The sequence below is a fragment of the Roseibium sp. MMSF_3544 genome, assembly GCF_030732845.1.
Classification (GTDB): Bacteria; Pseudomonadota; Alphaproteobacteria; order Rhizobiales; family Stappiaceae; genus Roseibium.
In genome coordinates this window covers 286,173-343,843 of record NZ_JASHKA010000001.1, presented here as the reverse complement: position 1 = coordinate 343,843, position 57,671 = coordinate 286,173, and the positions used below count along the sequence as shown (strand labels likewise).

48 protein-coding genes and 1 riboswitch (2 of these 49 cut by a window edge) are annotated in these 57,671 nt (G+C 57.6%); of the genes, 19 read left to right on the top strand and 29 right to left on the bottom strand.

Annotation, left to right across the window (positions count from 1 at the left end; genetic code table 11):
- Positions 1-444, top strand: the 3' portion of a protein-coding gene (locus tag RBB47_RS01550) for a sensor domain-containing diguanylate cyclase (protein ID WP_305983955.1). The gene continues 576 nt to the left of window position 1, outside the view; only the last 444 of its 1,020 coding nucleotides appear in the window; its start codon lies off the left edge, out of view; it ends in the stop codon at positions 442-444.
- Positions 445-511: 67 nt separating this feature from the next.
- Here the strand turns inward: RBB47_RS01550 and RBB47_RS01545 are convergent, their stop codons facing one another.
- The 6 genes from RBB47_RS01545 to RBB47_RS01520 all read right to left on the bottom strand — a co-directional run bounded on the left by RBB47_RS01545 (position 512) and on the right by RBB47_RS01520 (position 6,455).
- The gene (locus RBB47_RS01545) at positions 512-1,282 is read right to left on the bottom strand and encodes a 4-hydroxythreonine-4-phosphate dehydrogenase (RefSeq protein WP_305983954.1); all 771 of its coding nucleotides are present in this window, start codon (positions 1,280-1,282) and stop codon (positions 512-514) included.
- 179 nt (positions 1,283-1,461) lie between these two features.
- Positions 1,462-2,559, bottom strand: coding sequence for a hypothetical protein (locus tag RBB47_RS01540; RefSeq protein WP_305983953.1), 1,098 nt, complete (start codon positions 2,557-2,559; stop codon positions 1,462-1,464).
- On the bottom strand, positions 2,556-3,293 hold the full coding sequence (locus RBB47_RS01535; protein ID WP_305983952.1) for an SDR family oxidoreductase: 738 nt from the start codon (positions 3,291-3,293) through the stop codon (positions 2,556-2,558). Before RBB47_RS01535 ends, RBB47_RS01540 begins: the two co-directional genes overlap by 4 nt.
- Positions 3,290-4,612, bottom strand: coding sequence for an FAD-binding oxidoreductase (locus RBB47_RS01530; protein ID WP_305983951.1), 1,323 nt, complete (start codon positions 4,610-4,612; stop codon positions 3,290-3,292). The genes RBB47_RS01535 and RBB47_RS01530 overlap by 4 nt, the downstream gene beginning before the upstream one ends.
- A complete protein-coding gene (locus tag RBB47_RS01525) occupies positions 4,609-5,037 on the bottom strand; it encodes a GtrA family protein (protein ID WP_305983950.1) in 429 nt (142 codons plus the stop codon). The genes RBB47_RS01530 and RBB47_RS01525 overlap by 4 nt, the downstream gene beginning before the upstream one ends.
- Positions 5,034-6,455: a UbiA family prenyltransferase gene (locus tag RBB47_RS01520; protein ID WP_305983949.1), complete on the bottom strand. Its 1,422-nt coding sequence runs from the start codon at positions 6,453-6,455 to the stop codon at positions 5,034-5,036. The genes RBB47_RS01525 and RBB47_RS01520 overlap by 4 nt, the downstream gene beginning before the upstream one ends.
- A gap of 250 nt (positions 6,456-6,705) precedes the next feature.
- Here RBB47_RS01520 and RBB47_RS01515 point away from each other — a divergent pair, with 250 nt between their 5' ends.
- From RBB47_RS01515 to RBB47_RS01500, 4 genes are all read left to right on the top strand, one after another.
- Positions 6,706-8,220 carry a YcjX family protein gene (locus RBB47_RS01515; protein WP_305984199.1) on the top strand — a complete coding sequence of 505 codons (1,515 nt, stop codon included), beginning with the start codon at positions 6,706-6,708 and terminating at the stop codon, positions 8,218-8,220.
- The gene (locus RBB47_RS01510; protein WP_305983948.1) at positions 8,217-9,269 is read left to right on the top strand and encodes a YcjF family protein; all 1,053 of its coding nucleotides are present in this window, start codon (positions 8,217-8,219) and stop codon (positions 9,267-9,269) included. Before RBB47_RS01515 ends, RBB47_RS01510 begins: the two co-directional genes overlap by 4 nt.
- An 82-nt stretch (positions 9,270-9,351) precedes the next feature.
- Positions 9,352-10,527: a VWA domain-containing protein gene (locus RBB47_RS01505; protein ID WP_305983947.1), complete on the top strand. Its 1,176-nt coding sequence runs from the start codon at positions 9,352-9,354 to the stop codon at positions 10,525-10,527.
- Positions 10,528-10,552: 25 nt separating this feature from the next.
- A complete protein-coding gene (locus tag RBB47_RS01500) occupies positions 10,553-11,689 on the top strand; it encodes a hypothetical protein (protein ID WP_305983946.1) in 1,137 nt (378 codons plus the stop codon).
- 293 nt (positions 11,690-11,982) lie between these two features.
- Here the strand turns inward: RBB47_RS01500 and RBB47_RS01495 are convergent, their stop codons facing one another.
- Positions 11,983-12,408: a universal stress protein gene (locus tag RBB47_RS01495; RefSeq protein WP_305983945.1), complete on the bottom strand. Its 426-nt coding sequence runs from the start codon at positions 12,406-12,408 to the stop codon at positions 11,983-11,985.
- 69 nt (positions 12,409-12,477) lie between these two features.
- Entirely contained in the window at positions 12,478-13,266 is a 789-nt protein-coding gene (locus RBB47_RS01490; RefSeq protein ID WP_305983944.1) for a helix-turn-helix domain-containing protein, read from the bottom strand.
- A 161-nt stretch (positions 13,267-13,427) separates the two neighbouring features.
- Here RBB47_RS01490 and RBB47_RS01485 point away from each other — a divergent pair, with 161 nt between their 5' ends.
- Positions 13,428-14,654 carry an MFS transporter gene (locus RBB47_RS01485; RefSeq protein ID WP_305983943.1) on the top strand — a complete coding sequence of 409 codons (1,227 nt, stop codon included), beginning with the start codon at positions 13,428-13,430 and terminating at the stop codon, positions 14,652-14,654.
- A gap of 64 nt (positions 14,655-14,718) precedes the next feature.
- Here the strand turns inward: RBB47_RS01485 and RBB47_RS01480 are convergent, their stop codons facing one another.
- The 3 genes from RBB47_RS01480 to RBB47_RS01470 form a co-directional block, all read right to left on the bottom strand.
- Positions 14,719-15,039, bottom strand: coding sequence for a 2Fe-2S iron-sulfur cluster-binding protein (locus RBB47_RS01480; RefSeq protein ID WP_305983942.1), 321 nt, complete (start codon positions 15,037-15,039; stop codon positions 14,719-14,721).
- 117 nt (positions 15,040-15,156) lie between these two features.
- Positions 15,157-15,519 carry an Hpt domain-containing protein gene (locus RBB47_RS01475; protein WP_305983941.1) on the bottom strand — a complete coding sequence of 121 codons (363 nt, stop codon included), beginning with the start codon at positions 15,517-15,519 and terminating at the stop codon, positions 15,157-15,159.
- 251 nt (positions 15,520-15,770) lie between these two features.
- Positions 15,771-16,085, bottom strand: coding sequence for a hypothetical protein (locus tag RBB47_RS01470; protein ID WP_305983940.1), 315 nt, complete (start codon positions 16,083-16,085; stop codon positions 15,771-15,773).
- 280 nt (positions 16,086-16,365) lie between these two features.
- Between RBB47_RS01470 and RBB47_RS01465 the strand changes: the two genes are divergently transcribed.
- The gene (locus tag RBB47_RS01465; RefSeq protein WP_305983939.1) at positions 16,366-22,434 is read left to right on the top strand and encodes an antitoxin; all 6,069 of its coding nucleotides are present in this window, start codon (positions 16,366-16,368) and stop codon (positions 22,432-22,434) included.
- 430 nt (positions 22,435-22,864) lie between these two features.
- On the opposite strand, the gene RBB47_RS01460 is transcribed toward RBB47_RS01465, so the two are convergent.
- Complete coding sequence (locus RBB47_RS01460) at positions 22,865-23,371, bottom strand: MarR family winged helix-turn-helix transcriptional regulator (RefSeq protein WP_305983938.1); 507 nt, start codon at positions 23,369-23,371, stop codon at positions 22,865-22,867.
- Between the two features lie 174 nt (positions 23,372-23,545).
- On the opposite strand from RBB47_RS01460, the gene RBB47_RS01455 reads away from it, so the two are divergent.
- From RBB47_RS01455 to RBB47_RS01445, 3 genes are read left to right on the top strand one after another with little or no spacing between them, the layout of a single operon-like run.
- Complete coding sequence (locus tag RBB47_RS01455; protein WP_305983937.1) at positions 23,546-24,574, top strand: TRAP transporter substrate-binding protein; 1,029 nt, start codon at positions 23,546-23,548, stop codon at positions 24,572-24,574.
- Entirely contained in the window at positions 24,574-25,086 is a 513-nt protein-coding gene (locus RBB47_RS01450; protein ID WP_305983936.1) for a TRAP transporter small permease, read from the top strand. The genes RBB47_RS01455 and RBB47_RS01450 overlap by 1 nt, the downstream gene beginning before the upstream one ends.
- A 3-nt stretch (positions 25,087-25,089) precedes the next feature.
- Positions 25,090-26,397 carry a TRAP transporter large permease gene (locus tag RBB47_RS01445; RefSeq protein ID WP_305983935.1) on the top strand — a complete coding sequence of 436 codons (1,308 nt, stop codon included), beginning with the start codon at positions 25,090-25,092 and terminating at the stop codon, positions 26,395-26,397.
- A gap of 10 nt (positions 26,398-26,407) precedes the next feature.
- Here the strand turns inward: RBB47_RS01445 and RBB47_RS01440 are convergent, their stop codons facing one another.
- Genes RBB47_RS01440 through RBB47_RS01425 form a run of 4 tightly spaced genes read right to left on the bottom strand, consistent with a single transcriptional unit; the run spans position 26,408 to position 31,012 of the window.
- Entirely contained in the window at positions 26,408-27,010 is a 603-nt protein-coding gene (locus RBB47_RS01440; protein WP_305983934.1) for an ABC-type transport auxiliary lipoprotein family protein, read from the bottom strand.
- Between the two features lie 27 nt (positions 27,011-27,037).
- The gene (locus tag RBB47_RS01435) at positions 27,038-29,035 is read right to left on the bottom strand and encodes an MlaD family protein (RefSeq protein WP_305983933.1); all 1,998 of its coding nucleotides are present in this window, start codon (positions 29,033-29,035) and stop codon (positions 27,038-27,040) included.
- Positions 29,036-29,045: 10 nt separating this feature from the next.
- A complete protein-coding gene (locus tag RBB47_RS01430; protein ID WP_371932723.1) occupies positions 29,046-29,867 on the bottom strand; it encodes an ABC transporter ATP-binding protein in 822 nt (273 codons plus the stop codon).
- Positions 29,864-31,012: an ABC transporter permease gene (locus RBB47_RS01425; RefSeq protein WP_305983932.1), complete on the bottom strand. Its 1,149-nt coding sequence runs from the start codon at positions 31,010-31,012 to the stop codon at positions 29,864-29,866. Before RBB47_RS01425 ends, RBB47_RS01430 begins: the two co-directional genes overlap by 4 nt.
- Before the next feature lie 92 nt (positions 31,013-31,104).
- Between RBB47_RS01425 and dgcN the strand changes: the two genes are divergently transcribed.
- Positions 31,105-32,118, top strand: coding sequence for an N-acetyltransferase DgcN (gene dgcN, locus RBB47_RS01420; RefSeq protein ID WP_305983931.1), 1,014 nt, complete (start codon positions 31,105-31,107; stop codon positions 32,116-32,118).
- Entirely contained in the window at positions 32,115-33,098 is a 984-nt protein-coding gene (gene dgcA, locus RBB47_RS01415) for an N-acetyl-D-Glu racemase DgcA (protein WP_305983930.1), read from the top strand. The genes dgcN and dgcA overlap by 4 nt, the downstream gene beginning before the upstream one ends.
- Here the strand turns inward: dgcA and RBB47_RS01410 are convergent.
- On the bottom strand, positions 33,095-34,288 hold the full coding sequence (locus tag RBB47_RS01410; protein ID WP_305983929.1) for an MFS transporter: 1,194 nt from the start codon (positions 34,286-34,288) through the stop codon (positions 33,095-33,097). The two genes, dgcA and RBB47_RS01410, sit on opposite strands and share 4 nt — an antisense overlap.
- Positions 34,289-34,418: 130 nt before the next feature.
- Between RBB47_RS01410 and RBB47_RS01405 the strand changes: the two genes are divergently transcribed.
- Positions 34,419-35,570, top strand: coding sequence for a protein phosphatase CheZ (locus RBB47_RS01405; RefSeq protein ID WP_305983928.1), 1,152 nt, complete (start codon positions 34,419-34,421; stop codon positions 35,568-35,570).
- Positions 35,571-35,677: 107 nt separating this feature from the next.
- Here RBB47_RS01405 and RBB47_RS01400 read toward each other — a convergent pair whose 3' ends face one another.
- The 8 genes from RBB47_RS01400 to RBB47_RS01365 form a co-directional block, all read right to left on the bottom strand.
- The gene (locus tag RBB47_RS01400) at positions 35,678-37,009 is read right to left on the bottom strand and encodes a globin-coupled sensor protein (protein WP_305983927.1); all 1,332 of its coding nucleotides are present in this window, start codon (positions 37,007-37,009) and stop codon (positions 35,678-35,680) included.
- 306 nt (positions 37,010-37,315) lie between these two features.
- Entirely contained in the window at positions 37,316-38,341 is a 1,026-nt protein-coding gene (locus RBB47_RS01395; RefSeq protein WP_305983926.1) for a threonine/serine dehydratase, read from the bottom strand.
- Between the two features lie 132 nt (positions 38,342-38,473).
- Positions 38,474-39,523, bottom strand: coding sequence for a glycosyltransferase family 1 protein (locus RBB47_RS01390; protein ID WP_305983925.1), 1,050 nt, complete (start codon positions 39,521-39,523; stop codon positions 38,474-38,476).
- The gene (locus RBB47_RS01385) at positions 39,520-40,323 is read right to left on the bottom strand and encodes a UDP-2,3-diacylglucosamine diphosphatase (protein WP_305983924.1); all 804 of its coding nucleotides are present in this window, start codon (positions 40,321-40,323) and stop codon (positions 39,520-39,522) included. Before RBB47_RS01385 ends, RBB47_RS01390 begins: the two co-directional genes overlap by 4 nt.
- Before the next feature lie 380 nt (positions 40,324-40,703).
- Positions 40,704-41,963 (bottom strand): OmpP1/FadL family transporter, encoded by a 1,260-nt coding sequence (locus RBB47_RS01380; RefSeq protein WP_305983923.1) that lies wholly within the window; start codon positions 41,961-41,963, stop codon positions 40,704-40,706.
- A gap of 509 nt (positions 41,964-42,472) precedes the next feature.
- Complete coding sequence (locus RBB47_RS01375; protein ID WP_305983922.1) at positions 42,473-43,576, bottom strand: TRAP transporter substrate-binding protein; 1,104 nt, start codon at positions 43,574-43,576, stop codon at positions 42,473-42,475.
- A gap of 2 nt (positions 43,577-43,578) precedes the next feature.
- Positions 43,579-44,385 carry a bifunctional hydroxymethylpyrimidine kinase/phosphomethylpyrimidine kinase gene (gene thiD, locus RBB47_RS01370; RefSeq protein ID WP_305983921.1) on the bottom strand — a complete coding sequence of 269 codons (807 nt, stop codon included), beginning with the start codon at positions 44,383-44,385 and terminating at the stop codon, positions 43,579-43,581.
- Between the two features lie 38 nt (positions 44,386-44,423).
- Positions 44,424-45,197 carry a hydroxyethylthiazole kinase gene (locus tag RBB47_RS01365; RefSeq protein ID WP_305983920.1) on the bottom strand — a complete coding sequence of 258 codons (774 nt, stop codon included), beginning with the start codon at positions 45,195-45,197 and terminating at the stop codon, positions 44,424-44,426.
- 68 nt (positions 45,198-45,265) lie between these two features.
- Positions 45,266-45,376, bottom strand: a riboswitch (TPP riboswitch).
- Positions 45,377-45,509: 133 nt separating this feature from the next.
- On the opposite strand from RBB47_RS01365, the gene RBB47_RS01360 reads away from it, so the two are divergent.
- Both RBB47_RS01360 and RBB47_RS01355 read left to right on the top strand, forming a co-directional pair.
- Positions 45,510-45,746: an Lrp/AsnC ligand binding domain-containing protein gene (locus tag RBB47_RS01360; RefSeq protein WP_299474182.1), complete on the top strand. Its 237-nt coding sequence runs from the start codon at positions 45,510-45,512 to the stop codon at positions 45,744-45,746.
- A 33-nt stretch (positions 45,747-45,779) separates the two neighbouring features.
- Positions 45,780-46,190: a hypothetical protein gene (locus RBB47_RS01355; protein ID WP_305983919.1), complete on the top strand. Its 411-nt coding sequence runs from the start codon at positions 45,780-45,782 to the stop codon at positions 46,188-46,190.
- A gap of 513 nt (positions 46,191-46,703) precedes the next feature.
- Here RBB47_RS01355 and sbmA read toward each other — a convergent pair.
- A complete protein-coding gene (gene sbmA, locus RBB47_RS01350) occupies positions 46,704-47,978 on the bottom strand; it encodes a peptide antibiotic transporter SbmA (RefSeq protein ID WP_305983918.1) in 1,275 nt (424 codons plus the stop codon).
- Positions 47,979-48,249: 271 nt separating this feature from the next.
- On the bottom strand, positions 48,250-50,547 hold the full coding sequence (locus RBB47_RS01345; protein WP_305983917.1) for a xanthine dehydrogenase family protein molybdopterin-binding subunit: 2,298 nt from the start codon (positions 50,545-50,547) through the stop codon (positions 48,250-48,252).
- A 309-nt stretch (positions 50,548-50,856) separates the two neighbouring features.
- Between RBB47_RS01345 and RBB47_RS01340 the strand changes: the two genes are divergently transcribed.
- Entirely contained in the window at positions 50,857-51,858 is a 1,002-nt protein-coding gene (locus RBB47_RS01340; RefSeq protein WP_305983916.1) for a DMT family transporter, read from the top strand.
- A 581-nt stretch (positions 51,859-52,439) separates the two neighbouring features.
- Here the strand turns inward: RBB47_RS01340 and RBB47_RS01335 are convergent.
- The gene (locus RBB47_RS01335; protein WP_305983915.1) at positions 52,440-54,110 is read right to left on the bottom strand and encodes a long-chain fatty acid--CoA ligase; all 1,671 of its coding nucleotides are present in this window, start codon (positions 54,108-54,110) and stop codon (positions 52,440-52,442) included.
- A gap of 300 nt (positions 54,111-54,410) precedes the next feature.
- Entirely contained in the window at positions 54,411-55,568 is a 1,158-nt protein-coding gene (locus RBB47_RS01330; RefSeq protein WP_305984197.1) for an AAA family ATPase, read from the bottom strand.
- A gap of 79 nt (positions 55,569-55,647) precedes the next feature.
- Between RBB47_RS01330 and RBB47_RS01325 the strand changes: the two genes are divergently transcribed.
- From RBB47_RS01325 to RBB47_RS01315, 3 genes are all read left to right on the top strand, one after another.
- On the top strand, positions 55,648-56,199 hold the full coding sequence (locus RBB47_RS01325) for a hypothetical protein (protein WP_305983914.1): 552 nt from the start codon (positions 55,648-55,650) through the stop codon (positions 56,197-56,199).
- Positions 56,200-56,244: 45 nt separating this feature from the next.
- On the top strand, positions 56,245-56,850 hold the full coding sequence (locus tag RBB47_RS01320) for a hypothetical protein (RefSeq protein WP_305983913.1): 606 nt from the start codon (positions 56,245-56,247) through the stop codon (positions 56,848-56,850).
- Positions 56,851-57,229: 379 nt separating this feature from the next.
- Positions 57,230-57,671: the 5' portion of a hypothetical protein gene (locus RBB47_RS01315; protein ID WP_305983912.1), read on the top strand. 101 nt of this gene lie beyond the right edge of the window; 442 of the gene's 543 nt are visible here — the first part of the coding sequence; the start codon lies at positions 57,230-57,232; the stop codon falls past the right edge of the window.

Here is a 57,671-nt window from a genome sequence, read left to right as displayed (position 1 = left end):
ATTCAGCTTGCCTTGGCACGGCGCAACACCCTGCCCTTCTCGCTGCTCATGCTTGATGTCGACCATTTCAAGCGCATCAACGACGGCCACGGGCACAAAGTCGGCGATGAAGTGCTGACCGGCATTTGCGAGCGTTTGTCGACCGCCTTTGGTGAGCGCGACATAATTGGACGAATGGGCGGCGAAGAGTTTGCCATTGCTCTTCCAAACACTCATCTGGATGCCGCATTGAAGCTCGCCGACATGACAAGACTGGCAGTTGCAGCAGCGCCTATTCAGACGAGCTGCGGCGCAATTTCCGTCAACATAAGTGTCGGCGCGACGAGTACCGAAGAGGAGAGTTTCGATCTGGACGACCTTCTGGACCAAGCCGACAAAGCCCTCTACCAAGCCAAATCCGAAGGTCGAAATCGCGTAAGCGCCTTTCAAAAAAAGGCCGCCTGACACTCTTTCTTAGGCTGACCGCACCAGCAAATCCTCAGGTGCCACACTCTCGGGCAAGGCCGAAACGTCAGCTTTCTTTCCTTGTGGCTCTCTCGGCAACCGACCCCTCACCGGTCAGGTCAGCGACATCCTGAACGATCTTCGACAATTGTGACTTCAGGTCTCTGTCCGAAGCTGGATAGGTGCCGTCCAGGGCGGCGGTTCCAATTGTAAAGCCTGACGCACCGGCTCTGTACAAGGCCTCGATACGGGTCTTGTCCGCAATGGATCCTGCAACGATCACTGGTTTACCAGCCGCATTGGTGACCGCTTTGATCAGGCCTGGAATGTCCGGCAGACTGGAGCGATAAGCCAGCAGGTCGAGACCCGCTACACCGTGATGTGCCGCAAGTTTTCTTGCGCTTGCCACGATGTCTCCAAACGTCCCCTCCAGCACGCTCGGATGGCCGGTGATGCGCCCTGGAAACGGATAGTATTTCAATGCGCTGCCTTCCAAAACGGGAAGGACGTCATCAACACGTGTGCCACCAAGAAGGACGTCAACGCCAAGATCAACCGCCGTTCTTGCCGACTTGATCTCGCTGTCACGATCAAGCGAGACGACCTCCAGATAGGATGTCGCGCCGGTTTCCCTGATCCGCTTGTTGAGGGTTCTGAGCACATCCACCGGCAGGCCGACATCTTTGAACCCAATGTGCCGGAGACCCAACGAAATCGCTGTTTCCAGATGGATTTGGGCATCTTCCACCGTGCGGTCGTCGCGGGTGAGCATGAAAATGAACTTTAGGCTCAAGCCGCTCTCCCACATTTCGACCCGTTGCTGCGAGGCTTCGGTCATCCGGCCTTCATCGACACTGCGCCGCGCCCCACGCTATTGAGGCATCATGGCGCGAAGTTCGATCACAAGGCAATCCGAGAAAGACAAACCTTCTCAGAATACGCGTGTACGGCGAGAATGATGTCGGCCTAAGATCGCGGGCGATGGGCATTGGCACTCTGCCGACCGCGTATTCGAACTCACGACTGAAACAGTTTTTCAGCGATTTTGCTGACATAAGGCAGCGGATGTGTCGTCCCGAGCGGGCCCGCCGGCACCAGGTAGAGTGCAAACACAATTTTTTCCCAACCGTTCAAGGATGGAAGCCTCAGTTTTTGATCGTGACACAACAGCGAAATCACGACCGTCGCGCACGAGAAAAACACAAGGTGCGCCCACCGTGCATAATCGATCCCCAGAAGGAAAAGCGCGCAGACAAAAAACATCTGACAACCCACAAGGATCAGAGGCAGGCGATTTTCCTCAAAGAATCGGAAGAAGAAATAGTACGGCAGAACTGTATAGAAAATCAGGCCCGCCACGTCGAAAAGACCCAGATTTTCAGCAGGTTCAAGCACCCCCCTGCTCCACACTTCTGCACCTGCGGCCACCTTCTCCCCAAGCACGCTTGCAAGGTCGACCTCTAGGTTCCCGTAAAGGAACACTGCAGCCATGACGACTGTCACCGGCAACAGACTGAGTGCCACCTCCCGGAATTTGTAACTCTGCAAAAATGCAAGGATCGAGATAATCGGCACCCCGTAAAAGAAGATGGCTTCATGAACCAGAGCTCCAAGCGCCAGAATGGCACCGCCCCAAGCCAATTTTCGATTTAGAACCAGATAGGCCGCCAAGAAAACGAGGAGATAATTGTAGTGGTCGTAACGGCCGGAGTCGGAGGCATACTGAACAAATCCAACGGGCGCTATGAGCAAAAGAAGGCGAAACCAGTCAGCAAATCCGGTGTGCTCCTCGCCAACCCGTTTCAAAGCAGAATGTGCGATGTAGACGATCGCGAGAAACAGCACAAAGTCGACAAAAAGAAACGCGAAATACTCTGGTGCCTCGCCATCCGGCAGCGCCTGCATGACCGGATAAAGCATGGTGCCGACCATGGCACGTTTGGCAAATCCAAAGTCTATGTAGTTGATGTGATATTGCGTGAGCAGCCACTGGATCAAGCCAAATCCCTGATGGCTCCAGGCGTGCAGAAACGTATAGGCCGACCCGAAAAGGTATGACAGCAGGGAAAGTGGAACAAAAAACCGGCGAATAACCGGAAACAGGACGGCAGTCATATACTCATCCTCTTGAACACCGCTTCCGGGATGTTCCTGATGATCATCATTATGAGCTGCCAAATGCGGCGGACATAGATGACATTGCTGCCTTTGCCGACCGCTTTTTCAATTGCCGCTGCCACTTCTTCCGGCTCAGCCGTAAGCTTTTGGGGCAGATCGAGACCCTCAGTCATTTGCGTGGCAACAAAGCCGGGCAGCACGGTGATCACGTGGACGCCTTTTGCGGCAAGCCGGTTTCTCAAACCGGAAAGGTAGGCGGTGAAGCCGGCCTTCGCGGACCCGTAGACATAGTTTGCTGCGCGCCCTCTTTCCCCGGCGACCGAACTGATGCCGACCAAGGTCCCGGAATCGCGCTTTTCGAAAAGATTGGCAAAAACAGAGAAAATTGAGGCCGGTCCCTCGTAGTTGCTTCGCATGACCTTGCAAGCGGCCATTTCATCCTTCTCGTCCGCGGCCTGGTCACCCAGCATGCCGACAGCGCAGACGATAACATCGGGCAAGACCGGCAGGCCGGTCGCAAAGGCCTGATGGCTATCAAGATCAAGCGCGTCAAATTCGAACAGGTCCACATCGACGTTGTGCCTGACCTTGATGTCGGCTTTGTCCGGTTCCAGGCTGCCGGCGTTCCGCGCTGCCAGCTGAATTGAGTACCCGAGAGCGGCAAATCTATGCGCTACCGCCTTGCCGATATCCGAACGGGCTCCGAGAATGAGGATTGACCCTTTGCTCAAAGTTCTAGCCTCTTTGACTGATGCGACTGGAAACGGTGATCGAGCCCCGCGTCGCGTCTCATGTGTTTGAAATTTCTCACCCGATCGTCGCTTCGAGCGAATGTCGCAGCGGACATGCGAGCATCCTTGGCAAGATAAAAGCGCCCGCCATTTTCGATCGTGATGTCGTCAAGACGCTTCAGAAGATCTTCCGTGTACCGCCCCATCGGGAAATCAAGCGCCAGTGTGTAGCCCGGCATCGGGAAGGAAAACTGGCCGCTTTGTTCTCCAAAACGCTTTAGCACCGCCAGAAACGATCCGAGGCCAGCATTGGAAGTCTCGGTCAAAAGCGCCTTCAGACCCTTTGCCGACGTTTCCAGGGGAAGAGCGCATTGAAACTGGCAAAACCCGCGACGCCCGTAGATCCGGTTCCATGCAAGGATCGCGTCCAACGGATAAAAATAGCCGTTCCAGTGGACGAGGCTCTCACCGGATTTACGCCCGCCGTTCCAGTAATAGAGGCTGTTGAACGCCCTGATCGAGTACCTGTTCAAGCTGAAGGCAGGAAAGTCGATTGGCACGGAGAGCGACCGTTTGGCTTCGGTGCCGAAAGGATGAGCGGACTGGTCTTTGCCGAGTTCCGCCAAAAGCGCGTGCTCCCCGAGCATGACCAGCGAGCGGCCCGTATCGGAACCAGTGGCAAGGCAATCGATCCAGGCAACGGAATAGAGTGCGTCCAGGTTTGACTCGATCAGGTCAATCGCTGCATCGAGATTGGGCGCCGGCAGAGTTGTCTGCGAGATCCATCCGGTTTCAACGCGGCGGAGCCTGATTGCCGTGCGTAGAATGACGCCCGTAAGCCCCATTCCACCCAAGGTCCAGTCGAAGAGCTCCGCGTTTTGCGTTCTGGAACATCTCAGGACTTCGCCCGTTTCGTCCATCAGGTCGATCCAGTCGACAAATTGGCGGAAACTGCCATCGCGATGATGGTTCTTGCCGTGCACATCGGCGGCGATCATGCCACCGAGAGTGACGAATTTGGTTCCCGGCGTCACGGCGGGGAACCAGCCACGCGGCAGAAAGGAGGAGATCACGTCCGCCAGGAGAACGCCGGCTTCTGCGGTCAGTGTTCCGGTGGCATCGTCGAAGGAAATCATGCGGTTGAAGTGCCGCATGTCGAGCGTATTCGGTGCTCCGAGCGCGGTGTCACCATAGGAGCGTCCATTGCCGCGTGCAATCGCTGGGCCTTCCCGCAACGCCGCACTGACAGCTTCCTGCGTGCGCGGAAACTGCACCTCGGTCTCACAAACCGGATATCTGCCCCAGCCGCTCAGCTTCATGTGCACTGTCCCACATGAAGTTTTGCGTCCGTGAAAACATACCGCCGGTCGAGCTGATACTTGACGATATACCCGACGCTCAGTCCGAGAATTGCACCGAGCTCCCGCATCTGATCTGTCCCGAAGAAAACCCAGAAGGCTGTCTCCGTCGCCCAGAAAATCGCCGTCGTGACGACACCCATTCCGGTATAAAAAACGAACTGCCAGCCGTTCTGCTTAAGGTCGGTCGTCTCGTCGTAGAAAATCCACTTCTTGTCCAAAATGTATTTCAGAACAAGGCCGCAAAGCGTCCCGGCGCCGACGGCAATAATGTAGTGAACAACCGTTTCTCCAGTGGACAGAACCACGCGTTGGGCAAGCAGATTGGCAAGCGTCGCCAGAACCGCGAAGAAGCTGTATCGGATGATCAAAACATGGAGCGTCATAGAAGCGCTCCGGTCAGCAGGCAGACCAGAATGAACACGGCACAGATGTAACTGTTGCGGTCCTTGGCTGCGAAAACGAGCGGATCATCATGCATGTGCCCGCGGTGGGTGACCATGACCAAGCGGCTGACCCAATAGAGCAACACAAAGCAGATGGCCCAAAGTGCAGGCGGGTAGGAGTAGAGCTCGGCAACCGCCGGCGAGTTGATGTAAAGCGCGAAGACGAGGATCGAAACATAGCCTGACGCTATGGCCATGATCGGGATGATTGGCAGATCATCGACGAAATAGCCTCGCCCTGTCACGTTCAGCTTGCCGCGCTCGGCATTGTCCAGAAGTTCGGCCTGCCGTTTCACGGCGGCCAGCGCAAAGAAGAAGAAGAGCGAAAACGCGAGCAGCCAGACAGTGAGCGGCAATCCCGTCGCAACGCCCCCAGCGACGATCCGAACAGTGTAAAGCGCAGCCAAAACGCAGATATCGACAATGCTGCGTTTCTTCAAATTGAACGAATAAGCGGTCGTTGCCACGTAGTAGGCGGCCATTACCAGCAGGAATTGCCAGCCCAGATAAAGCGAGATTACGATGCCACCGGCAAGAAGCGCTGGTGCCAGGAGGGATCCGTGCAGGATGGGCAGACTGCCTGAGGCGAGTGGCCGCTTGCATTTTCTCGGGTGCGTTCTGTCCGAGTTAAGGTCAAGCAGATCATTCACCAGATAGACGCTCGAGGCGATGAGACCGAAGGCGATGAAGGCAAGCACGCTGAGGAAAAATGTCGCTAAATCAATCTGATGCGCCGTAAACATCGGCACGAAGACCAGAACGTTCTTGAGCCACTGGTGCGGGCGCATTGCTTTGACATAGGGCTTGAAGTCTCGTGCCCCGGAACGAAGATGTTCGGTCTCGACACCTAGCGCAGCAACCTTGGTTTTCAGGCTCTTCGGAATTCCGACCGTGATCGCCTTCTTTGCCTTTTGCCAGACATGCAGATCCGCCGTTGAGTCCCCCACGTAGTGAAACCCGGCGTCACCGAAATGCTCGGACAGAAAATCCGCCTTGGTAGACCCTTTCAGGTTCCTGTTCTCGTCTGACCCATGCACCTCGTCAAACAGAGCCAGGTGCTCCGCGATCATCTGGGCCTGCGTCTGATTGGTGGCAGTTACCAGCGCGGTTCTACCGCCCCTGTCTCGCCAGGACTTCACGTAGGAAATGACGTCCTGATTATAGGGCAAGGTTTCCGGTTCAAGCTTGGCGACTTCGGCCAGTTTCGCCTTGAATGCGGCGCGGCCCTGAGGCAGCAATGCCAATGCCTTCAAGCAACCGAGCCAATTTTTCCCGAGCGCATTCCAAAAATTCTCAAATAAAACATCTGACTTAAGTAGTGTTCCATCAAGATCTACTACAAGAACCGGCTCAGACATTAAAAAACCCTTCGCACGACAACTTCTATTGTCCAAGTCGTAAACTGTCTTGCTGAGATCTTTATATTGGAGCCTGTTACGATTCCGTTAGCTCCAGGCCTTTCGCGAGGCGATGACTAATGTAAGCTTAACAGCACTCGGTAGAGCCAGAACGTCGGCAGACCGCAAGCAATGCTTCCTCATGCGAGCGCTGCAAATTGGCAAGACGCGATTTCCGTCTCCGATTGCACTTGAGCCACCGCTCGCCTACATGAACGCCCTGGAGGCGCTCTTGAATTCACTGACTTCATTAACGGAAGAAACCCGGCTCACGCTCGCCAACCTTGCTGATGCGGCGACCGGGCTTGCAGTACCAAGCCTGAGACTCGGTGTGACGGGCCTGGCAAGGTCCGGCAAAACCGTGTTCCTGACCGCGCTTGTGCATAATCTTGTCCACGGCGGGCGGTTGCCGCTTTTCAGTGCGTCGGCCGGGCGCCGGATGACGTCAGCCCAGCTCCAGCCACAGCCGGACGATGCTGTTCCGCGTTTCGACTACGAAAGCCATGTGGGTGCGCTCGTAAAGGAACGCATATGGCCGGACTCGACACGCCAGGTTTCCGAATTGAGGCTGACAATCGACTACGAGAGCGCGTCCTACTTCTACCGCAAGCTCGGGCCGGGGCGTCTTCATGTCGATCTGATCGACTATCCGGGTGAATGGCTTCTGGACCTGCCGCTGTTGGGCAAGGACTTCGCGACCTTTTCCGCCGAAGCCCTCACACGCGCACGGGCTGAGAACCGGTCCCGGATTGCCGAGCCCTTTCTGACGATACTTGCCGATAGCGATCCGCAGTCGGACGAAAACGAACCAGCCGCCCAGGAACTGGCGTCCCGTTTCAAGACCTATCTCGCTGCCTGCCGGGCCGATGCGCATGCGCTTTCCATGCTGCCACCGGGTCGGTTCCTGATGCCGGGCGACTTGGACGGCTCTCCTGCCCTGACATTTGCACCGCTCGACATTCCCGCCGATGCGCCCCCTGCCCGCTCCGGGACGCTTCGCGCGATGATGGAGCGTCGCTACGAGGCTTACAAAACCCATGTCGTGCGCCCCTTCTTCAGGCATCATTTCGCCAGGCTCGACCGCCAGATCGTTCTGGTCGACGTGCTTCATGCGCTGAATGCCGGACCGCATGCGATCGCTGATCTGGAAGTCGCGCTCGGCGAAGTCTTAAGCGCCTTCCGGCCCGGAAAACGCAGCTGGCTCTCTTCCATTCTGACGAGACGGATCGACCGGATCCTCTTTGCAGCCACCAAGGCGGATCACCTGCACAGCGCGGATCACGACCGGCTTGAGGCGATCCTGAAACGGCTCGTGACGCGCGCTGAAGAACGTGCCCGTTTCAAGGGCGCGGAAGTGGAAGTGCTTGCCATGGCTGCCGTCCGCGCAACGCGGGAAGCCACCGTCAAACACCGCGGACAAGAGCTTCCGGCGATCCTCGGAACACCTCTGCCCGGCCAACAGTTGAACGGTGACGAATACGACGGCAACACGGAAATCGCCATGTTTCCCGGTGACTTGCCGAAAGATCCTGAATCACTTTTTCGGCTGGATGAATCAGTTTCTGAAGTCACCGGACCCAAGATCCGCCAAAAGCCCGCCAGCCTTCAGTTCCTGCGCTTTCGTCCTCCGGAGCTAGATACCACAGCCGAGGGCCTGACCTTGTCCTTGCCGCATATCCGTCTGGACCGCGCGCTTGAATTCCTGATCGGAGACCGACTGGCATGACCGGAACAACACCGCCCGACAGCCGCAAACCGGCCGCCTTCCGTCTCGATGACAGCAAGGTACACGTGTCCGATGACGATGTCAGGATGCCTGTCGCCGATGAAGCCATCATCACCCAGAACGTTCATGAAGAGGACGAACCACGGCTCCCACGCAACGCCAGCACACCAAAGTCCGGTTTCGGTTTCGGCAAATGGCTGATGATCGGCTTGAGCGGTCTCGTCTCGCTCGCGGTCGGTCTCGCCGTCGACAGCCTGATCCGCGATTTGTTTGCGCGGACCGATTGGCTGGGCTGGCTCGGTGTCGCCCTTGCCGCCATTGCCGCGTTGGGTCTGCTTGGGCTGGTGATCCGGGAAGTCAGCGGGCTGATGCGCCTTGGCCGCATTGATCATCTGCGCGAAAAGCTACAGGTGGCCGCCGATGAAGACGATGCCAGAAAGGCATCCGCAGGCTTGAAAGAACTTCTCGATCTTTACCGCGATCGTCCGGAGACTGCCCGAGGCCGCAAGGAACTGGCCGGTCATATGCGCGAGGTTATCGACGGAAGAGACCTGGTAAGCCTTGCCGAACGGGATTTGCTGGCACCGCTCGATCAGGAAGCCCGGAAAATTGTCCTGAACAGCGCCAAGCGTGTCTCGCTTGTCACGGCAGTCAGTCCGCGGGCGCTGGTCGACCTGCTCGTGGTCCTGTTTGAAAACCTGCGCATCATTCGCCGCCTGTCTGCCCTTTATGGCGGACGCCCGGGAACGCTCGGTTTCCTTCGGCTCGCCAAACATGTGCTTGCCCACCTTGCGGTGACCGGAGGCATGGCCGCCGGTGACAGTCTCGCTTCCGAGCTGCTCGGGCACGGACTGGCGGCGCGTTTGTCGGCGCGGCTGGGAGAAGGCGTGATCAACGGCATTCTCACCGCTCGTATCGGGATTGCCGCGATCTCCGTCTGCCGCCCCGCACCCTTTGTTGACAGCAACGGCCCGAATGTGAAGGACTTCATGGGTGAGCTGATCGCCTCTTCAGAGCGGGCGGAGAAAGAAGCCAAGGAAAGCAAATAGCGGGATTTTTCCGAACGGCACCATCCTGTTTCGATGCAATTCCCGTCTCGACAGCCTCGGGATCGATCATTAGTTTCATGCCATGTTCATCAGCTTCTTCTCCGAACTAAAATCCGCCGGTATTCCGGTTTCGCTAAGAGAATACCTGACGCTTATGGAAGCGGTGGAGAAGGACCTTGCGGAGCGGAGCGTTGAGGATTTCTATTATCTCGCCCGCCTCTCCCTGGTGAAGGACGAAAGCAACCTCGACAAGTTCGACCGGGTGTTCGGCCACGTCTTCAAGGGCCTGGATCTCATGAGCGAGGTACCGGCCACCGAAATTCCTGAAGACTGGCTGCGCAAACTGGCGGAAAAACACCTGAGCGAAGAAGAAAAAGCACAGATTGAAGCCCTGGGCGGCTTCGAAAAGCTCATGGAAACGCTGCGAGAACGGCTGAAAGAACAGGAAAAACGCCACCAGGGCGGCAACAAGTGGATCGGCACAGCAGGGACATCTCCATTCGGTGCCTATGGCTACAACCCGGAAGGTGTACGCATCGGCCAGAAGGAAAGCCGGCACCGCCGCGCGGTAAAGGTCTGGGACAAGCGCGAGTTCAAGGATCTCGATGACACACAGCTGCTCGGCACGCGCAACATTCAGGTCGCGCTGAAGCGACTGCGCAATTTCGCGCGTACTGGCGCAGCCGAGGAGCTCGATCTTGATGACACGATCCGCGCAACCGCGCACAAGGGGCTGCTCGACATCAAAATGCGGCCCGAGCGTCACAACGCTGTAAAAGTATTGCTCTTCTTCGATATCGGCGGGTCGATGGACGACCACATCCGTGTGTGCGAGGAGCTGTTTTCCGCCGCCAGGTCCGAATTCAAGGTGATGGAGCATTTCTACTTCCACAACTGCCTTTATGAATATGTCTGGAAGGAGAACCGGCGCCGACACAGTGAGCGTATCGACACGATGGATGTGCTGCACAAATACCCCTCTGACTACAAGATCATCTTTGTCGGCGACGCTTCGATGAGCCCTTACGAGATCGCTTATCCCGGCGGATCGGTTGAACACTGGAACGAGGAAGCCGGCGCCGCCTGGATGCAGCGCATCACCGCGCTCTACAAAAGCGCCGTCTGGCTCAATCCGGTCCGCGAGGAGCATTGGAATTACACCCACTCCATCGAAATGTTGAACGAGCTGATGGAAGGCCGCATGTTCCCGATGACAGTCGAGGGCCTGACCGAAGCCATGAAGGAACTCGCACGGTGACGATTTTCGCAAACGTGATGCGATCATGACTTCAGATCCCCAAAGGCCTGACGGCAAGAGCCCCGATCTGGATCCGGACAGCCACGCCACGACGACGGGCATGACCGGTCATGGCTTTTACGACGCGAATTCTCAGACGCAATGGAATGCGATATCCGCCGTTCTGCCGACACTCGACATTGCAGCCGCGACGCTGCCGCTGCCTGCGGACGGCGTCATCACGCTTGCCGACTACGGTTGCTCGGAGGGCCGCAACTCGGTCACCGCGATGGCACAGGCGCTGAAGACCCTCCTTCCCCGCACATCCCTGCCGGTTCAGACCGTGCACTCCGACATTCCGACCAACGATTTTTCAACACTGTTTTTGAACCTGCGCCCCAACGCAAAGTCGGTTTTTGGCAGCGATCGCGTCTTTTCGTCTGCGGTTGGCGGATCCATGTACGATCAGCTTCGCCCGGACGAAAGCGTTCATCTCGCCATGACCTTCAATGCCATTGCGTTTTTGTCCAAAAGGCCTCTCAAATCGCTTCCGGGGTACATTTTTCCGAATGGCCCAAGCGCGGCGCGAAACAACGGTTACGTTGCTGAAGCCGACAAGGAAGCGTTCGCAGATCAGGCCAAACGCGACCTCGAAACCTTTCTGAAAGTCCGGGCCAGGGAACTTGTGCCGGGTGGAAAGCTGCTGGTTCAGGTCTTCGGCGCCACAGACGATGCGCGCACCTGCGACGGCATCTACGATCTGTTGAACGACGCGGTGCTGGCTTTCGTTGAATCCGGCGAAATCTCGCGGGAAACTTACGAGCGCTATTATCAGCCGGTCTACATGCGGCGCCTGAAGGAATTGACCGAACCTGTCTCAGACGACCGGTTCGGGTCGGCGGGCCTTTTCGATCTTGAAGAATCCCGCGACTACGAGGTCGCCGTTCCGTTTGTCGAACAGTACCAAAAAGACGGCGACCTGGAGCGCTATGCGAGGGATTATGTCAATTTCTTCAGAGCGTTCACCGAAGCCGTCTTGAGGAATGCACTTCCCGAAACACCCGACAGGCAAACCCTGGTCGAGCGCGTCTATGCGCACTCACAAGAGATCCTGAAAACCAATCCGGATCTCTATCCCTTCCGCTATCTGGCCGTTGAAATGCTGCTCACACGGAAGGGCTGAGACAAGACGTTTGCAAGGGTACGGACCCTAGGGTACGGACCCATTAATGAAGCCGATTTGGCGGCAGAAATGGCAAAATCTCGCGAGGAAGCGTGTGAAGAGCGGGCTTTATGCCCGGTCAAGCGCGTTGACGCTGCGAGGTGAAGCCATTTTGCCGTCCTTCGGATTTGGTCTTTTTGACCATCTGCTTCGTCGCGAAAGGTTTGAAAATGAACCACATTTCCTGCACTTTCGCTCCTTGCCGCTGGTCAAAACGATCCAAACCAAATCGACTTCATTTATGAGTCCGGACCCTAATCTCGCAAGACCAGGACGGAGCACGGCGCGTGGCGCACGATATGCGCGGCATTGGAACCGATGAAATAAGTGGACAGGCCCGGCTTGTGCGATGTCATCAGAACAAGGTCACACCCTGACCGCTCCGCTTCCTCGATCACTTCGTGGTAGACACTGCCCATCCGGACCTCGATATCGATCGCTCCATCGGGCACGTCGAGCTCGGCAGCAATCTTGTCGAGAATGACGCCCGTTTCGTCGATTTCACGCTGTTGCCAGCCATCAGGCAACTGGCTCGACACAAAACTCTGCACTTCCGGGCAAACCGCCAGGAGGTGGATCTTGGCGCCATAGTCCCGGGCAAGTTGCGATGCCTTCGACAGGGCGTCAGCTGCAAATCCCGACTCCGCAGGATCAACAGGAACGAGGATTTTCTTGAACATGGCTCTTTCTCCAAGATGTTTCTAAACGCAACTCTTGGCGATTTGGGCCAGCACCTGCCATGAGCCAGATCAATCCGCTTCAGCCGCCCCGAAATATCGGCCGGGTGTAACTCCGAAGGCCTTCTTGAACGTGGCCACGAATGCGCTTGGGCCTTCGTATCCGAGTTTGTGCGACACGTCCGAGACCGTACGGCCAGACGCCAGCAACTCGAGCGCGCGGAAGAGTTTCACCTGGCGGCACCACGTGCGGTAACTGAGACCCGTCTCGGCTTTCATCTTCCGCTCGAACGACCTTACGGAAACGGCGCATTGGCGAGCAGCTTCGCCCAATGGGGGTATGTGCGCCGGGCACCGCACGACGCCCTCACAAAGCGATCTGAGCCGCGCATCCTGCGGCATCGGCAGTTCCAGCGGTGCCGCAGGAAGCATCTTGAGCTGGTCGAGAATGACTGCGGCGATCCGAGCGGCCGGCCCCTTTTCGGTTTCGGCGCGCGGATAGGACATGAACTCCAGAATGAGCGATCTCAGCAATGTCGTGACCTGGATAACCTGTGGGGTGCTCGGCAGGTCGCTCGCGTGCTCGATCTGGACGTAGACATACCTGAGATCGGTGTCGGTCAGATAACGGGTCTGGTGAGCGACATGTGAGGGAAGCCAGACAGCCCGCTCCGGTGGGGCAAAGAACGTTCCATGTTCCGTATCGATAGCCAGCGACCCTTTCACGACATGAAAGAGCTGGCCTTCATCATGTGCATGCCATTCGTTGAGCGTCCCGCGTGACTGCGACTTGGCGTAACCTATGATCGGCGCAGAAATGGTCTTTGTCGGTAACTCCGACAGTTCAGGATGAATGGACATGACATCAGCCGTATTGTTTAAGGCAGGAAATCTGCACTAGCGCATCAAATTCTGGCGTTTCGGAAACATATCATGACAAAACAGCGCTAACACGCAAGACCCGATCGGCATTAGAAGCAAAATGGATTTCAAAGGACGCGCTTCGTAGCAACGGATTTGCAATGACATATTTCACCCAAAGCGCACACCCCGACGAAGTGAGGGGCTGGCGCTCGCCTGCAGTTCTCCTGATGATCATGGCCGGTGCCATGCAGCTTTCTTTTGCTGCCTGGTGGAACCTGATGAACAATTTCGCCGTCCAGGAACTCGACTTCACCGGACGCGAGATCGGCATCCAGCAATCGATCCGGGAAATTCCCGGTTTCCTGAGCTTTCTGGCAGTTTATCTGCTGCTGGTCATGCGCGAGCAGACACTTGCCTATGTTTCGCTGCTGCTTCTTGGCGTCGGTGTCGCTGTCACGGGTTACTTTCCGACGGCGATCGGCTTTTACGTCACCACGCTGATCATGTCGATCGGATTTCACTACTACGAGACCATGGCTCAGTCGCTGTCGCTGCAGTGGCTTCCGAAAGCGACTGCCGCTGCCACAATGGGCAAGATTATCTCTGTTGGCTCTTTTGCCTCACTGATTGCCTACGGTCTCATATTTGTTGCCTGGAAAACCTTCGACCTGTCTTTCACCCTGGTTTTTGCGATCGCCGGCGGACTGACGCTCGTCGTGCTTGCATTCCTGATGATGGCCTTCCCGCATTTCAGGGAAGGCGTGCCGCAGCACAAGAAACTGATCCTGAGGCGGCGCTACTGGCTGTACTACGCGTTGACATTCATGGGCGGTGCCCGCCGGCAGATCTTCATGGTTTTTGCAGGGTTCCTGATGGTCGAACGCTTCGGCTATGACGTTCACGAAATAGCGGGGCTCTTCCTCGTCAACGGCGTCTTCAGCATGATCCTGGCTCCAAAGATCGGCCAGCTGATCGTGCGGTTCGGAGAACGCAAGGCGCTGATCTTCGAATATATCGGTCTGATCGGGGTTTTCGTCGCTTATGCGTTCGTCACGACGCCCTGGGTCGCCGCCGCGCTTTATGTGGTCGATCACGCATTCTTTGCAGTCGCGATCGCCATGAAGACCTATTTCCAGAAAATCGCCGATCCCAAGGATATTGCGCCGACTGCGGGTGTCGCCTTCACGATCAACCACATTGCTGCAGTCTTCATTCCTGTGCTGTTTGGCTTCGTATGGCTGATTTCCCCGGCCGCCGTCTTCCTCGCCGGCGCAGCCATGGCGGCTGTCAGCCTCGTGCTGGCATCGTTGATCCCGAGCGATCCGGAAGAAGGCCGCGAAGTCGATGTCTGGTTCCGAAAACCAGCCCCACAAGCGGCCGAGTAACGTTCAACGACTCAAAAACCGCCGGTTTTCCGGCGGTTTTTTCTTACGATCAGGCGCGCAATGCTCAGGCTTGGCGCTCCGGTACATGAACGACCAGGCCGTCCAGCTCGGGGGTCACCTTGATCTGGCACGACAAGCGCGAAGTCGGTTTCACGTCATAGGCGAAATCGAGCATGTCTTCTTCCATCGGCTCGGCCGTACCGGTCTTTTCGGTCCAGGCATCGTCGACATAGACATGACATGTCGCGCAAGCACACGCACCGCCGCACTCAGCTTCGATGCCCTGGACCATATTCTTGATAGCATTCTCCATCACCGTCGTGCCTTCGGCAGCATCGACCTCGGTCTGGTTTCCATCAAAACTAACAAATGTGATTTTCGGCATCAGTCGCGTCCAAGCCTCGAAATTCAGGTTTCAGCTGAACCGACATAAAGATTCCACCGCAAAGGTCAAGGACCCTGCCGCTTTCGAAAGAAATTCTGGCTCGATTGTGACAATCCGTCAGCCTTCGAGCAGGTCCTTGATATAGCTGTTGGTCTCGTCGACTGCCGCTTCAAGTCCCTCGGTCGCTGCAGATGACGTCTGCTTCATCCGCCCTTCCAGGTTCTCGCAGACCTCAGCGACCCGCGCTGCGCCGATCGCCCGGGCCGAACCTTTGAGCGTGTGGACCAGATCAAGCCTCACAGAGGTGTCGGTCTCCTGAGCAAGCCGTTCAAGTGTTGAACTCGACTGTGACTTGAAAAGATGAAGAACCTGAACTTCCAGGTCGCGATTGCCAAGCGTGCTTGTTGCCAGCTGCACAAGATCGATCGGTGCTTCCGGACGGCAGTGGCCGCTGACGCGGGCCATCGAAGAAGGGACCATTTGGGCCTCCGCGCTACTCAACTCTCGCCCGCCGGCACCTTGCCGCAGGCTTACGATGACAAAACTGTGCGCTGAAGAGGTGAAATGCCCGGTTAAACCGGTCGAAGAATCGTCCGTATCGGGCGAATGTCCCCAAAAAATTGAATTTTTGGTTAACGCGCGCTTTGGCGGCGTCGAAAACTCGTTTCAAAAAATCCTTGTCTTTCCGCCGTTTCCGACAAGCGGACGCGTTTCATTGTCAGGTGTTGTCGTTAACTTTTTTTCCGCTTTTGACTTGCGGTAAGGGTCTTGATCGCCGCCGGGGTCAGCTTGCAGACAAGCCAGTCAGGCTTGATTGGGTTGGAAAACCAAGGCTCTGCCCAGCCTGCGTCGATACAGGCGCGAATTGTCCGAGCTGAAATCTCGCGTCCATTTTCGTCGAACAAAGCTAATTTTCCACCCGGCTGATCCAATCCCCTTTTCAGCCAGCGCTTTTGCGCAGCGGTCAGATTTCCGATTTTCAACGCCGCCGGCTCACCACTTTGTCGGCCAGCTTCCGCTACGTCATTTTTCTCCGATTTCGGCATCGAAACCGCCCCCTAAGTGATTCACGCCATTGCTGTTTCTTGTTCGTTAGGAGAGATTGTGCCATTACAGTTGGTGATGCGGCAAGGTGGGTAGTGAACCGTCTAGCGAAATAAAGACGGTCGGTCAGCGGCGGCCCTTCCCGAGAAACAAGTTTTGCGGAACCGAGAGTCCAGCGGCAACCGCAAACTGGCGCATCCGGTGACTTTGGAATGCAGCTGCACGTCGCAGCTGGCAAGACTTACCGGTAAGTAATGAGTACGGACGTGAGGCGATCCTAGAATGGCAAATCCGACAAAGGCTAAAGATCCGGCGGAAGCGGCACTGTCAGCAGTTGAAGAAGCGTTGAAACTCGATTTCGGCGGTCCTGATGCAAATATCCCTGCCGAAGAACCGGCACCTGAAGCAAGTGTGGCGACAGAAGCTGACGCCGAGCCGGCGAAGAAGTCCAAACCCGCCAAGCAAAGTGCTCCGCCGCGTGAAGAGCAGCGCTCCTCCCGCAGGCGCGGACGCAACAACCGCCCGCCTGCGGCCAATGACGATCGCCGCAACATCGGAAACCTGATCTATGCCCTTCAGCGCCGGCCGTCCTCGGCCCCGTTCTGGGGAGCGCTCGCACTGAGCGCGGTCTGGGCTGCACTTGGCATCAGCCTTTTCATGTCCGCCTTCTCCGAGAAGATGGCGTCGCTGAGCGATCCGCAGGCTCTTTTCTCCTCGCCGGAAATGATCCTCGCAGCCGTCGGAATTCTCGTCCCGATCATTTTCTTCTTCGTCATGGCCATGATGATCTGGCGCGCGCAGGAAATGCGCATCGTCGCCCGCGGCATGACGGAAGTTGCCCTGCGCCTCGCAGAACCGGAGGACATGGCCAAGGAATCCATTCTCAGCGTCGGCCAGGCCATCCGCCGCGAAGTTGCCGCGATGGGCGACGGGATCGAACGCGCGATCGCGCGCGCCAGCGAGCTCGAAGTCCTTGTGCACAATGAGGTATCTTCGCTCGAGCGGTCCTACAACGACAATGAACTCAAGATCCGCGCCCTGATTGAGGAACTGGTCAGCCAGCGCGAATCCATCGTGATCAATGCGGAAAGAGTTCGCGAAACCATCGCGGGCGCGCACGAGAAGTATTCCGCCCAGCTTGCTGAAACTTCCGGAGACCTGGGCAGCACGGTCGACCAGTCGACCCAGCGCATGATCGACGCCGTCAACAGCCGGGTTGAGGAACTGACCACGACCGTGGATTCCAGGATCGAGTCCCTCGGTGCGACGCTGAACGCCTCCGGCAACGAACTCGTCGACAATCTGAGCGTTCGTGCAGAGGACTATGTGTCCCGCCTGTCCCTGACGGGTCACGAACTGGTCGATAATCTGGCCGAAACCGGCTCGACCATGTGGGAAACCCTTTCCGCGCGCGGCAACCAAGTGAACGAACGTTTCGCAGAAACTGCAAGCGCGTTCGTCGAAACGCTGGAGCTTCGCGGCACCGAAATCAACGAAACGCTTTCATCTTCAAGCACTTCCGTGATTTCGACGCTCAGCAACAAGGCCGAAGAGTTCCGTGCGACGCTGGAGAACACCGGCATTACCGTCGGGGACGTCATCACGCAGCGCGGCGAAGAGATCAACGCCAACCTGTCGCTGACCTCGGGCCGCCTGATCGATACGATCACCTCGCGCACCGAAGAACTCGTCACCACTGTCGACAGCCGTGTCACCAGCCTTGACGAGTCGCTTGCGGTGACCGGAAAGCGTGTCGTGGAGAGCATTTCCGAGCGCGGCCAGACCGTTACCGACACGATCTCCATTCGTGGAGCGGAAATCGTCGAAACGCTGTCCGGCCGTTCGACCGAGGTCGCGGAAATCCTGCGCGGCACCGGCGAGAGCATTGTTGTCGACCTGTCCCTGCGCGGTGGCGAGATTGCCGCCAAGCTCGACGAGACGGCAGGTTCTCTCACGCAGACAATATCCGTGCGCGGCGGCGAGCTTGCAGAGAAGCTCGACAGCATCTCTGAGCGCATTTACACCGCCATCTCCATCAATGGTACGGAGCTGGACGAGCGCCTGACAGCGCGCAGCAACGAAATGGCGACCATGCTGGAGCAACAGACGGTCGGCTTCCGCAACACGCTTGAAAGCGTCTCCAGCCAGTTTGCCGCCGGTCTTGGCGAACAGACAGGTACCCTCACCCACAAGCTGGCGGACACGGGCACGCAGCTTGCCGAACTGATCGGCAGCCGCGGCGACCGGGTCGCGAACAACATCAATCAGGTGAGCAGCCAGATTGCCGAAACGCTCGAAGTCCGCGGTGGCGCGCTTCAGGAGGGCCTGTCGAGCCGGCTCGCCGAACTGGACACGATCGTTTCCGAACGCGGCGGGCAGCTCGTCGATGCATTCGACACAAAGACGCTTCTTCTGTCGGAGTCGCTCGATTCCCGCCTGTCCACCCTCGACACGACGTTCGCGACGCGCATCGACGCCATGGACGCATCGCTCGGGGACCGTATTGCGGCCATGGACAACTCCCTGGGCAACCGGGCAGCGGCAATCGACTCCACTCTCAACGAGCGTATTTCAACGTTTGATACCACGCTCGGTGATCGCCTCTCCACGCTCGACAACACGCTCGGCGACCGCATCGCTGCCATGGACAATTCCCTGGACAGCCGGACTGCGGCCATCGACTCCACGCTCAACCAGCGCATTTCGACATTCGATGCCACGCTCAGCGAACGTATCTCGACGATCAATCACACGCTTGGCGACCGTCTCTCCACGATGGATGCCACGCTTGGTGAGCGTCTGTCCTCGATTGACGCCTCCCTTGACGGCCGCATTGCCGCAATGGACGCTTCCCTCGACCAGCGCTACGGCACCATCGATGCAACTCTGAGCGAGCGTATCGCGACAATGGACACGTCGCTTGAGCACAGGTTCACGACGATGGACGCGACGCTTGCCGATCGCATCAGCACCATGGATGCCTCGCTCGAGCACCGGTTCATGTCAGCGGACAACTCCCTCGGTGAAAAAATCGCCTACATGGACACGACGCTGGAGAGCCGTCTGGCGAGCATGGATACGTCGCTCGGCGCCCGTGTCAGCACGATCGATGCCACGCTTGAAAACCGTCTGTCCACGATGGACCGGTCCCTCGGCGAGCGCATTACCACGATGGATGCCTCGCTCGGCAGCCATATCAACACGCTCGACTTGACCCTCGATCAGCGCACGGCGGCATTTGAAGCCACGCTTGAAGCACGCACCCAGATCCTGGCAGATGCCATCGAGAACCGCACGACGGGCATCAGCGATGCGCTGGAGGAAAAGACCCGCAACATTACAGATGTGCTGGCCGACCGCTCCGACGCGATCACACTCCAGCTTGGACAACGCATTGAATCCGCAGGCAACACGCTTGCAGACCGGGCGTCCGAAATCGGTCAGACCCTGTCGGATCGCGTTGACGGTGCCGCAGCATCCATGGCCGAAAAGGCGGAACTGCTGTCAGCTTCCATGACCAGCGGCACTGATCGCATCGACGAGACACTCGATGCACGTGCAAGGCAGATTTCGGAAACCCTGATCACCAGGACCAAGGAAATCGCCAAGGCCTTCGTCGAAGGTCAGGACGAGATGACCAACGCTCTCGACAACCGCTTGTCGGAAGCAGGCAACGTTCTCAGCAAGCAGAGCGAGGAACTGACGGAGTCCCTCTCCGAGCGCATTGCCGAGATCAATGTCTCTCTTGGAGCGAAGGTCTTTGAAGTCGCAGAAACGCTCGACAGCCGCGCCACGCAGCTTGAATCGATCCTCAATGACCGTCTGGAAAGCATTTCCGGTACGCTTACTGATGAAAGCGAACGGGCCCGCGACATTCTGACGGCCGTGATTTCCGAAGCGGGCGCAACGCTCTCGACGGAAAGCACACGCCTGCGCGACGTTGTTGAGGAAGCGGTGACGGGAGCTGTTCAGACACTCTCCGACGAGCGCACCAAAACCGTTGAAATCGTTGATGGTGCCCTCACCCAGGCAACCGAGAAGCTTACGGGCGAGAGCGATCGGATGCGCCAGGTCGTCCTGGGCTCTGTTGGCGAAGCACGTGGCGTTCTCGTCGGTGAGAGCCAGAAGGCCGCCGACACCGTCAGCAACGCCATGCAACAGGCAACCGGTGCACTTTCCGGCGAAAGCAACAAGATCCGGGATCTTGTTCTTGCCGCCGTCGGCGATGCAGCCAGAGCAATGGCCGCCGAGAGTGAAAAGGCACGCACGCTCTATGCTGGAACGCTTGCCGAATTCAGCGGCTCGCTCACCGGCGAAAGCGAAAAGGTCCGCAACCAGCTGTCCGGCCTAATTGCGGAGATTTCCGGCAACCTCTCCGCAGAGAGCGAGCAGGCACGCGCGACCCTTTCGAACACGCTGGAGGAGATCCGCGGTCAGATGTCGAGCGAAGCCGGCATGGTTCGCGCCCGCGTCAACAGTGCCGTTTCCGAAGCAGCTGACTTGCTGGTCGGGCGTGGTAATGATGTCGCCAACGACCTGCTTGAAAAGGCAACCCAGCTCAACGAGGCCTTTGGTGCCCGCTCCGGCGAACTGGCCAAACTTGTCGGCACAGACGGCAACGAGCTCATCAATGCGATCGAAGCCCGCGCCAACGATCTGACCGGCCGGCTTTCCGAAGTCCATGGTGCAATCCTCGACGCCATCACGGTCAAGGGCCGCGATGTCACCGATACGTTTGCAAACACCGGTCTCGATGCGACCCGCACGCTCGTGGAAGCGGGCGACCGCATCATCGCCAGCATCAGCGAGCGCAGCGACAAGGCAGCGACGCTCCTCAGCGATACCAAGCAGCGTCTGGAAGCCGACGTCACCGACATCCTCAACAAGGTCGAGGAATCGAACACCAACCTGCAGGGCATTGTCACGACTGCCGGGGAAAACCTCACCGAGGTGGAAGGCAACCTTGCCCGCCGCGCCGGCGAGTTCCGCTCCGCTGTCGACCGGGCCGTTCAGGAAACCAACCAGACCACCTCGCTCATTGATGAGCAGGTGTCCAACCTGCGCGATGTCACGCAAACGACGCTTGCCGACATCATGAACCTGACCAACCGCTTTGGTGATCAGTCTGAAGAACTGACGCGCGCTGCACGTCACCTGGAAGACACCAACACGTCGGTCGAGGGCCGTGTAGCGGCACGCCGCACGGCGATCGAGGAAGTCGCCGATACGCTTTTGGCAAAGACGGAAGCGGTCGACACGCTGATGCGGTCCTTCACCCAGACGCTTTCCGAGACCCTGGAGTCGGCGGACGACCGGGCGCGCGATGCGGCCAACATGCTGGGAGCGGCTGCAGAAGCCGCCTCCAACCAGGTTTCCGAGCAGTTCGAATCCATGCGTCTCACGGCCGGCATGGAAGGCCAGAAAGCACGCGACGCGATCCGGTCTGCTCAGGACGACATCATTTCGGAGATGACCAAAACGGTCAGCGATGCATCGGAACGCTTCAGTGACGCGGCAACGCGCATGCGCGACGTTGCCCGTGATGTCCACCGCGAACTGGAAGCAACCCGCAACGAGCTGAAACAGGGTGTTCTCAACCTGCCCGACGAGGCCGAAGAGAGCTCTGCCGCGCTGCGCAAGGTGGTCAACGAGCAGATCCGCGCGCTGACCGAACTCTCCGAGATCGTGGCGAAGCAGTCCAACACGCTCGACATTTCCCGCCCGCAGGCGCAGGCGGCAACCGCAAGCGCGGCCCCTGCCCCGCAGCAACCGTCCACACCCGCACCGGCACAATTTGCGCCGGTACAGCAGGCGTCGGTGCATCAGGCACCGTCTGCAGACCTTCGCCCGGCCCAGGGCCGGCCGGTGGAGCCGCGCCGCCAGCAACCGGCACAGCCGCAGAGCGGCAACCCTGCCGGCAAGGGCTGGGTCGCGGATCTTCTGCGTCGCGCGTCACAGGACGAGGATGATGCGGGTGAAGACACCAGCATGGGCCGCAACCCGTTGCACACGGTTGAAAGCCTCAACTCACTGTCGGTCGATATCGCCAGGGCAATCGATCATGAGACCTTCATCGACCTGTGGAACCGTTACCGGGGCGGAGAGCGAAACGTTTTCACCCGCCGCCTCTACACGCTCCAGGGTCAGCAGACATTTGACGAGATCCGTCAGAAGTACTCCCGTGATCCGGAGTTCCGCACCGCAGTGGAGCGTTACGTGACCGATTTCGAGCAGTTGCTTGCACAAGTGTCTAGAAACGACCGTGACAACATGCTGGGCCAGACCTATCTGACCTCCGACACGGGCAAGGTCTACACCATGCTGGCCCACGCCAGCGGCCGTTTCGACTAAAACGGACGCGACAAATTCACGAGAAGGCGGCCACCGGCCGCCTTTTTTTGTCCTAGGCTTTCAATCGGCTCAAAGTGAGCGATCGCAACCGCACAGGTGCTAGTCTTGGTCAGAGATACACGCTGATCCGTCATTGCCAGACGTGATCCAGGCCGTCCGGTTTAGAAAGCACAAGTGAGTACAAGTCTTTGAAAAACAGGTATAATTCTGGTCGCCGGAAGAACGGGACGCGAAACGGTTTCTCGGGTTTGTCGTCCCGGTTTGCTGCGTAAGCGGCAAGACGGGATTACGAGGCTAACGTTCTCGGATCACCCCACAGAACCCAATTGCCACCAAACCGAAAAGCGGCGGGTCAAGTCATGGCACGACATTTTATCGTCGTGCAGCAGCTTTGGCTTATTGTGCGCTGCGGGGCCCTGAACGGCCGTAGTCAAGGCTCGCCCTTGGCGTCCCCAGCCTCTGCCAGATTGTCCCGTATCCGCTGCGCCACAGCCAGAAACCCAGCGATTTCCGCCTCCGTGAGCCCGCTTAGCATTTTTCGTTCAACCGCCAGAAGCTTCGGCGCAAGATCATCATAAACCGCCCGTCCCTCGCCGGAGAGCTCAAGCAACTGGCTCCGCCCATCTTCCGAATTCGCCGACCGGGTCAGATATCCGCGTTCTTCCATGCGCTTGACGGCCCGGCTGACAACCACTTTGTCCATGGAAGAGCGTGAAACGATTTCACTCGCCTGGAGGCCCAAGGACGCGGATCCAAGGATCGCCATGGTGCGCCATTCGGCCGGCATCATGCCATAGTCACGCTGATAAACCTCCGAAAGCGCACTGGTGACATCGCTGTAAAAGACGCGCACGAGATAGGGAAAGAAGGTCTGCAGCTCGAAACCGGGCACCGATCTGTCTGCCTGCTCCCCGCCCCGGCCAGCACGCGTTTGCATCTTGCTTCTGATTTCTTCGGGCACGGTCCTATGGCCTCGATCATTCATACGGATTGGGGATTGATTTTAAGATTGACTTAGTTTCACATGCAACTATTTTCGAGTGACGCGTTCTGAAATCGCTGATTTTCCGTGGAAGACGGGCGATCAGCGGGATAACGGGAGGAGGAAACCGTGAAATCCATCAAGTGCCTTTCAATACTGGCCGGCCTGACAGCAACGGCTCTGTCCGGATTTGTGGCCAGCGCAGTGGCTGACGAGCTGGTGCTGTCGTCCTGGCTACCGCCGAAACACCCAATCGTCACAGGTGTCATGGAACCCTGGGCACAGCAGGTCGCCGACGCTACCGACGGCCGTGTGACCGTGCGTATCCTTCCCAAGCCGCTCGGCCCGCCGCCGGCCCACTACGATCTTGCCGCCGATGGCGTTGCGGACATCACCTATGGTCTGCATTCCTTCACGCGGGATGACCGGTTCCTGCGCTCGCGCATCGGACAATTCTCGTTCATAGCCGACACGGCGACCGACGGTTCCAAGGCGTATTGGGATGTCTATGGCGGCAAGCTCGATGCACAGGCAGAACACCAGGGAACCAAGTTGCTCGGACTGTGGATTCACGGACCCGGCATGTTCCACAACAACCAGCGCAAAATCGAAGCTCCTGCCGACTTCTCCGGCCTCAAGATCCGAACCCCCGGCGGTTACATCGCCGACCTGTCGCAGGATCTCGGCATCACCACCCAGTTCATGGGTCCGGGCGAGGTCTATGAAAAGCTCTCGCGCGGCGTGATCGACGGTGTCACCTTCCCCATAGAAGCCCTTCAGGCATTCAAACTCACCGACTATGTCAATTCATCCATGAAAGTCCCGGGCGGCATCTACAATACGTCCTGGTTCATGGTGATGAACGAAGATGTCTGGGACGGACTGTCCGATGAGGACAAGGCTGCCATTGAAGCGGTTTCCGGCTCAGCTCTTGCCGAACTGGCAGGTGGCGTTTGGGACGGTGCTGATGCACGTGGTGCCGAATACATCACCGACAAGGACGTCGAAGTCTACGATGCGCCGGCGGCTGTGCTCAGCAAGATCGAAGAACTTGCGGCAAAACACGAAGCCACCTGGGCAGAAGCTGTCAAGGAAACCGGATTTGACGGTGCTGCAGCGCTTGCCGAAATGCGGACCCAGACCGGTATCGCCAACTGATGACGCAGACAGGGTCTGACAAGGCCGCGCCGCACTGGACAAACGGATTGCGGCGCGGCGCCACCTTCCTGCTCGGGCTTGCCTGCCTTGCGGTGCTCGCGGCGATGATCGCTCTCACCTGTGTCGATGTCGTCGCACGTTACCTCTTCAACAGCCCTGTGAACGGCGCCTATGAACTGACACAGTTGCTGCTCGCGTCTCTGATCTTTCTTGCCCTGCCCCTGACGACAGCGGCCGGTGAACACATCGAAGTCGAGTTGCTGGACGGTCTGAAGAGCAAGGTTTTTCAAGCTTTTGGCGCGATTTGCGCGGGTGTTGCAACGGTTGGCGTCTTCGCGGTGGTCGCCCTGGAGCTTTTCGAACATGCCGAAAAACTTCAGCGCCGCGAACAAGTTACCGACTCCCTTGAAATTCCGCTTTACCTGATTGGCTGGCTCGGCACGGCGTCTTTTGCAGTTTCCGCTGTCATCGCCGTTTTCTGGACCATCGCTCGCTTGCGCAAAAAGGCCTGACACGTGCTTGAAGCTTTAATTGGTTTTGTGGCCCTCTTCGGGCTCGTCCTGCTGCGCGTTCCGATCGCCGTCGCCATGATCATTGTCGGCACGGCCGGCTTCGCCGCGCTGCGCAACTGGAATGCGGCCCTCAACCTTCTGGGCAATGCTGCGTTCGACACCGGCCTGTCCTACACGCTGTCGGTCATCCCGCTCTTTATCCTGATGGGCAACTTGCTGACCATCTCCGGCGTCAGCCAATCTCTCTTCAGCACCGCCCATTCGCTCCTGCACCGCATGCGCGGCGGGCTCGCCATGGCCTCGATCGTCGCCTGCGGCGGGTTCTCCGCCGTCTGCGGATCATCGCTTGCAACGGCAGCGACCATGTCCAAGGTCGCAATGCCCTCCATGCGCAAGGCCGGCTACGCCGACAGCCTTGCAACCGGCTCCATCGCGGCAGGCGGCACCCTCGGCATCCTGATTCCACCAAGCGTGATCCTGATCATCTACGGCCTGTTGACGGAAGCCGATATAGGCAAACTGTTTGTCGCCGGGATCATACCGGGTCTTCTCGGGGTCCTGTTTTACCTTGCGGCGGTGTACGTGACCGTGCTGTTGAGGCCTGCGCTCGCCCCGGGCGAGCATGACGACATCACACTGGAACGCAAGGATGTCTGGGGCGTTCTCGCCGTCCTCGGCCTCTTTGCCGTGATCATGATCGGCATCTATGGCGGGTTTTTCACACCCACGGAAGCGGCTGCAATCGGCGCGGCAACGGCTCTGGTTATCGCGTTCCTGTCCGGCGGATTGACCTTCGAAAAGCTCTTTACCGCAGGGCTCAACTGCGCCCGCACCACTGCGATGATCTTCGCCATCATTATCGGTGCGGAAGTCTTTTCAAACTTCATCAGCTATGCCGGTGTCCCCGATGCCCTGCTGACCTTCGTCCAGTCGCTCGACGTCAATGCCTACGTTGTGATGTTGGTGCTGGTCCTGATCTATATCGTGCTTGGAGCCGTCCTGGAGAGCCTTTCCATGATCCTGCTGACGGTGCCGGTCTTCTTTCCGCTGGTAACCTCACTCGATTTCGGGACAGGCATCCTCAGCGATCCGGAAATGGTTCTGATCTGGTTCGGCATCGTTGTGGTCGTCGTTACCGAGATCAGCCTGATCTCGCCTCCGATCGGCCTGAATGTCTTTGTGTTGCGCTCGGTCCTGACGGACGTACCGCTTCGGACGATTTTCGCCGGCGTCCTGCCCTTTTGGGCAGCCGACATATTTCGGCTGGCCCTGCTGATCGCGGTCCCCGCGCTATCCTTGATGCTGATTTGAGCTGAAGGCCTTAGACGTTTCGGAGCGTCCAGGCCGCCATTTCGGCAAAGACCCGGTCCGCGGAGGCATTCATGGCTTCCACCGCCTTGTCGACGGATGCGCTGCCTGCCGGTGTTTCGGCGCGGAAGACCTGTGTTGCCACGGTCCGCCCGTTCCGGTCGTTGACCACCCGGGCAGAAATTTCAACAACGGCTCGGTTCCCCGAGACCTGAAGCTCGAATTTCCGGATTTCGGTCTGAAGCTGATAATCGATCAGGAGACCATCGCCCGGCAGGCCGACACCGCGCAGGCGACCGGTATTTTGCAGTGTTTCCTGAAGTTTGGCCTGAACCACGTTGGGCAGCGTGTCTGCCCAGGCTGATTTCGGATAGTAGCTGTAGACGGGCCCGTCATCGACAACGGCGATATAGCTCGTGTCGAGCGCCTTAAGCGCGCGTGGCGGGGCGACCAGTACCTGGACACGACTAGAACGGCCCTGCAAGCTGTCAACGTCGGCAGATGTCAGACTGTAAAAGGCAGACGGTGCCGTGCTCGAGCAGCCGGACACCACCACGGCGAGCCCGAGAGCGCCCAGAACGCCCCGGCGGGTCATGTCGTTGGTTGCCTTTGTCATACGCCCTGCCTTTATACGTCTTTTTCGTTATCTGCGCCGGCCGCCGCCGGAGAAAGTCGGAACATCCTCGCCTCCGAAGATGACCCGGTTCGGACTGCGTTCGAAGCTTTCCGCCGCCCTTTGGATCGACACCAGCGTCCGATTAACCTGTCCCAGCGCCGCCGTGAAGTCCGATGACCCCTGCGTCGCGAATTTTGCAAGGCCACCGGCAATGGAGTCCGCACGGCTTTCGAAGGCAACGGCCACTTTCCGGATCGCCTGCGCAGCAAGCGTTGCTTCCTTGATCAGCCCCTCGCCGTCGCCATCCACCATGGTCGACACCTTTTCCACCAGGCTTTCAACCCGTACAGACGTTGCGTTCAGCGTTGCCGTCATCTGCTTGGCATCGGTGATGATCTGATCCACATCCGGCGTGCGCTTGGAAAGATCCGCCGTCATCTGCTGAACATTGTCGGCAGCCTTCTGGGCGCTCTGCAGGATTGCCGGAATGCCGTTTTCCTGGCTGGCAAGCTCCGACGCAGTGGTTTCCACGGAGCCGACAATATTGGCGACCTTTTCCGGATCGACAGCCTGGAGCAGGTTATCGGCAGTCTGAAGTGTTTCCGCGAAGCGCTCCGCAGCTTCCTGAACGTCGGTGATCAGAGCGGCGATCCGGTCGTCCTGATCGCGGACAGTCGCGGAAACCGCTTCAAAATTCTGCACCGTCGATTTCGTCGATGCGATGATCTCGTTGATCTGGCTTTGCTGATTGTTGAAATTGTCGATCACGCTGGCAACGCCGTCGACCGCATTGCCGACCGTCTCCGGATCGACGCTGGCCAGAACTTCATCCACGCGCAGGAGCGATGCATTTATGCCCGTGGTGAAGGTGTTGACCGAGGCAACAACCTCTTCGATCTGTAGCGGATCGATTGCCGAAGCGATTTCGACCCCCCGTGAAACGATCGCATCGACCTTCACGACGACATCGCGGCCGCCTTCCAGAATGTCGGAAATCGCACCTTCGCGCTGCTGCACGACTTCGACGATATTGTTGACGCCCTGCATCGTTTCGCTGGTTGCCGTGATCAGCTTGTCGATGTCGCCGGTCCGGTCCTGAAGGACGGTGCCGAGCGCCGCCGCGCCTTTCATGACGCTTTCAACTTCTTCCGGCTTCACCGCCTGAACGATGGTCTGGACGTGGCCAAGGCCCTCATTGAGCTTCTTGGTGAACGTGTCGAGTTCCTTGGCAGCGCTTTGCGCGTCCGACATCAGAAGATCGATGTCGTCGCTGGCCTTGCCAAGGCTGTCGGAGAATTTGCTCAGGTCGTCGACAATCGCCGTGACCTTGTCGGACGGCACCGCCGCCAGCAGACGCTCACCCTGATCGACAAGCTTTTCAAGGCGTCCGGACAGACTTGAAAACGCTTCTGACGCCTGACCGATGCTGGCCATGAAGTCCTTGACCCCGTCGGAATTGGCGGCAAGAGCGGCCGAGAAAGTCTCCACGTTCTGGATCGTTTCGTTGATCGCCGGCTTGTTGTCGACCAGGATTTCCTCAATCGTTTTCATCGTCGTATCGGTGCGCTTGAGAACATCACGCGCGCCGTCAACAATGTCGTCGAAGAAGGATCTTTCGGCATAAAGAACCGGTACCTTGCCGTCATCCTTGCCCAGCAGCAACGGTGAAGACGACGTCCCACCGGACAGGTCAACATAGGCGATGCCCGTCAGGCCGGTGAAATTCAGGGTTGCCTTGGTGTCTTCGCGTATCGGCGTTGTCGGCTTGATGCCGACAGTGGCGACAACCTTGGTCGGATCATCGGGTGCGAAATCCAACGTTTTCACATCCCCGACCTTGATCCCGTTGAAAAGAACCTGTCCCCCGACCGGCAGGCCGGTTACGGGGCCTGGGTAAATGATCTTGAGTTCAACGTTCTGGCGGGACTCGGCCGTTGCGGCGAGCCAGAAGACGAACCCGAACGCAGCAGCCAAAACGGCAACCATGAAGGAACCGATCCAGATATAACTTGCGCGGGTTTCCATTCAGTCCAACCTATGCTCGGCGCAGCGCCCGTTCACCCCTGAAATACTCTTTAATCCAGGGATCATCATTTTTCATCATATCGTCCATGGTTCCGATAGCCAGAACACGTTTTTTCCCAAGAACTGCAATGCGATTGCAGATGGAATGCAGGCTATCCAGATCATGTGTGACCATATAAACGGTCAATCCGAGGGTCGAACTCAAGTTTTCTATCAACGAATCGAATGCCGCCGCCCCGATCGGGTCCAGCCCGGACGTCGGCTCGTCCAGAAACACCAAATCCGGGTCAAGTGCAAGCGCACGCGCGAGACTTGCACGTTTGACCATCCCGCCCGAGAGTTCCGACGGCAATTTGTCCGCAGCGTCCTGCGGCAAGCCGACCAGTTCCAGTTTCAACGTTGCGAGCTCATCCATCAGTTCCGGCGACAGCTTGAGATACTCGCGCATCGGCACCTGAATGTTCTGCTTGACGGTGAGCGAGGAAAACAACGCCCCTTGCTGAAACAGCACGCCCCAGCGCCTTTCGATGCTCTTGCGTTCCTGCGCATTTGCAGTGGAAAGATCATGCCCGAAGACCTTGATGGTGCCGTTGCGCTTGGGTGTCAGACCGAGAATCGTTCGCATCAGCACGGATTTGCCCGTTCCCGACCCGCCGACGAATCCTAGCACTTCGCCGCGCCGCACATCGAGATCAAGGTCCTGCAGGATGATCTTGTCGCCGAAACCCACGGTGACCCCTCGTACAGACAGAACGTTTTCCGTCTCTACGTTGGGCGCGATCGCTTCTTCGCTGATGTCTTCTGGCTGGGTAAGCGACATCTTTCTGGTCATACTCCAATTGCGGCAAAGAACATGGCAAAGAAGCCGTCCACGACAATCACCAGGAAAATCGCTTTAACGACCGACATGGTGGTGTGCCGTCCAAGAGATTCCGAAGAACCTTCCACTTTCAGTCCTTCCACACAGGCAATCAGGCCCACGATGAGCGCCATGAACGGCGCCTTGATCATACCCACGGCCAGCGTCTCGGGTGTGATTGCCACCTGCAATTGCGTGATGAATGCGGCCGGTGGAATATCGAGATACGCCCAGGTGACAAGCAAGGACCCGAACAGCGCCGACATATCCGCGATGAACGTCAGGATGGGCAGCGCGATCATGAGCGCCAGAATGCGCGGCAGGACGAGCACTTCGGTAACGCTGAGCCCAATCACATGCAGCGCATCCACCTCTTCCTGCATGCGCATGGCGCCCAGTTCCGCGGTAAAGGCCGAGCCGGATCGGCCCGCAACCATAATCGCCGTCAGGATGACGCCAATCTCGCGAAGAATAAGAATACCCGCAAGGTCGACCACGTAGATATCGACACCGAACTGTTTGAGGTAGAAGCCGCCCTGCTGTGAAATGATTGCGCCGATCAGGAAACTCATCAGGGCAACGATCGGCACCGCACCGATACAGCTGCGGTCGAATTGCACGGCAATCGAGATGCTTCGAAGGCGCCTTGGGTTGAACAGGACGGTCGACAAGACCAGTCCCAACGACCCGAGGATGTGCAGCATCGCCAGGCCGTCCTTGCCGGAATCGACCATCTGCTTTCCCGTCGCTTCGAGGAAACCGACAATCGTGAAGCCGCTGCGGTCCGGTTTGTACCTTGGCGGATGGTGATGCTCAATCTCGTCGAACAGCAGTTTCCGGGTCGGCGTCACGCCGGTCAGCCCGACCTTGCGCCCCTCAAATTCCAGCCGCCCGCGGGTTCTGTGAATCAGCCAGGCGCCGCTGGTATCCAGGTGTTCGATTTTGGAAACGTCGATGCAGGTCAGCCGGTCCTTGGCAACGTTGAGCTTGCCAATCGCATTTTCAGCGTCGCCGATCGTACTGACGGTCCAGTCGCCTGAGAGAGCAAGGTACTGGTGATCCGGGCCGTCCGGCTCCAGTTGCATCGCCGGTTCAATGTTTTTTTCCAAGAATGCCATTCCGGATGGCTGCCCTCTTGCCGCTGGTTCGATATCCCCCGTATACCTGATGGAGAACTTCAACGTCCAGCAGCCACTTGAAAGCTTTGTCCATGGAAATTGCCCGTCCCTATCTTTTGTTCCTCGGCGACGTCCCTGATGCGTTGGCCGCCAAGACTGCCATCGGTATCGTCGACTGGCGCAAGGACTGGTGCATCGGACAGGTCCGGTTGCCGGGCTGCGCCGCAGACACGGGCCTAACCGACATGAGTATCGGCGATGGCGCCGCCGCCGGCGCGAAAACAATGATCATCGGCGCGGTGAACGCAGGTGGCCGGCTTCCCGATCACTGGATCACGTCTGTCGTCGAAGCGCTGGATGCGGGCCTGGATGTCGCTTCCGGTCTTCATGTGCGTCTTGGGGACGTTCCTGAAATCCTTGAAGCGGCGGAGCGAAACGGACGTCAGCTTCACGATGTCCGACACAACACCATGACCTTCGCAACCGGCAAGGGCACGAAACGCTCCGGCAAACGGATACTGGCCGTTGGAACCGACTGTTCTGTCGGCAAGAAATACACCGCACTGGCCATGGATCGTGCCATGTCAGAGCGCGGCTACAAAAGCGCTTTCTGCGCAACCGGGCAGACAGGCGTCTTCATTTCCGGGCGCGGTGTTGCCCTGGATGCCGTTGTTGCCGATTTCATCTCCGGCGCCGCCGAATGGATTTCGCCGGACGTCGAGGAAGACCAGTGGCAGATCATCGAGGGCCAGGGATCGCTGTTTCATCCCTCTTTCGCGGGCGTCACGCTCGGCCTTCTTCACGGGTCACAGCCGGACGGGTTCATCGTCTGCCACGAACCGACCCGCACGAAAATGCGCGGTGTCGAAACACCCCTGCCGACAATCCAGCAGGTCATCGACATGACGATACAGTGCGGGCGGCTGACCAATCCGGATATTCAGTGCATCGGCATTGCGGTCAACACAGCCGCTCTGGATGACGACGAAGCCCTCGCCTTTCTCGCCAAGGTTGGAGAAAAGCACGGGCTGCCTGCCACCGACCCGGTCCGTTACGGCATGGAAGCAATCGTCGACAAGGTCGCTGCCGAATACGGTGCCCCATGAATCGAACTGTCAGCATCGAAGCGCAGCGCTATGAAATTGCAGGCGGTTTCAAGATCTCGCGTGAGACAAGAACACATGCACAGGTGGTGGTCGTTGCCATCGGCGATGGCGACTTTTCAGGCCGTGGCGAGTGCGTTCCCTATCCGCGCTATGGCGAGACGCTGGAAACCGTACAAACGCAGATCGAGGAAATCGCTCCGCTCCTGAAATCCGGACTGTCGAGAGACGACTTGCTCAACGCAATGCCGCCAGGGGCTGCCCGGAATGCGGTGGATTGTGCACTTTGGGACCTTGAAGCTAAGAGCTCGGGCCGTCCTGCAGCCGAGATCGCCGGCATCGGCGAACTGCATCCGGTCACAACCGCTTTCACGATCAGCGTCGACACGCCCGAACAGATGGCTGAAAAGGCATCTGCTGCTGCCGACCGCCCCCTGTTGAAGGTCAAACTGGCCGGTCCGGGCGACGCCGCACGCATTCTCGCGGTTCGCAAAGCAGCGCCGCAAAGCACCTTGATTGTCGATGCCAACGAAGCCTGGGACGAAACCTGTTTTCAGGAGAACATGAACGCCTGTGTCACCGCCGGTGTTGAGCTCATCGAACAGCCGTTACCGGCAAAAGAGGACGATCTTCTTGCTTCGATAGACCATCCCATCGCCATCTGCGCTGACGAGAGCCTTTCGCCCGGCAAGGGCCTCGATGGCCTGAAAACGAAATACGATGCGGTCAACATCAAGCTCGACAAGGCCGGCGGGCTGACCGAAGCGCTTAAGCTTCTGGATGCCGCCCGCGGCGCCGACTTCAAGGTTATGGTCGGCTGTATGCTCGGAACTTCGCTCGCGATGGCGCCCGCCGTTTTGCTTGCGCAAAAGGTCGACTTTGTCGATCTGGACGGACCGCTCCTGCTCGCCCATGACCGGTCGCCGGGACTGACGTTCGAAGGCAGCACGCTTTATCCGCCTGTCGGGGCGCTTTGGGGCTAGCCAGAGCTCTCGATTCCCTGCACTACTCTCATCCTGATCTGCCGACGGATCATTGGCGTCAGAACAATTAGGGCTACCGTGCCGACTGCGGCGACGGCAGCCATGAGATAAAACGGGGCATGCGGATCGGTCTCGTAAATCGCTCCGGAGACCGCAAGTCCAGCGGACATCTGTACGCCGATCGACATCATGAACAGTCCCTGCCCCGTCCCGGCCCATCGGGAGGGAACGACCTTCGACAGGATTGCAACCGCGCCGAGATGGGCGGCCCCGAAAGTCAGCCCGTGCAGAAGCTGCAACGCGACCAGAAACGCGAGCGTGTCGGCAAACGGAAACAGAACCCAGCGAATGACGGACGCGATGCCTGCGACGATCAGGAAGGTCGGCGGGTCGAAGCGCAGCGAGAGTTTTCCGGCAACCGTGAAAAGTGCGACTTCGGCAACAACGCCGATGGCCCAGAGTGCGCCAATGGCAAAGTCCGGAACATGGTTCGCCTGCAGATAAATCGTGCCGAAACCGTAAAACGCAGCGTGGGATGCCTGAAACAGCCCGAGAACAACAAGAACTGGCCAGAACCAGATTTCTCGAAAGGGAGCAACCTGGCCGGTCTCGTTGCCGCTCTCATCTGCCTGGTCGCGATGTTGCCGTGGCAATGACATCACGACTGCGCCGGTCACAATGGATGACAGCGCGGTCAATGCCAGCACGAGCCATGAGGAAGTTGCGGTCGCAAGCGCTCCGCCGGCCATGTTGGCAACGATGAAGCCGACAGATCCCCAGAGCCTCATCCTGGCGTAGTCTGCGCCCGTGTTTTTCGAAACGTCCAATGCGTAGGCATCGCTGAGCGGCAGAACCGGTCCCTTGACCACCATGTACCCGATAATGGCCGTTCCAGCGAGAAGCAGCCCGCCGGGCAGGAACAACATCGAAATGAAGCCTGCCCCTATGAGCGAGTAAATCAGGATAGACAGACGCCGTTGACCGGTTCTATCTGCAATATTTGACAATATTGGGCTGGCTGCGGTGCGGGCGATGGTCCCGACACCAAGTATAAATCCGATTTCAGCAGCGCTCAGTCCGCGAAATTCCAGCACAAGCGGGAAAAACGGCAAGAAAAGTCCAAACCCGAAAAAGTGGCAAGCAAACAAGGCAGCAACCCGGGCGCTAATACTGCTGGATATTTTTGTCATAAAGTCACGAGCAAGGCCTCGAACCACGCTTGCATAAAGGGATGTTAACGATTTTCACCCTACGCTCAGAGCGAAGTTGTCCGTGTTAAGGCAACACACGATCCTTAGGCAAGTCGAGATTCGCGTCCATATGAAAGCGGAAGCAACACAGGAAGAACCAGAGGTGATCGGCGAAGCCGAATATCACACTCTTGAACAGACCCTGATGGAATCCGATCGCGGGCGACGGTTCCTGAAGGAGTTTCTCAAGCGCAACCAGACGCCGGAAACAACCGAGATTCTCGGGGCAATTCAAAGGCTTGAAAAGGTCGTAACCCGGCAGCGCAAGGTGCCGGACCTCGACCAGATCCGCCTCGACATCGCCGACATGCACGAGGCGATCGAACGGACGAAGGCCGAGATCGCCAACATCAAGGACGAAGGTGACGAAAGCAACCGCTTCGTCGATGCCTCCCACGAGCTTGATGCCATCGTAACCCAGACCGAGGGCGCGACTCAGTCGATTCTCGAAGCTGCGGAACAGATCCAGGAACAGGCTTGGGTATTACGTGAAAACGGCGCGGACAACGCGGCCTGCGATGACATTGACGCCAAGGCGACCGAAATCTTCATGGCCTGTTCCTTCCAGGATCTGACCGGCCAGCGCACCAACAAGGTTGTGCAGGTTCTGAGATACCTGGAAAGCCGCATCAACCTCATGATCAACATCTGGGGTATTGAGGACATGGAAGCGGGCGACGACGCAGGTCCAGTTGACCAGCGTCCGGATGCTCACTTGCTGAACGGCCCGCAACTGAAAGGCAACGGTGTTTGCCAGAACAGCGTCGATGAACTGATGTCGGTCAGCGACGATGTTTTCAACGCCGCGCTTGAAGAGGCCGGAGCCGATATTGCGGTCGAAACCGCCGAGGCCTCCGGGCCATCTGAAACTGCCAGCGACGCCGACGTCGACGCCATCATGGCCGCAGCCGACGCAACAATGGACGCAGCCGCAATCGATGACATGTTTGCGTCCGCACCTGCTGAAACGGACGAAGCCGACGAAACCACTGAAGAGCCTGACGCGGACGAAACCGATGAGTTTGCCACTGCAGACCCGGACGCCACGCTGGACGAAGCAGCCATCGAAAGGCTGTTCGACAGCGAAGTCAGCGCGACCGATGAAGAAGCAGAAGCCGATGAAGCCTGGGAACTGACCGAGGAGACAGCGGCGGACGAGGAAACCAGCTCAGACCCGTTGAAGCAGCTTTCCGAGGCCGAGCGTCAGGCACTGTTCAATTAATTTCATGACCGCAGAAATCAGAAAAGGGCGTAACTATTTGCTACGCCCTTTCTTGTTGCATGTCGCGCTCGACCACCTCGTAGTGGGTGGCGCGACAGTTAACTCCTTTAACCACTGCTGATTTTCCGGAAGAAGTTCTCTGCCTGCTGGCTGAGACCGTCAGCATGGTTCTTGAGAGATGCCGACATGGTCTGGATGCTGCCCGCGGTTTCTTCAACACTTTCAACTGACTGCCTGACCGCCGAGATTTCTGTCGTAAACGCTTGCGTTCCCTGGGCTGCGACCTGAACGTTGCTGGAGATTTCCTCAGTCGCCGACGCCTGTTGTTCGACCGCCGAAGCGATCCCGGTCGCTATTTCGGAGAGCTCTTCAATGACCGCCGTTATGCCTTCGATCTCCTGCACCGACTTGTTCGTCGCCTGTTGAATACTTGCGACCTGTTCCGTGATTTCATCGGTTGCCTTGGTGGTCTGGCTGGCCAGTTCCTTGACTTCCGCAGCAACGACAGCAAATCCTTTTCCCATTTCACCGGCTCTTGCCGCCTCGATGGTTGCGTTGAGAGCGAGAAGGTTTGTTTGCTCCGCGATATCGGAGATCAATCCAATCACCGACCCGACCTGATCCGCGAAACCCGCCAATTCAGTCACCGTCTGATTTGTGCTCTGTGCACCTTCCACTGCTCTTTGCGCCATTTCCCTCGATTGGCCCGCCTGTCGCCCGATCTCCATAATCGAAGCCGACATTTCCTCGGTCGCCGTCGCGCTCGACTGCACACCGCTCGCAGTCTCGTTGGACGACGCATCCATAGTGGACACGCGTTGTCCGATCGCTCCGGTCTCCCGGCTAAGGCTGCCTGACGAAATCTCCAGTTCCTCGGACGCAGCACCCAGGGCACCGGTCGCAGCGCCAAGAGCATCCTGGAAACTGACGACGGCATCCTTGAGCTGTTGTTCCTTTTCAACCGCGTCAGCGACCATCTTGTTGTGATAGGTCGAAATCGCGACGTCCATGTCGAGCATGACGAGCTTTGTCACCATGTTAAGCGTGGCTGTCAGTTTCCTGCTGGCAATGAAACGATTTTTGACAAGGACTTCGCTCAGTTTGCTCAGCGCGAAGGAATACCCGCCAATATACCAGCTTGGCTCAAGGCCTATCCCGACATGCGCGAGGCCGATTCGCACAGCCCTCTCCAGGTAACGTTCGTCCGGACCGTCAGAAAACAACGACTGCCAATGGGCCATCTGCGCAGCGACCAGCCTGTCCTGCTGGTCTCCAACAAGGTCGGCAAGATGCGGAACCGATTTCACATGCTCATAAAATCCGTCCAGGATCGCCGGCATTTCCGCTTCGATAACCGGCCATGTCGACCGCGCCAGCTCCCGCTCCGCATCCGTAAACCGGAAAAAACGAAGCCGCTCACTCAAGGTGACCTCTTGCATTTCAGCCCAAGCTCCCACAAACTTTGGTTGTATTGCGCCGGAGATTTGCACAACCCGGATCAACAAGAAGTTAATAAAAATCGCCTGCGCCCTACCTTGGAAGCTGTTCTCTCAATTACCTAAGTAAAAAATGCTTCTATATCAAAAACATACTCCGAAGACAAAAATTACCTCGATTTGTTATACTTTGTAGTTAGTCCTACATGAGCATATCGTAGAAATACTTATATCAACTAACTTGCAATATACTTTACCAGCTAACCGTCGGATATTGCGTGTTGAAAATTCTCGAACGAGCCGACGGACTTAGCGCGACAGCGCACGTGTCAACATGTCCGGGTCAACGTTGCCACCCGTCAGAACAAGGCCCACTGTCTTTCCCTGCAGGGAAAGCTTGTCCGACAGCAGCGCAGCGAGAGCTACGGCGCCACCCGGTTCGACCACAAGCTTCAGTTCCCGGAAAGCAAAAGCAACTGCCTTCAACGCTTCTTCATCGGAGACCGTCGCGCCCTCAGCCGCGAGCTGACGTAAAATGGAAAAGCCGATTTCGCCAGGCGTTTCCGAAAGCAACGCATCGCAGACCGACCCCGACTTGGCGGCATTGGACAATAGGGCTCCCGCTTCCAACGACCGCTTGTAGTCATCGAACTGCTCGGGCTCGACCGTGTGAAACCGTGTTTCCGGAGATTTGTAGGCAAGAGCGAGTGCAATGCCGCTGGAAAGGCCACCACCTCCGGTACAGGCCAGAACATCGTCTAACTGGATGCCAATTTCCTCCGCTTGAGTGGCCAATTCGAGGCCGACGGTTCCCTGCCCTGCTATGACCGCCGGATCATTGAAGGGGTGAACGAAGGTTGCTCCGGTGTCGGCACATAGGCGCGCGGCAATCGCTTCTCTGTCCTCGTGCTCCCGGTCATATGTGACGACCTCAGCTCCGAAATCACGCGTCCTCTGGAGTTTGATCCTGGGTGCGTCTTCGGGCATCACGATCGTTGCCGGGATCCCCAGAATGGCTGCGCTCGCAGCAACTCCCTGGGCGTGGTTACCTGAAGAACAGGCCACAACGCCATTCTTGCGGTCGTCTTCAGGTATCTGGTTCAGGCAGTTGAACGCGCCGCGAAACTTGAAGGATCCGCTGCGCTGAAGGTTCTCCGGTTTGATCAGAACGGTCGATCCCGTCCGTTCATCAAGTGCCGGATGACGCAGCAAGGGTGTGAACACCGCATGCCCCTTGATCCGTCCGGCTGCCTGGGCAACGTCCTCAAAGGTGACGGCCTTGCCGGAATAGTCCGGAAGAGCATCTGAATTCGGGTGTGCAATGGTGTCGGTCATCGGCATTGATCCAGAAGCAAATACGTTTCTGTTCCGATGACTAGTTTGGATTCGAGCTTAACTCAATATCGCCGGTCGAATTTCCAGGCGCCGCCTCCTAAACAGCCCAGGATCTTCAGAGCGATATCGACTTCATTCAGCAGCTTTGGCGTCGTTCGACAGACTGTTGTAGAGGTCGCTGGCCTCAACGCAATTGTCCAGAAACTGCTGTGCACTTGCCGCCCAGGTGTAGTTCATCGCGATCTTGCGGCAGTGGTCACGAGGTATCTTGAGAGCAGCCACAGCCGCCTCCTGAAGATTTTCAGACAGAACTCCCGCTCCGGTATCGCCGATCACGTCGACCGGACCCATCACCGGAAAGGCAGCCACGGGCACACCGCAGGCAAGCGCTTCGAGCATCACGTTGCCAAACGTGTCCGTCAGCGAGGGAAACACGAAGACATCGCCATCCGAATAGTGACGTGCAAGGTCTTCGCCAATTTTGGCACCGGTAAAGTGCGTATCCGGATATTCACGTCGCAAGGCGTCCAGCTGCGGACCGCCACCGACAACCACCTTCGACCCCGGCAAACTTAAGTCGAGAAAGGCTTTGATGTTCTTTTCAATCGCAACGCGGCCGACATACATGAACACCGGGCGCCGCAGGTCGTCCGGCAGAACTGAACCCTCATAGGGCTTGAAAAGCTCCTCGTCGACACCGCGCGACCAGCGCATCAGGTTTTTGAACCCCCGCGCCGTCAGATCGTTTTCCAGTGACTGCGTTGCGACCATGCAGCCACCGCCAGAATTGTGGAAACGCCGCATCCATCCGTAGGACCAGGACAACGGCACCGGCATACGCGAGGACAGATATTCCGGGAAACGGGTGTGGTAGCTCGTCGTAAACGGCTGACCCGCCTTGCGCGCAACGCGTGCCGCCAGAATGCCGAGCGGGCCCTCTGTGGCAATGTGCAGGTGCTCGCAATCGAATTCCTGGATTTTCCGGCGAATGACCCCGCGATGGGTCAGCGACAGGCGGATTTCGGGATAGGTCGGGCAAGGCAACGTCCTGAAGGCCTGCGGCGTCAGAAACTCAACCCTGACGCCGATTTTGACAAGCTCTTCGGCCGTTCGCTCCAACGACCTGACGACACCGTTTATTTGCGGATGCCAGGCATCCGTCACGATCAAGATGGAACTCATGCGGCGACCGGGGCTTCCTTGGACTTGGTCGGCGCGATGCCCTCCTGGGTCTGATCCACCCATCGGATCACCTCAAATGTCCCGTCATGATGCTCGGCCACCGCGGTGCAGCTTTCGACCCAATCACCGGTATTGATGTAGTGAATACCGTTCATGTCGTTGTTCGCTGCGTGGTGGATGTGACCACAGATCACGCCGTCGACACCTTGCCGACGTGCTTCGTCGCTGAGAGTTTCTTCAAACCGGCCGATAAAGCTCACGGCGTTCTTGACCTTGAGTTTTGCCCAGGCAGAAAGCGACCAGTAGGTCAGACCGAGACGGCGGCGGAAGAAATTGACCCATGTGTTGATGCTGAGCGCGGTCACATAGGCCTTGTCGCCGAAAAAGGCGAGCCATTTGGCATGCCGTATGACCACATCGAACTGATCGCCGTGGATGACCAGATAGCGTTTGCCGTTCGCTGCCTCGTGCACGATGCTGTCGGCCACTTCCACGCCGCCGAAATGCGTACCGAGGAAGTTTCGCAGGAATTCGTCGTGATTCCCGGGAATGTAGAAGACCCGCGCTCCCTTGCGCGCCTTGCGAAGGATCTTTTGCACCACGTCGTTGTGAAATTGCGGCCAGTACCAGGATTTTTTGAGACGCCAGCCATCGACAATGTCACCGACCAGATAAATAGTCTCGGCGTCGTTGTCCTTTAAAAAGTCCAGCAGAAATTCAGCCTGACATCCGCGCGTGCCCAGATGCACATCCGAAATGAACAAGGCCCGGTAATGACGCGATGCCTCTGCGGTAGACATGGCACTTCTCCAATTTCCGTTAGGAGCGCTATAGACGCGATTCAAGTTTCATTATTATGACAAATCAGGTGACTTCGTGAGGAGCCCCCGATTTCCACTTTAATGATTAATTTGACACCGCAAGCACAGCTGAACCCGTGCCAGCGGCACTTCATGCGACACTCTATGGATTTGGGGCCAAGGGGAAAAAAAGCAATCGTCTGCGCACTGAGCGGCGCTCTTGGTAGAGGGTGCGCTGAAGCCCGGCAGCGAGCAAACTGCAATCGCGCACTCAACGGCCGGCAGCAGTTAGAGCCGCCCGAAACGCCGCTGCAAATTACAGGCTTAAACAAAAAAGGCCGGGTCATTGCCCGGCCTTTTCGTGCGAACATGCGCAAATATCAGAACTTGTAACGCAGCGATGCGGACAGAATGTTCACGCTGCTGTCCACGTCGGCCACGTAAGTGCCGAAACTGGCATTAAAGTCCTGATGGTTGGAATCGATATTTATGCTCGTTGATTCCGGAATAATGTGGGTATAGCCGAGATCGAACGACATGTGCTTGTTGAAGTTGTAACTTGCCCCGGCCGACAGCCACCAGCGATTGTTGTCCGGCAGACGCGTTGAGCGGATATCCTCGTCGATAGGCGAAATTTCGTAACCCACGCCGGCGCGAAGGGTCAGCTTTTCGTTGAAATCATATTCGCCGCCGACCGAAAAGAACCAGCCATCGTCGTAGTTGAAGTGCAGCGTCGTAAGCGCCGCACCTGACACGGCAGATGTCGCGACCGGGGATTTCAGACGGCTCCAGTTCGTCCATTCGACCGTGCCAAGAAGGCGGATCTTGTCGGTCACCTTCTGCTTGGCGGAAACATTCACCATGTCGGGCATGACAACGCCGAGCTTGATGCGATTTGTCACACCGCTGGCATAAAGGTCGCCCTTGAGCTGGTGGCCGATACCGGAGCGGTATCCGATCCCGATTTCCGTTCCCTCGAATGGCTTGACGGTCAAGCCGGCGGTAACGCCGACACCAAAACCCGAGCCGGAAATTTCATTGGAGCGCGCAAAACCTGGGGATGTGGCATCCGCAGACTTCAGGCTGACATCAAGATACTGGACCTGGAAACCAACAGCCACGGCAAACATGTCGTTGATTTGATAGGCAACGTTCGGGTTGACATTGACCGAAAAAACTCTCGAGGACCGGGAATAAAACTGCGCCGCCCAGTTTTGTTCAGGCTTCGTTGTCAGGCCGAAAGGCGAATTGATTCCGACACCAAAGACCCACTTCTCGTCCGGACGGTAAGAGATATAGGTGGCCGGAACGAAGGCATCCGACGCAATATCGCCACTGCCAATGGACGATGTGCCGACAGCGCCACCACTCAGCGTTCCGTCTAACTCCGCATATGGCACGATCAGCGAACCATGTGTCTCGATGGTCCAACCCTTTTGCGCACCGATCAGAGATGCCGGGTTCCAGTACATTGCCGAGATTGTCGCGCCTGACGTTCCGTAACCCGCAAACGAAGTCCCCTGGAAATATGCGCTCTGTTCCCTGATTGCGAATGCACCGGCATGCGCTGCACTTGCGGTCACCGCAAGCGCAAGTGCAGTGGATGTGAATAGAAACGTGTTTTTATTTGCCCACTTCATGGTTTTTCTCCCACCCCCCTCCCCGCGGAGGAAATCTGACTACAGAGGCAAGGATTTTCCGAGAGTGAGATCTGACGCAAGCATAGAAATATTCGGAAAGTGCAGCTAATTTCTTATGCTGCAGCGCGATATACTCAACAAATCGACAGTTTGCGCATCAACCTGGACACAAAACGCAACCAAAACGTCTTGATCCAAGGCTGTTTGTCACAGATCCGACACACCAATCGATAGTTGCATAAAAAATAGGCAGTTCAGGCCGAGCATTCCTTTAACGTCAATTAAGCTAGGCTCGTTGCGGCATTGCAACACGTACCCCAAGGGCATGTGTACAAAGATTGGCGCGCAATGCGACTCGACCCCTGATAATTCATCGAATGGGCCTTAAAACTTCTCGCGCGATCGCGCCTCGAACGCGCCAGTGCGAAGCAACACGCGCCGCTGTTTCCGTCTCTTGACCTGCTCTTCCAGGCGCGCCGGTCGAAGACACCCGGCGCGCACCATTGCAGTCAGCTGTTGGCATCGCGCGCGGTCATGAACCTGCGCATGGCAACCTCGCTCCAGGGAGCGAGCCGTTGCCGGGCTGCGAGATGGCTGTCGTAGATGCGCTTGCTGAGCGGGTCCTTTTCCGCGAACTCCAAAAGCACCGCCGCTGCGGTCGTGCGCAAGGCGTCAAGAACGTCGTCCGGATAGGGCTTGACGATCACACCATCCTCTTCCTGAAGCAGTTTCAGGCTGCCTGCATTTTCCCAATCGCTTTCAGCCAGGGCGCGCCCGTTCTCTGCACGGCAGGCTTCCAGAACGATCGCGCGAAGTTCCTCCGGCAACCCCTCAAGCGCAACCTGGTTGAACAGGGCCTCACCGGTCCCGTTCGGTTCATGAAAGCCAGGCGAGTAGTAGTTCTTGGCAACCTTGTGGAACCCCATCGCCCGATCGGACCAGGGTCCGAGAAACTCTGTCGCGTCAAGCACGCCGGACTGAAGCGCCTGGAACAATTCGGCCGGCGGCAAGCCGACCGGTGTAGCGCCAAGCCGCCGCATGACCTCGCCTCCCAGGCCCGGCATACGGATCTTCAGGCCTGTCAGGTCATCAAGGCCGTTAATGTCCTTCTTGTACCAGCCTCCCATCTGAACCCCGGTATTGCCTGCCATGACAGGTTTGACACCGAACGGCAGGTAGAGCTCGTCCCACAGCGCCTGTCCACCACCGCGCTCGATCCAGGTGATGTGCTCATGCGGCAGCAGCCCGAACGGGATCGCCGTGAAAAAGACCGAGGCAGGGATCTTGCCTTGCCAGAAGAAGGAGGCGGTATGTGCCATCTGCGCCGTGCCGGCCGCGACCGCGTCAAAGACCTCGAGCGCAGGGACCAGTTCACCGGCCGCATAAAGGCGGATTCGAAAGTGCCCTGCGGACATTTTTTCAACCTGGTCGGCGATCCTTTGGGCCGTAACGCCGGGACCTGGCAGGTTTTTCGGCCAGGACGTCACCAGTTTCCACTCGATCGTGGCCTTGTCCTGGGCCAGCGCAGGCGCTGCCAGCAAGGTCCCTCCGGCGGCAGCCGAGGTTCCCAGCAACGCACGGCGGCTTAGCTTCGTGTCGTTTCCGTCGGACATCTTTAAGTGCTCCAGAGTTTGTAGAAGTGGTGAACCGGTCCGTGGCCACCGCCTATATCGAGCTGGTCGGCGGCTGCAATCGCACCGTGGACATACTGCTTGGCGTCGCGTGTTGCCGTCTGAAGATCGGAACCTTTGGCAAGAGCTGCCGCGATTGCCGACGACAATGTACAGCCTGTGCCGTGCGTGTTTTCCGTTTGCAGGCGCCTTTCACGCAGCCAGAAAGTGTTCCGGTCCTTATCGACAAAGAGATCCGCGCTGTCGTCCCCGTCGCTGTGACCGCCTTTCAAGAGCACCGATCGCGCGCCGAGGCGCAGCAGTTCCTCGCCTTGCGTGAGCATGTCAGCTTCGTTTCGCGCGACGGACATTCCCAGCATATGCGCCGCCTCATGGAGGTTCGGCGTGATAATGTCGGCAAGGGGCATGAGCCTGGACAGGAGGCTGGAGACCGCGCCATCGGCCAGCAATGGATCACCGGACGCGGCCACCATGACGGGGTCAAGCACGACGGGTCCAGTCGCATGCGCCTCCAGACCTTCTGCAACGGCCTCAATGATAACGGAGCTGGAGAGCATCCCGATCTTGGTCGCAGTCACCTTCAAGTCGCTATAGACCGCATCCATCTGGGCGCGCACGAAATCGGGTGGCACATCGTGAATGGCGCTCACACCAAGCGTATTCTGCGCGGTCAACGCGGTCAGCACGCTCGCCCCGAAGACACCGTTTGCGGAAAAGGTCTTGAGGTCTGCCTGAATACCGGCACCACCGCCTGAGTCCGACCCTGCAATGGTCACCGCAATTGCGGTCATGGGATCCTCCTGATTGGTTCTGACTGGAGAGGAGATGGTCAGGCGGTTTTCAGCCTGATCTCGATATCGCGCGAAGTCATTCCGTAAAGGGCATCCAAAAGTTCCGGCACAAGACTTCCGGGGCCATTCGCCTGCTCCGCCGCCATTTCGCCGGCAATATTGAACACTGACAGCCCACACGCCGCCGCCAGCGCCATGTCGGTTTCCACGCTGGCAAAGGCTGACAGCACTGCACCGCCGGCGCAGCCGGTCGCGGTGACCCGTGCCAAAAGCGGATGGCCGTTTTGCAATCGGAAATCCTCACCGGAGCTCTCGACCTTGTCTTCGACGCCCGTCACGGCAAGCACGGTGCCAGAGGCAATCAGCGCGTCGACATCCGAACGGTTCGGAAAGAGCGCTTCAAGTTCCGCTTCGTTCAAACGGACCAGATCGGGCTTGAGGCCCATGAGGCCGCGCGCATAATCGCGCCTGATCTCAGAACGATTGACAAAGACCGGATCGATACTGACCGGCCGACCCGCGGCCTTAGCGGCCTCGATGGCAACGGGAATGGCTTCGCGCCGCGCTTCATCCAGTGTTCCCAGATTGATCAGCAGGGCGTCGGAGCTTGACGCGAAGCCGGCAATCTCCTCGCGCGAAATCGTCATGGAAGGGACGGCGCCGATAGCCAAAAGCACGTTTGCCGTGAAGGTCTGTGCCACCGCATTTGTTATGGCGTGGACACGGGGCGCTGATTTTCGAACCCGTTGAAGCAAGTCGAAAACAGTGTCTGCCGAAAGGGCCTGTGTGGACGCGGCAACGGTGAGGCTCATGCATCTCCTCCGAGAAACGGGCGTTTCAAATCGAAGGGATGAAAAGAAGGAGATCGGCCGACTGCCATCAAAATCTTCATCTCAAATCCCTCCGCCGGTATCAACCGGATCAGGTTCAAGGAGTTGGCCATTCGCCTCTCAGCCCGGTCGAAGATTGCCGGGCACCCCCATGAGATGCCTGCACTGCTAACAAGCCCGCTTCGCGAATGCAAGCCCTGAGCGAAACCACACCAGGTTTCGGCAATTGACTGAAGCCGTGAGATGCGCGATGTCCTTGGTCATTCCTTGAAGAGCAAAACGCCGGAGTGACGTATGGTTCCGTTTTTCGTGATGATCAAATGCCAGCTGGGCAAGACCTACCAGGTTGCCAATGCCATCGCCGACGCGGAAATCGCTTCAGAAGTCTATTCCACCAGCGGCGACTACGATCTTCTGGTAAAGTTCTACGTCGACGACGGTGCCGATATAGGTCACTTCGTCAACGAAAAGGTTCATCCGATCGGCGGAATTCAGGACACCAAAACGATTATTACATTCAAAGCCTTTTAGAGCTCCGCACCGCCGCACGACTGGAGGTCAACCATGCGATTTTTATCACTGGCGGCATGTGCCGTTAGCTTAGGCGTTTTGACGACTGCAGCATCCACCGGTGTGAATGCGCAAGGCATGCCACCTGAGCAGATCAAGCAGATTCTCGACGTGACAAAGGCAAACTGGGTGGCGTTCCGTGACTGGCAGGGACAGCAGCTGATCTACTTCACGCACCTGGAATCCTGGAAATGCGGAATCGACTATGTCTTTTACGGCCTGAACGGCGGACCGCTGGACCAGATGTGGGAGTTGGACGAATGTGATCCCGACAAGCCCAACGCGGTGCTGAAGGAAAAACCCTATATCGAGCTCCCGGCCGGATCGACCCAGTCCATCAGCGTTCAGCTGGTCTACCCTGACGGCACCAAGAGCCCGGTCGAGACGTTCGAGTACAAGCCGTAGAAGATCATCGGGAGCTTCGCTGTCGCTTGATGCGAACTGGCGGTTTCATCCTTCTTGCTCATTTGGCCTGGCTCGCGTTTTTCGAGTTTAGTGCGACTGGGCGCGAACGGAACGCCTCGTGACCCGGTTAAGCGCAGTGAAGAGCTGGGGGCTGCGCGTAGTACAGCATGTTGAAGAGAGAGATTGACCGGCAACAGGCCCTGCTCATTCCCTTCCGCTCTTGAAACGAGCAGGCCCCGAGCCTTCCTTCGGTCGCCCGAGGTGATGTCCTCGTACGCGCGATTGCCGTTATCCAAACGCATGCATACAAACCAGATCCGCTTGCCGAGTGGATGCTGAGCGGAGAACGAACAGGTTAGTGCAGTCTTCTTCGCACCTCCACGGCCATGAACCCGGGTCTCTGGCAAACAACAGGAAGTTCCTGGATCCGAGATAGCGGTTCGAGAAGTCCAGTCAGCAATTTTGCGCAACATGCAAGTTACGCACCCTTAGCGCACGATCACGCTGACAGTCTTATGTGTCCATGCCATAGAGCCTGCCCTCCTGCTCATCGAGCATTCTGGCGACTTCTTCGGGCGACATCGCTTCACGCTCGGCAATGGAGACTTCAAAGCCCTTGAGGCGCTTGTAGATAGACAAAAGCTCGATGATCGTCGACCACGAGTTCACCAGGTACTGGAACGAATTCGAAACCTGACCGAACGCCGTGAGGATCTGCTGCACGATGCCGTAGGTAATCGCACCGGCAACGATCGTGGGGACAAGGATGAAATAGGTGAACAGGTTATCCGCCTGAATGTAAAAACCTCGTGCCAGATTGAAATAGAGATAATGGAAATAAAGACGGAAATAGTTCTTCCGCACATTGCCGAACAGCTCTTTCAGCGTTGGCGGAGTTGCCCGATGTTCATGATCCTCGCCGTAGACGAGTTCCTTGCGGTACGCCGCCTCCACGCGCTGATTGTGGAACTCCAGACCGGGCAGCCGTATCCCCACAACGGCCAGTAGTAACGTGCCGAAAAGTGACCAGAGGATTGCGGCCGTGAAGAGCGGCGCGGGTATTTCTCCGACGATCGGCAAGGCGGTGACGTGAACGGACAAGGCAAAGAGCACCGGCAAGAAGGCGATGAGCGTCATCACGGCGTCGATCATCGAAACCCCGAGGCCTTCCATAATCGACGCAAAGCGCATCGTGTCTTCCTGAATACGCTGGGAGGCGCCTTCGATGTGACGCACGTTCTTCCACTTGGCGACGTAGTAGTCGTTCATCGCGGTGCGCCAGCGGAAGATATAGTGACTGACGAAAAACCTGTTTGCGACAAAGAGGGCCATCGAAAGACCCGCAATTTGCGCGAAAATGAACATCAGCGAATAAAAGTCGGCAGCGACAACGCCCTTGTCGCCCTCAAGCGCGTTTTGCAGCGTGTCACCGAAGGGCCGGCGCCAGTTGTTGATGGCAACGGAGACCTGAACGGAAAAGTAAGTGACGAAAATGATCAGGGACGAACCCCAAACCGACCAGATGTGCCATTTGTGATCCCTGGAGAAGTACCACCAGAAGCCACCGAAGGCCGCCGTAAACAGGGCGTAATAGGTGTAAAACCAGAGAAACTGGGGCGTAACAAAGAACCTCAGGTCAATAGGTGGAGGACCTTCAGGCGTTTTTCCAAATCCAAGCGTTTCGCCGAGGTCATTTGCAAACCCGTACCAAATGAGAACTGCGATCAGAGCCCAGATGGCGGCGGAGGAAAAGAACAGCTTTGGTGCTGGAAAGAAAGACCTGAACAAGGTTTGGAGCCTGCTGTCTGGTTGGAATGGATTACGCGTATGTGTCTGATACGCCAATTTGGGGCAACAAGATGCCGATTAAAACGATAAATTCAAACAAACCACAGACACGAAACTGAGAGCCCCGCCCGCAAGGCCAAACCAAATCTCGTGAATTTCAGCAAATTCTACTGTTACATCAACCGTTTTACAGCGGTCTTACCAGCGAATGCGAAGCTCAATTGGAAAAGGCGCCGGTTTGGGCGCCTTTTCGTTTCTTCTGGATCTCTTGCTACTTCGCCGCTTCAATCGCTTCCCAGACCCTGAGCGGTGTTGCCGGCATGTCGATGAGTTCGCTCACACCAGCACCATCCTTCAAAGCATTCTGGACGGCGTTCATGACCGCTGCGCAGCCGCCGATCGTTCCGGCCTCGCCTGCACCCTTGATGCCCATGGCATTGGTCGTGGACGGCACGTTGCGCGTCTCGAAATGGATGTCGGGAAGATCAGCTGCCCTCAGCAGGCGGTAGTCGAGGAGTGAAGCGGTCAGAAGCTGGCCGTCCTCGTCATAGATAGTTTGCTCACAAACCGCCTGGCTGACGGCGTTTGCGGCACCGCCAATCACCTGCCCTTCCAGAAGCAGCGGGTTCACCGTAACCCCGAAGTCGTCAACAATGACGTAGTTCAGGATTGCTATGTCTCCCGTGTCCGGATCGACTTCGAGTTCGCAGATATGCGTTCCGTTCGGATAGGTGGCTTCGTTCTGCCGCACCTCTTCGCGGGCAGATAGTGTTTCCCCGGCTCCGGCGACGATCTCGGCAAGCGTCACCTGCTGATCCGTTCCGACCACACGAACGACCCCGCTTTCCAGTTCGAGGTCTTCGATGCCTGCCTCCAGGCGGTCTGCAGCCAGCTCCTTGACTTTCTTGACAAGCGTATCGCTGGCGTCGCGGACCGAGGGCAGACCCAGCGGGATGGAACGGGATCCGCCGGTACCGCCGCCATTTTCGACGCGGTCGGTGTCCCCCTGAACCACGGCGACATCCTCGATCGTTACACCGAACTTCTCGGCAACCACCTGGCTGTAGGAGGTCGCATGTCCCTGCCCGTTCGTCTGGGTACCGATCAAAAGCGTCAGATTGCCGTCTTGGTTAAGTTCAAGCGTGGCTTCCTCACCGCCGGGAAACGCGCACGCCTCGATGTAGCAGCAGAGGCCAATCCCCCGGAACTTGCCGGCCCCGGCACTCTCCGCCTGGCGGTTCTTGAACCCTGCCCAATCTGCAACTTCAAGGGCCTTGTCCAGATGTCCGACATATTCACCGGTGTCGTACATACGGCCGGTTTGCGTGGTGTAAGGCAATTGGTCGGATCTGATGAAATTTCGCTTTCGAATCTCGACGGGTCCGAGTCCCGTTTCCTCTCCTGCCTTGTCCATCAGCCTTTCAATGAGATAGGCGGCTTCGGGACGCCCTGCGCCGCGAAAAGCATCCGTTGGAACGGTGTGCATATAGACACCGTCGGTTTTCGCGAACACGGCGGGAATGTCATAAAGTCCAGACGACATCGCCGTTCCCACCCAGGGAATGAATGGCGCGAACTGGCTGAGGTAAGCGCCCATCGCCGCCTTCACGTCCACTTTGAGGCCGAGGATCCGGTGATCCTTGTCGAGCGCCAGCTCCGCACGGCTGAGATTGTCCCGCCCGTGCGCGTCGGTGATGAAATGCTCCATCCGTTCGCCGCTCCAGCGAACAGGCTTTCCGATCCGCTCCGCAGCGATCATCAGCAGCGGATATTCCCTGTAGCAGAACGCTTTCGTGCCGAAACCGCCGCCGACTTCCGGCGTGATCACCTGCACCTGTTCCTTCTCCAAACCGAGAACCTTGCAGATCACGTCCCGCATGCCATGTCCGCCCTGGGTTCCCAGGGTCAGCTTGAAACGACCGGTTTCCGCGTTTAGTTCCGCGACGCAACCACGCAGTTCCATGTAGTTGGCGACAATCCGGTTGTTGACGATATCAATTGAAACGGTTTTTTCGGCGTCCGAGAAAGCCCTTTCGGTCTTGACCTCATTGCCATGGCCAAACGTAAAGGCAATGTTGGAGCCGTGTTCCGGCCAGACCTTGACTGCGTCAGGGGCAAGCGCCTCTTCAATGCCGACCACAACGTCGAGCGGCTCATAGTCCACCTCAACCATTTCCGCAGCGTTTCGGGCCGTGTTGAGATCGTCTGCCACAACAAATGCAATCGCATCACCGACAAAACGAACTTCGTCCTCACACAACAGCTGATGCGGCGGCTGCCAGAAATCCGACCCGTCGATCTGCTTCAGCCGCGCCATCATCGGCAGGACCTTGCCCGAAACGTCGGCGCCGGTCAGAACAAGACGGACACCGTCCATTGCCCGAATGTCGTCGGCGTTTTCGACGCGGATCTTGGCATGCGCCATGGCCGAGCGCACGACATAGCCATGCAGGCAGCCGTCCGGTTGGTAGTCAGCGGTATAAATGCCCTCGCCGACAATGAGCGGTTCGTCTTCTTTCCGGCGCAAAGGCGCGCCGACACCGAATTTCGGAGTGACCATCTGGTTCATATATCTGGACCTGTGTTTGGGAGGACTTCCCTGGAAATCAGAAAACCTAAGACCTTGGGTCCGATCTTGGATAGGGCCCAATCGCTACCCTGACCAGTGGGGCTGTTGCCATCGATGCCACCGGACAGACGCGCTGCTTAAGCGAAATATAGCTGGTTCCCTAGATAAGGCAAACATCGCGGCAGCAGCTTTCATTCGCAGCGAAAACCGCATAGCCTACGGTCCCGACACCAATATCAAGTCTGAACGAATTCCCCCAAGCACCGGTTTGCCAGCGTGTGCCCCGTGTTCGTTCGCCCCAGGAAACACATGGATAAGCCCCCCAAAGAGCAGGCGCGCAACGATGCGTCCCATGCGACAGGAACGCATTCCGCAAATTTCGTCGAGCGCAAGATAACCGCCATGACGGCCAACTTGCCGTCCAACACCATCGGTGCCCTCTGGGTCTTGCTGGCAGCATTCGGCTTTTCCATCATGGTCACGCTTATCAAGTTTGTCGGGCAGGATCTGAGTGTCTTTCAGATACTCGTGGTTCGCCAGGCTGTGATGCTGGTCATCGTCGCCCCGACAATCTTCCGCGGCCTTCCCAGCTCGCTGGCGACAAAACGCCCCGAACTGCAGCTCGCACGCGTGCTCCTTGCATCAACAGCCATGCTGTGCGGCTTCACGGCGTTCATACATTTGCCCCTGGCAGATGCGACCGCCATCAGCTTCTCCAGAACCTTCTTCATCACGATTTTTGCCATTTGGTTGTTGGGCGAAACGGTCGGCGTCCATCGCTGGGGCGCGACCATCATCGGATTTCTGGGTGTCCTTCTCATGCTGCGTCCCGACGCGGAGGGTTTTATCGACCTTTATGCCCTGCTCGCGATTGCCGGCGCGGCAGGGGCCGGCATGGTCATGATCGTCGTACGCATTTTGACCAGAACCGACCCGCCGGTGACAATCCTGACCTATCAGGCTCTGGGTGTCGGGCTGATCATGCTGATACCGGCTATCCTGACATGGCAGGCACCGACCTTGCATCAATGGGGTCTTCTGATCCTGGTCGGGATTGTTTCCTGGGCGGCCCAGCTTGCAAACATCAAGGGGTTCAAGGCAGGAGAGGCAACGGCTATCGCATCGCTCGACTACACCAGGTTGCTCTATGCGACAGTGTTCGGCGCCCTTATCTTCAGCCATTGGCCGAGGGCTGAAACGCTGGCAGGTGCCGCAATCATCATCGCGGCCTCGATCTACACGGTCCGCCGCGAAGCCAAGCGAGGACGTGAGCTGGCGCGCGCCGCGGAAGGGCGCAGCGACTCACACTGAGGCAACGCTTCGAAACGATTGCGCCGCTCGCCGCGTGACACACATCGGTGTCACCCCGGCCAAACGCGAGCGCCGCGCCGGGGCCCACTCTCACTCCCTGCTTGTCGAAGGGATTGAGCCAGCTGGCTCATACTGCCCGCAAACCGGCAGCCTCTGGAAACGAGTAGGCCCCGGATCTCCGCTGCGCTCCGTCCGGGGTGACATTCAAGTTCCGCATCGCCTAATTCTTGCGCCTCCCCGGCCCTGAGCCGGAGCCAGCCGCAACACCGCGTTCGTCCCAGATCACATCCTGGATGGCACACAATATGCCGCACACATCAGTGTCACCCCGGCCAAGCGCGAGCGCCGCGCCGGGGCCCACTCACTTTCCTGCTTGTCGAAGGGATCGAGCCAGCTGGCTCATACTGCCCGCAAACCGGCAGTCTCTGGAAACGAGTAGGCCCCGGATCTCCACGTCGCTCCGTCCGGGGTGACATTCAAATTCCGCATCGCCTGATTCTTGCGCCGCCCCGGCCCTGAGCCAGGGTCCGCTTGACGATGTCCCCCGGTTCATATCCTGGATGGCAACGAAACGGGTTTTTTCATGCGTTCTCGGTCTGGGCCTGCGACCGCTTCTGAGCCTCTTCCTCGACCAGTTCCTTTTTGGAAAGCTTACCGACCATGGTCTTGGGAAGTTCATTTCGAAACTCGAATTCACGAGGCATTTCAATAGGTGACAGATGTTCTTTGAGAAACAACTTCATCTCTTCGCCAGAAAGGGAATATCCCTCCTTGAGCTTAATGAAGGCTTTGGGTGACTGCCCGCGGTATTCGTCCGGAATAGCGATCACGATTGTCTCGTCGACAGCTTCGTTCTGGTAGATTGCTTCTTCGACGACGCGTGGATAGACATTGAAACCGGAACAAAGGATCAGGTCCTTGATCCGGTCCACCAGATAGATGAACCCATCTGCGTCCCGATAGCCGACGTCGCCCGTGTGCAGGTAGCCGTCTTCGGTGATTGTATCGGCGGTCGCATCGTCGCGTTTCCAGTAGCCTTTCATGATCTGCGGACCATGCAGCATCAGCTCGCCCTTCTCACCTTCTGCGACTTCCGTTTCCTTGTCTTCAATGCTCACGAAGCGCGCCGTGGTTCCCGGCACAAGGCGGCCGATGGACCCGGCGCGCCGGTTTTCATCGAGCGGATTGACAGCAGCAACCGGCGACGATTCCGTCAGTCCGTATCCCTCAACGAGAATGCAGCCCGTCAGCTTCTCGAAACTTTCCTTGACCTCGACCGGAAGTGGCGCCCCGCCTGAAATGCACAGCGTGATGCTCGACAAGTCGTAGTCCTTGGTCAGAGGCGAGTTGTTTATAGCCGTGTAGATCGTCGGAACGCCCGGGAACAGGGTCACTTGCTTGCGTTTTATCGTGTCCAGCAGCGTCTTCAGCTCAAAACGCGGTTGCAGCACCATCTCGGCGCCCAGAATGATCGACAGGTTTTGCCCAACCGTCATGGCGAAGACATGAAAGAACGGCAGCACGCAGAGCATCTTTTCTTCGCCGAGACGCGCCTTTTCGAAAACGCAGCGCATCTGCTCGATATTGGCTGACAGGTTCTTGTGGGTCAGCATCGCCCCTTTGGGCACGCCAGTCGTGCCGCCGGTGTATTGCAGGACGGCAATGTCGTTTTCCACGTCGATCTCAGCCGGTTTCGGTTGCGCACCGTTGACCTGCAAGTCATCGAACCAGACATGTGCGTCATCACGCGGAATTGTGGCCAGTTCTTTGCGTTTGAAGAGGCTGAACAGGATCTTTTTCACCGTCGGCAGGCAAAAGGTCATCGGGCAGACGATGATCTTGTCCAGGATTTTCTCTTTCCGGACGTCTTCGACCTTGTCGTAGATCACCTTGAGATCCATCGTCACCATGATGCGCACATCCGCATCGCGTGCCTGGAACGCAATTTCACGCTCTACATAGAGCGGATTGAAATTGGCGACGGTGCCGCCTGCCTTCAAAATCGCAAAATAGAAGATCGTATAATAAGGCGTGTTCGGCAGGCATAATCCGACATTCACGCCCGGCCCAACGCCCATCGCCTGAAGCCCGGCGGCGGTGCTGTCCACGAGCTCGCCCAGCTCTGCATATGTCCAGACCTTGCCCATGAAATCGGCGGCAGGCCTGTCACCGAATTGCGCAACGGTTGCCTCAAGATACTTGTGTACCGGACGGGGCTCAAAGGCCGCGTTCCACTCCTCCGCAGTCGTCATAACGTTCTCCAACGCGTTCTTTTCGCATCAAGCCGCCAGCCGTCTTCCAATGAAGCCTGCCATGCGGCGCGCCTTTCAGCCGAACTCCTCGCTGCCGGCGTAAGGCGCAATGAATGCGTCACCTCTCTGGGTCCTTTTGACATGACGCAACCTTCCGTTCACGTCAACTCGCTACGTAACGACACCCTTTCGTTTTTTTTGTGATCGGGATCCATCATTTGTAGATAAGTCCACAGGCATCGATCGCAATACCAACGGAGATTCAAAAACTTATCAAAAAACGTGACAGGTTTTACCAGCTTACCGTTTCGGCCAGGTCCAGCGGGGGGGATCAACGCCGTCGACAACCGTTTCTCCGAGTTCCTTGCGCAATTCATAGCGAACGCACCCAGCCTCGCAAGCAAGCGTTTCAACGAGTTCAGCCGCATGAGAGACAACAACAACCTGGGTCTTTTCGGCTGCGGTGGCGACAAGCCTGGCAAGCGGTTGGAGAAGCGCCGGATGAAGGCTGGTTTCCGGTTCGTTGAGGACCACAAGGGGAGCCGGACGCGGCGACAGCAAGGCTGCGGTCAACAACAGATAGCGCAAGGTTCCATCCGACAATTCGCTCGTGCGAAGCGGCCGAAGCAGGCCTTTCTGCTTCATAAGGAGTTCAAAATACCCGTCATTGACGGTGACTTCAATGGAAGCGCCCGGAAAGGCATCATCGATCGCCTCGGCAAGCGCAATCTCGTCGCCGATCTCCAGGATCGTCTGCAACGCCGCAGCCAGATCGCCGCCATCGGCACTCAGGACCGGGGTCCTGGTCCCGATTTTCGGAAATCGGGCGGGCGCGTTCCGGTCGGTTCTGAGGTGATCGTAAAATCGCCAGGCGCGCATCCGCTCTCGCATCACCAGCAACTCAAGTCCGTCCTTCGGATCAGCCGCGTGCGTCATCATGCTGTCGAAGCGAGCGAGGTTCTGGTAGACAGGCACCCGCTGTCCCTGATTGTTCAATACCCGCGCGGTTGGTCCGTTCCGGCCGGCAATCTCGTTCGAGCGCGACAGGGCCTCCCCCGCCCACAACGCTTCTGCCTTGATTTCCGGATCCATCGAGAACAACGACCGTCCGGCATCGGCTGGCAGGCCAAGGTCAATCGCGTAGCCGTAGTCTTCATCCGCAAAGCCCAGTTTCAGACTGATGACGTTCTTGCGCACCGTGCCCTGAACGGGCACTTCACCCCGCTTCATGCCACGCGAAAACGCTTCGGGTCCCGCCCAGAGCGTCGATTGCAGTCCACCCTCGGCGGCCAGCGAAGCAATCGCCTGCCCTTGCGCGACTTCCGCCAACAATCGGATCGACCTGTAAAGACTGGATTTGCCGCTGCCATTTGCGCCGGTCACCAGCGTGATGCGGTCAAGCGGCATGACGATGTCGCGCAGGGAGCGGTATCCGGAAACGGCAAGGGTCAGGATCATGGGTTCAAAGACCGGATTAAACTGTTGGTCAACTTTGGCGCGATAGGTTGCAAAGAGCACACCACGCTCGGAGTTGGAAGTGTATCAAGCCAATGAAGAAGCTGAAGACGGTCATGCGCTCAGGCTCGCAATCCTTGTTATTGTTTTGACTGCGGTCGGATTCTCGCTATGGCTCCACACCGATACAGCGATCAAATACTGGCTTCTAAATAGGTATGGCGCAACCTCACAGGCAATAGTGGTCGCGGTCCATAGACCCAACAGCCCTGAGGACTTGTTTCAGCGCGCGCGCTCAGCGACCCGAAACCAGAAAAACGCACTCAAAAACCGGGAAACCTGGCTTTTCGGCGACGCAGTCGCCCTGTCGTTCAGGGACGAGTATGGCACTGTGCACCGCGTCGGTTTCTTGTTGCCGAGAAGCCTGGATGGAACACCCATATCCGAAACCTTCACGATTGCCTATCTTCCACAAAGACCAGGAATTGCCTATCCGCTTGAGCATCTTGAGGATCTGAATTTTGATGCGCGCGTCGCGTTTTGGTCGGTCGTCATTGGAGTATTTGCACTGATTTTGTTGTTCGGCGCCATTCGCAGATGGCGTGAGTTTCGCTCGAAAGCGCGCTTCTATTGAACTGCTAGGGTCAGAACCCGAGCTGCATAGCGTTCGGTGAAGCCCGTGGACTTCGAGGTCGGTTCCGTGCTTGTTTTGACCAATCCTTTTTCCGGTGATCAGTCCATGTTTAACCCGAAGGAAGCGGCCGAAGACAGTCATGCACTCAATCTTGCGATCCTGTTTTTCGCGGGATTTGCATGCCTCGTGGCTGTCTACTTCCATTACGACAGCGGGCTCAAGTACTGGTTGCTTCGATATTTCGGCGAAGAGACGCCGGCAACGGTCCTGAGTGTTCAGGAAGCCAACGGCGAAAAACTGACCCTTCAACAAGCGCTGCACAAGTCCCCGCGCGAAACGTTGAAGAACAGCACCCACTACTTCACCCACGGAACGATCTTCGTCGAGATTATCACTCCCTCGAACACCTTTCAGGTGTTGTCTTTCCGGGTTCCCGAAGAATGGCTCGCAGACCTCGAAAACGACCGGCTATCCGTCACCTTTCTCACCTCCAATCCGAAGATTGCCCATCCGACTGACCTGCTTGGCAACTTTTCGTTCGATGGACGTTTACTTGTGTGGTCACTCATCGGCACCCTGGTCATTTTGTTCCTTGCAGTCAGATCCGCGCGCAAATGGTCGAATTTCCGCAACGGCTTACGCCGCTATTGAGTGTGGTCGGATCTTGTCGAGGGCCTTTTTTTAAGAATACGGAGACGCGCATAGGGTTGGCTTTCTTTTGCCACGGCGCTTGGACGGAAAGCCCGTTTCTGAAACTTTCACGATTGCGTACTTGCCGCCAAAACTTGGAATTGCCTATCCGCTAAAGCATCAGGAGGACCTGCGTCTCGAGGCCAGGATCACGTTCTGGTCAGCGATCATAGCGTTCCTCTCGATAGTCTGGCTGTTCTCGGTCGCCAATGGCTGGCACAGATACAGAAATGAAATGAAATCTTACTGACACAAGTCAGAAGCACTCAAACTTGGATCTTGCGAATCACACACCCAGAAATACAATCACAGGACACTTAATCAGGATTAAGCAACCTATATGGAAACTGTACAGCCTAAGAGCCGAGACCCTAAAGAAACAGTTGAAGACGGCTATGCGCTAAATCTTGCGATCCTGTTTATCGTCGGTTGTGCAACGGTGTTTTCAATATATCTTTATCACAATAATGGAGCGAAATACTGGTTGCTGAACGCGTTCGGCAAGGTCTCCTCAGGAACCGTTTTGACCGCGACCCAAGCTGCCTACGAGGCAAATGATCCTGACAATTACGAAAAGAACGTAGACTTGTGGACCAGCGCCTACGTCATGGTTGTCAGATTTACGCCGGAGGGTGGCACACCGCAAATCCTCAGCTTCAAAAAGCCTCAAGACATTATGGGCGGTCAAATCGGCAGCGAGATGGAAATTTCCTATTTCCCCCTGAATCCCAAGATTGGCCATCCGGCAAAGTATGTTCCGAATTTGAGGCTGGACGGCTACG

Coding starts and splice junctions, on each gene's coding strand:
- RBB47_RS01545 (WP_305983954.1), bottom strand. CDS start 1,282: ATGACCGAAGCCTCGCAGCAACGGGTCGAAATGTGGGAGAGCGGCTTG.
- RBB47_RS01540 (WP_305983953.1), bottom strand. CDS start 2,559: ATGACTGCCGTCCTGTTTCCGGTTATTCGCCGGTTTTTTGTTCCACTT.
- RBB47_RS01530 (WP_305983951.1), bottom strand. CDS start 4,612: ATGAAGCTGAGCGGCTGGGGCAGATATCCGGTTTGTGAGACCGAGGTG.
- RBB47_RS01525 (WP_305983950.1), bottom strand. CDS start 5,037: ATGACGCTCCATGTTTTGATCATCCGATACAGCTTCTTCGCGGTTCTG.
- RBB47_RS01520 (WP_305983949.1), bottom strand. CDS start 6,455: ATGTCTGAGCCGGTTCTTGTAGTAGATCTTGATGGAACACTACTTAAG.
- RBB47_RS01515 (WP_305984199.1), top strand. CDS start 6,706: ATGAACGCCCTGGAGGCGCTCTTGAATTCACTGACTTCATTAACGGAA.
- RBB47_RS01510 (WP_305983948.1), top strand. CDS start 8,217: ATGACCGGAACAACACCGCCCGACAGCCGCAAACCGGCCGCCTTCCGT.
- RBB47_RS01505 (WP_305983947.1), top strand. CDS start 9,352: ATGTTCATCAGCTTCTTCTCCGAACTAAAATCCGCCGGTATTCCGGTT.
- RBB47_RS01500 (WP_305983946.1), top strand. CDS start 10,553: ATGACTTCAGATCCCCAAAGGCCTGACGGCAAGAGCCCCGATCTGGAT.
- RBB47_RS01495 (WP_305983945.1), bottom strand. CDS start 12,408: ATGTTCAAGAAAATCCTCGTTCCTGTTGATCCTGCGGAGTCGGGATTT.
- RBB47_RS01490 (WP_305983944.1), bottom strand. CDS start 13,266: ATGTCCATTCATCCTGAACTGTCGGAGTTACCGACAAAGACCATTTCT.
- RBB47_RS01485 (WP_305983943.1), top strand. CDS start 13,428: ATGACATATTTCACCCAAAGCGCACACCCCGACGAAGTGAGGGGCTGG.
- RBB47_RS01480 (WP_305983942.1), bottom strand. CDS start 15,039: ATGCCGAAAATCACATTTGTTAGTTTTGATGGAAACCAGACCGAGGTC.
- RBB47_RS01475 (WP_305983941.1), bottom strand. CDS start 15,519: ATGGTCCCTTCTTCGATGGCCCGCGTCAGCGGCCACTGCCGTCCGGAA.
- RBB47_RS01470 (WP_305983940.1), bottom strand. CDS start 16,085: ATGCCGAAATCGGAGAAAAATGACGTAGCGGAAGCTGGCCGACAAAGT.
- RBB47_RS01465 (WP_305983939.1), top strand. CDS start 16,366: ATGGCAAATCCGACAAAGGCTAAAGATCCGGCGGAAGCGGCACTGTCA.
- RBB47_RS01460 (WP_305983938.1), bottom strand. CDS start 23,371: ATGCAAACGCGTGCTGGCCGGGGCGGGGAGCAGGCAGACAGATCGGTG.
- RBB47_RS01450 (WP_305983936.1), top strand. CDS start 24,574: ATGACGCAGACAGGGTCTGACAAGGCCGCGCCGCACTGGACAAACGGA.
- RBB47_RS01440 (WP_305983934.1), bottom strand. CDS start 27,010: ATGACAAAGGCAACCAACGACATGACCCGCCGGGGCGTTCTGGGCGCT.
- RBB47_RS01435 (WP_305983933.1), bottom strand. CDS start 29,035: ATGGAAACCCGCGCAAGTTATATCTGGATCGGTTCCTTCATGGTTGCC.
- RBB47_RS01430 (WP_371932723.1), bottom strand. CDS start 29,867: ATGACCAGAAAGATGTCGCTTACCCAGCCAGAAGACATCAGCGAAGAA.
- RBB47_RS01425 (WP_305983932.1), bottom strand. CDS start 31,012: ATGGCATTCTTGGAAAAAAACATTGAACCGGCGATGCAACTGGAGCCG.
- dgcN (WP_305983931.1), top strand. CDS start 31,105: ATGGAAATTGCCCGTCCCTATCTTTTGTTCCTCGGCGACGTCCCTGAT.
- dgcA (WP_305983930.1), top strand. CDS start 32,115: ATGAATCGAACTGTCAGCATCGAAGCGCAGCGCTATGAAATTGCAGGC.
- RBB47_RS01410 (WP_305983929.1), bottom strand. CDS start 34,288: ATGACAAAAATATCCAGCAGTATTAGCGCCCGGGTTGCTGCCTTGTTT.
- RBB47_RS01405 (WP_305983928.1), top strand. CDS start 34,419: ATGAAAGCGGAAGCAACACAGGAAGAACCAGAGGTGATCGGCGAAGCC.
- RBB47_RS01400 (WP_305983927.1), bottom strand. CDS start 37,009: ATGCAAGAGGTCACCTTGAGTGAGCGGCTTCGTTTTTTCCGGTTTACG.
- RBB47_RS01395 (WP_305983926.1), bottom strand. CDS start 38,341: ATGACCGACACCATTGCACACCCGAATTCAGATGCTCTTCCGGACTAT.
- RBB47_RS01390 (WP_305983925.1), bottom strand. CDS start 39,523: ATGAGTTCCATCTTGATCGTGACGGATGCCTGGCATCCGCAAATAAAC.
- RBB47_RS01385 (WP_305983924.1), bottom strand. CDS start 40,323: ATGTCTACCGCAGAGGCATCGCGTCATTACCGGGCCTTGTTCATTTCG.
- RBB47_RS01380 (WP_305983923.1), bottom strand. CDS start 41,963: ATGAAGTGGGCAAATAAAAACACGTTTCTATTCACATCCACTGCACTT.
- RBB47_RS01375 (WP_305983922.1), bottom strand. CDS start 43,576: ATGTCCGACGGAAACGACACGAAGCTAAGCCGCCGTGCGTTGCTGGGA.
- thiD (WP_305983921.1), bottom strand. CDS start 44,385: ATGACCGCAATTGCGGTGACCATTGCAGGGTCGGACTCAGGCGGTGGT.
- RBB47_RS01365 (WP_305983920.1), bottom strand. CDS start 45,197: ATGAGCCTCACCGTTGCCGCGTCCACACAGGCCCTTTCGGCAGACACT.
- RBB47_RS01360 (WP_299474182.1), top strand. CDS start 45,510: ATGGTTCCGTTTTTCGTGATGATCAAATGCCAGCTGGGCAAGACCTAC.
- RBB47_RS01355 (WP_305983919.1), top strand. CDS start 45,780: ATGCGATTTTTATCACTGGCGGCATGTGCCGTTAGCTTAGGCGTTTTG.
- RBB47_RS01345 (WP_305983917.1), bottom strand. CDS start 50,547: ATGAACCAGATGGTCACTCCGAAATTCGGTGTCGGCGCGCCTTTGCGC.
- RBB47_RS01340 (WP_305983916.1), top strand. CDS start 50,857: ATGGATAAGCCCCCCAAAGAGCAGGCGCGCAACGATGCGTCCCATGCG.
- RBB47_RS01335 (WP_305983915.1), bottom strand. CDS start 54,110: ATGACGACTGCGGAGGAGTGGAACGCGGCCTTTGAGCCCCGTCCGGTA.
- RBB47_RS01330 (WP_305984197.1), bottom strand. CDS start 55,568: ATGATCCTGACCCTTGCCGTTTCCGGATACCGCTCCCTGCGCGACATC.